This is a genomic window from Brevibacillus sp. HB2.2 (assembly GCF_013284275.1).
Classification (GTDB): Bacteria; Bacillota; Bacilli; order Brevibacillales; family Brevibacillaceae; genus Brevibacillus; species Brevibacillus brevis_D.
Window position 1 is genome coordinate 1 of the sequence record NZ_JABSUV010000052.1, and the last position, 42,325, is coordinate 42,325.

Consider the following 42,325-nt stretch of genomic DNA (forward strand, 5'->3'; position numbering starts at 1 on the left):
CAGGAGGTGCTTTTTCCTTGTCTCAATTTACTGGGTCACTTCAACAGGTTGTCAGGAAGGGATTTTTCCTTTGATGATCAGTCTCGTACTTGAACCTTGCCTAGTGTGTATCTTCCGTCCGCTCTTTTTCCTTCCATGGCAAATTGAATGCCCGGTTCTTCCGTATGCGGATCGAGGATAGCCACGCAGAGGGTGTATGTGCCTTCTGGTAAATCATCTGGGATTTTCAAGCTTTGCTTGACGGTTTTCGTGCCAGGAAGCCATTTGCGGATGTCTTCGTCCGTTTTGGTCTTGGTTACGATCTCGCCATTTTCATCCGTGAGTGACAGCTCGAGAATCCACGGGAAATAAAAAGGAGCGACACCGCGATTTTGCCAATCCATCGTTACAGTGAGACTTTCTCCGGGCTGGACTGCTTTGGCATGTGTCTCTTTGGTGATGGAGAAGCGGTAGCCAATCGTGTTTAAAAAGCGGTCCAGGTATTGTTGTTGTTCACTATCTTTTTCGAACTGTGCAGGTGTATTGGGGCCAAGCCAGCTAATATGTGAAGCTTTGGCTTGTGAGATTACCTGGTTAATGGAGGAGCGATCAAAGTAGCTGTTTAACGAGTCGGATGGGGAGAACTCTCCACCGCTTGGTGCATACTTCCAAAAGTCAGGCATGGCAGGCATTGTCTCTTTGGTCAGCCAGGATACATAGCCCTTCTGTATCCAGGACAGGTAGCTGTCTGTATCTTCTTTGTTGCCGAACATGTCGTTAAACAGGCCCAGCTTGTACTCTTTGGCGACTGGATGTGGTCTTCGCATCAGTAGCATGGAATCAGGGAAGTTATCTAGATACGGTTGGACGTACTGATCCGTGACTTCTGTCGCAGGGAAAGGAATAGACGTATCGGTGTGCCATTCTCCCCAGTGACCGACGCTTCCCAGCTGTATAAAGGCAATGCGGGGATCGTCCTTGTAACGTTCTCCCAATGCGTCAATCAACTGTTTGTGGTATTTGATGATCAATGGGTTGCTGTAGTTGGGACTATAGCCTTTGCCATAGTCGTTTCGATACCACTCGCCGTCTTCAAAGTTGTCATTGTCCCCGCCGATCTCGTTATAGAGCCAATCCGGTATCTCCATGTCCGATTTGGTGTGAGGAATATCCATTACGATACGGAGGATGAACTTGACATCTTTTTCTGTCCATTCATCAAACCGGATCGCATCTTCGACCTCATCAAATGCATAATCCCCTTTAGTAGGCTCGAGCATCCTCCAGGTAAGATTGGCATAGACAAGCGTGTGTTCTTGCTCAAGATTGCTCGTCCGTGAGTCGGGAGCCAGTCCCATATACGGGTTTCGGAGCACGTCTTGGGTTTGTTTTGGTGAATAGGTCGCCGTTCCATAACTGGAGGCGGCGGCAGAGGAAGGTAGAATGCAAAAAGCAGCGAGAAGTACGCTGTATAGAACACCTCTGAGCTTCATGAGTGCCCCCTAGATTTAGTGAGAGAGTAGCATTACTTTTGTTCTGTCTCTTGTTTCCATATGTGATACCACTTGGTGATATGTTCGTTTGCTGCTGAGCCGAGTTCATTCTCCCATCGAGAGGTCAAGAGTTGATACTGTTCTTCTACAGCCGCATGATCGTCCAAAGAAGCGTACAGCTGCATCAAGATCATGTAGCTGTCTTCTTCAAGCGGGTGCAAATTCTGAATGCGTTGGTTGACGTTGATCGCCTCTCGTACTCTGCCGTGTCCCAAATAAAAGGTGCTCATTGTTTTGGAGAGCGAAAGCCACATTCTGCGGAGTCTTTCCCGCTCGTACTCTGCCCACAAATAGTCGTAGTCTCCGAAATAATCACCTGTATACGCTGCGAGCAATTGCTCATACTCCTGCATATTGGCAAGAGAGAGGGGAGGGATTTGTTTGAGACGATTCTCCCATTCCTCCACATCGATCGTAGCCGAATCAATCGTCAGCTTATAGCCGCCTTCTAAATTGCCTTTGTTGATCGATATCGTTTGGAGACCATAGCGTTTCAAGGTTTGCCGGATGAGGTAAATCGTCGTATATAGCTGGGTTACGCCTTTGCTTCCATCATAGTCCGGCCACAAAAGCTCGATAAGCGAATCTTTGTCGATCATCTTGTTGCGGTGATGCAACAAATACGCAAACAGCTCGCGGGCTTTATTCGTGCGCCACTTGATCTCTTGCGGCTCCTGATTCGGCTGGTGAAACAAAATACTATTGAAGCATTGGATGGAGACGACTGACTCTTCTTTAATAGGCGCGGCTTCTTTCGCGGACTTGATTCTCTCACGAAGACGGTCCATTGTCTTTTGCAAGCGTTGAAGCTGTACGGGCTTCATGATGTAATCCAGTGCGCATAGCTCAAAAGCATCAACGGCGTACTTATCATACCCTGTGACAAATACGATCTCGGGGGAGTTATCGATTCCTTGTAGACGTTCTCCGATCTCCAGTCCACTGATGCGCGGCATATTAATATCTAAAAATACGACATCTGGTTGAAGAGATATTGCTTGGTCGATCGCTTCGAGAGGATTGGTGTAGGCTCCGACTACCTTAACGCCGCCAACATCTTTTTCTAGCAATCGTTGCAGATGCATCAAGGGTAGTTGCTCGTCGTCTACCAATAAGGCTCTCATCCACTGTCTCTCCTTCAAAAAACGATAAAATGCAACAGATTGTCTTACGAATCTGATAAATCCATACTCTCTACTCTATCATCAATAGAGAGGTTATCCAAACCTTTACAGTGATTGCAAATGTGAATTTTTAGCAAGCGATGGAGGTCAGAACTTGCCGAAATACTTCCTTTCCGTCCATAAACAGCAGGATCGACTTGTCGAATGATGTTCAATCTCTGCAAGTAGCTCAGTCAGTTCGAGATACTCCTGCACGGCTTTGTATTCCCACCTTTTGTCGCCGTATTTAGCGTTTTACGAAAAAATATACAAAAAAATTGGATATGATTGCAACAAATTTCCCAAATCTGCAGTCTGTAATGGTGAAATTTTCCTCAAAAAGCAGGAAGGAGGACATATGGTGTTATCTTGGTATGTCATCATTCCCATTCTTTTCGTAATGGCAGTCGCTATGTATACCGACCTACGCCGCCGTCTCATTTATGACTGGCTGACGCTTCCGGGAATTGTGTATTTTCTCGTTCTGCATGCGTACCTTCATCCAGAGAAATGGCTGACTTATGCGATAGGAGTTATTGTGCTGGGAGGAATTTCATTACTCATGGCGGTGATCAGCAACGGTCAAATGGGCGGAGGGGATATTAAGCTGCTCGCTTTGGTCGGTGCAGCGGTTGGATGGCAAGCGGGGTTGGTCGTGCTCATGCTTACGTATTTGCTTGCGGGAGTCAGCGTGCTTCCCATGTGGGCCATCGCCAAAATGACAGGAAAGATGAAGCTCGTGCGAGAGATCCCGTTGGCCCCATTTGTTGCGGGTGGGACCAGTCTCTTGCTGGTCATAGTCATGTATTCCTAGTGTCTTTCCCGTAAGTTTATCTATTCCCAATATTGGCAATAAAACGACAAAGAATAAACATGAATGGATTTTTCGAAAAAGAGAGGGAATCTTCTGATGTTGGAATCAAAACGTAGGGCAATCATTTTCCTTGTATTATCCTTCCTACTTGCTGCACTTGCGGGCTTTCTGTTTCTGCAAAAAATCAAGGATTTGAATGCGCAACTGGGTGAAATGGTGGAAATATACGAAGCAAATGCAGATATTCCATCTCGGGCACTAATTCAACCCGACCAATTGACGGTAAGGGAAATCCCCAAAAAGTACGCGGATGATTCGTACGTCATCGATAAAGCGAGTTTGAAGAATCAAGTGACGATCGTTCCCTTGTCGAAGGGAGACATCATCACGAAAAACATCATGAAGCCAGCCAATGTTGTACGGGATCAGAACAACAGGCTTGTGACAGTGTTTTCATCGAGCAATATCGTCTTTGATCAGGAGCTGGAGGCGCTAGATCGGGTGGACATCATCATCTCGCATGAGGTGAACGGGAAGCCGGTGACAGAAGTGTTCATGAAAGACGTGCCAGTCGCCATGGTGGCCAAATCGGAGAACAGTTTCAAAGGGGTAGCTCTCGAGCTGCCGTTCGAGGAAGCGCCGAAATTCATTCACCAGCAGCATTACGCCCAGATGGTTCGCATTTTGAAAGCGAATGTGGGCAAAGGAGACTTGGGGATTCCCGATCCGTTTGTGGAACCCACGCCGGAACAGACCAAACCGCCTGGCAAACCTGCTGAAGCGAAGCCTGCGACACCGCCTGTTACACCACCACCAGCAGCAGGGCAGCCAGCAGTACAGACACCACCGACAGTTCCGGCCCAGCCTCCAACGAAACCAACTTCGGTACCACCGCAGCCAACTAATCAACCACCGAAAACCGGAGGGTAAGTCATGAACAAAGATATGAAGATTCTCGTCGTTGCGGATTACGACTCTGTAAAAGACATGCTAAGGGACATTTTGACTCCGTTTGAGCAAGTGCGCTACACGACTTCCATCGAAGTGAAAAAGGAAATTGACCGGATTGGACCCGATGTTGTTTTGCTTGTTCAGCCGGAAGACGGGGCAGGAGTAGAGCTGGTGCAGTACATACAAGGCGAGCTCCCGGAGGGCATCCTCATTTACCTCACGGAAAAACAGGACTTTGTCCTGCTGCGAGATGTCGTCCGCGCGGGTGCGGTGGAATACATCGTGATGCCTGATGAGCTCAACCTGTTGTCCGATCGTCTCGACAAAATATCAGATTTATCCCTGATCAAACAGCGAAAAAAGGGCACGGATGCATCCGGCAAAGCTTTCGTGCGAGGGCGGGGAAAGGTGTACTCCTTTTACAGTGGAAAAGGGGGAAGCGGACGCACCCAGCTGGCAACGGGTTTTGCTCAAGCGTTGAAGCTGGAATCGACGGCCAGTGTGCTGCTCATCGATCTCAATCTCCAATACGGTGGAATCGAAACCTTCTTGTCCTTTGACAACAACCGTACATTGGGCGATCTCATGCCGGTTATGGACGAAATCAATGAATTTCATATTCGCAATGTGGCCCAAAGAGAGAACCATTCCAAGCTGGAGGTGCTGGTCAGCCCGCGTGATGCCGAGACAGCTGAAAATATATCCGAGGCATTTGTCACCAGGTTAATCCGCGCTAGCCGCCGCAGCTATGACTTTGTGATTATCGACCTGCCCACGCATATGAACGAGCTTACTTTTGCTGCTTTGTCAGAGTCAGACATGATTTATTACGTGATGAATCTGGACACACCGTCCGTTCAAATTTACCGACTCGTGGAAGATTTGTTCCAACGTCTGCGAATTGATACCGCGGGCAGGCTCGAAGTGGTCGTCAACCAAGTGGGAAGGGATAACGAACTGAATGTGTCTGATTTGAAAGGATTATTCACCGCACCGATTACTGCTGAGATCAGCAGAGATCATCAAGGCGTGCAAGCGGCTGTCAATCAAGGCCGACCGTTGCAAAAGGAAGCGAATGAGAAGAAGCTCTCCCCGGCTGCGAAAGACATCCGAAAATGGGTACTCAAGAAACTGTCATAACGAGCAAGTTCAAAAAGGTGGGAGTTAGATGGCTTTATTCCGACGAAAGCAAGATCAGACAGCGCAAGGGGATGAGGCAAAGCAGACCACACTCGCCGCTACATTAGCAGCTCCTTCCTTCAATCCGTATATCGACGAGCTGGCTGAACACTACAAGACCCGACTCTTGCGGGAGACCAATCTGGAGCGATTGACCAGCCTTCGTTCAGATGAGATGCGACTCGCAATTGAACGTCTCGTCTCCCAATACATGTCGGAAGAAAAAGTAGTCATTCCGCGAAATGAAAAGGAAATCCTGCTGACACGTTTGATCAATGAATCGGTGGGGCTTGGCCCGCTTGAACCGCTGCTCGCCGATCCGGAAATCACGGAAATTTCGATTAATGGACACAACCTGGTATACATCGAGAAACGAGGAAGGCTGGAATTAACCGATTTAAAATTTCGTGACGAGGAACACTTGCGGCATATCGTGGACCGGATTGTGGCACCGCTTGGCCGACGAATCGATGAAAGCTCGCCGATGGTTGACGCCCGTCTGAAGGATGGAAGCCGTGTGAATGCCGTCATCCCTCCGATTAGTCTCAATGGCACACTCGTTTCGATCCGCAAATTTCGCAAAGAGCCTTTCTTGATGGATGATCTGATGCAATTTGGTTCTTTCAGTGCAGCGATGTCTCAGTTCATTCAAGCCGTGGTGGAAGCCAAAATGAACGTGCTGATCTCCGGCGGGACCGGTAGTGGTAAGACAACGCTGCTGAATGCGACAGCAAAAGCGATTCCGCACTACGAACGTGTCATAACCATTGAGGATTCGGCCGAGTTGAAGCTGACTCACCCCAACTGTATTGGGATGGAGGCACGCCCGCCCAATATGGAGGGAACAGGGGAAGTCACCATCCGTCAGCTCGTGCGAAATTCCCTGCGGATGAGGCCAGACCGAATCATCGTCGGGGAGGTAAGGGGTCCAGAGGCATTCGACATGCTGCAGGCCATGAATACCGGGCATGAAGGATCACTTACCACTGTCCACGCCAACTCACCACAGGATGCGTTTAACCGTTTGGAAGGGATGGTCGTTATGGCCGGGATGGATTTGCCCTCCACGATTGTCCGTGAATATATCGTCAGTGCGCTGGATATCATCGTGCAGGTCACACGCCTGTCAGATGGAACACGTAAAATCGTTTCGATTTCGGAAGTAGCGAAAACGGAAGACAAACGGGTGGAGGTCAACGAGATTTTTCGTTTCCAGCGGAAGGGGATTGGCGGGAAAGGGGAAGTGCTTGGCTACTTTACGGCAACGGGGGTAATCCCGCGGTGCTTGGAGAGGCTCCAAGTTTTTGGAATCAATCTGGATGAATCCATATTCAAGGCGGAAGGAGGGAAGCAGCGTGACCATGCCTATTCTGTTTAGTCTCGCGGTGTTGTTTGGCATCTGGGGCATCTACGAGTATCTCGGTTATCGGGTTAAGAAGACCGAATGGAAAAAGAAAGCGGAAGAATGGTTCGAGGTAAAGGGAAAACGAAAAAGCGTCGTCATCGTTTGGGGAGATAAATTTGACCAGACGCCCTATGCCAAGGAAATCCAAAAAAAGCTGATCAAAGCGAACTTCCCGCTTGCGCCCTCGGAGTTTTACGGAATTTTGATCGTAGGTACCATGGTGCTTGCCTTCTTGCTCAGTAACGTCGTGAATATTTCTTTTCCTTTTAACTTCATGATCGGGGCAGTGGTGATGTATCTCATACAGAACGTGCTGTTCTTCGTCCGGCGCAACAAGTACCAGGAGCGATTGAATGAACAGCTGTCCGAAGTGTGTCGCCTTTTAGCCAACTCGCTGCGTGCAGGTCTTACGCTCTCGCAGGGGATCTCACTGGTAGCCAAGGAGATGAATTATCCCGCTGGTGATGAGTTTAGCCGCATGGCACGTGAGCTGCAGCTAGGCGTCAGCTTTGACCGGGCGCTCTCTGACATGGAAAAACGAATACCGACGCGAGAATTCCGGATCTTTACTGCTACCCTGCTGATTCAACGGCGCGCAGGGGGGAATTTGAGCCAGGTGCTGCAAGAAATGGCGGAGACATTGGAGGATCGCCGCATCGTGAATCAGGAAATCAAGACCATGACGGCAGAACAGCGATACGTCTCTATCTTGGTGCCGATCATGCCAGTTGCCCTGGTGCTGATGATGAACACGATGAACAAAGGCTTCATTGATCCGTTGTTTTCCGGATTTGGTCTTTTTCTTCTGGGGTTGTTTGTAATCGGAACTCTCCTGTCCTATATCCTCGTAAAGAAAGTGACCAACATAAAGGTGTGAAAACATGGATGCTCTCATAATTACTTGCGTATTCTTGTTTCTTTTGCTGTTTGCCATCTGCCTAAAAGAGTGGTATCGCTACTCCATCGAGAAGCAAAAGCTGCTCGCACATGTCCATGAGATGAGCGGGCACAAAAACTACGGCGTGCGCAAGCAGGAGACCTCATCCGAGCGTCTGGTCAAACGATTGCTTCGGTATGGAGACGACTATGCTGTCATGGGACAGCGCATCAATTTTTTCAGTGAGTCGCATGAGGTTGAGGATTGGTTGCTCAGGGCTGGGCGGCCACTTGATTTGACCGTGGCCCAATTCCAAGGGGTCAAAATTTTTATGGCTCTGCTCGGCATTATTGCCGGCACGCTGTTTTTTATTCTTCGCTTTCCCTTCTCACATTTAGGATTGATCGCCTGGCCGTTGATTGGCTACTTTTTGCCCATCCTTTTGTTGAAGAAAAAAGCGCGCGATCGTCAACATCAGCTTCGCTATGACCTGCCTGAATTTCTCGACACCGTAAGCGTGACACTTCAGGCGGGGGTGAGTCTCGATCAGGCTTTGCGCGAAGTCATCAAGTTTTTTGATGGGCCGATTCGGGAAGAGTTTTCCCGATTCAATCAAGAGCTGGATCTCGGTGTGCAAAGGGAAAAGGCGTATGAACAATTGCTACGACGCAACGACAATCCGGAGTTTCAAATGCTGATCAAAGCGCTCATTCAGGGGATGCGCCTGGGGGTGCCGATTGCCGTCACTTTCAAGGCACAGGCGGAAAATATGAGGAGAATCCGCAAAGAGCTAATCAAGGAAAAGGCGGCCAAGGCGTCGCCAAAAGTAACCCTGATCACTACGTTTATCGTGACTCCTACAGCGATTATCCTAATTGGCGGTTTGATGGTATTGAATATTTTGGATAACTTCAGTTTGTTCTCCGACATCATGCCATGATCCAGGGGTTCACTTTTAGGAGGTGATGCCCGTCAGCGAGATGGGAGTGCACAGTTCTTTATTTTTTCATTATCCAAATCATGAAGGGAGTAGATTTTATATGAAAAGCATGATGCTGAAATGGTATGTAAAAAGTCAGGGAGCTCTTAGAAACGAAAAAGGAGCACAGGCGATTGAGTGGATCGCGTTGGCAGGTGTAGTCATCGCTGTGTTTGGTGCGGTGATGGCCTACTTTGATAAGGACCCCACACTCGTTGGAGAATCCATTGGAGATACATTGAGCAATATCATCAAAAAATTAGACGGAAATTAATCAATCATTGAATGCTTTTTTGGTGATGAGCATATGGAAAAGAGGTGGTGAAGGAATGCTTCTTCACCACCTGAACCATATGACGCTTCATACATAGCAAGACGAAATCAAGCAGGAGGTAGCACTTTGATGAGACTCGTGAAGGGAATAATTGCAGTGATCCTCCTGTTGTGCCTGTTAACGGCGTGTTCGCAGGAGCCGGATACACCTCAGAACACAGAGGGGCAAAATCCTTCTGTTCCACCAAGCACGGAAACACCGCCTACGCAAAGCCAACCGCCGGACCAAACAGGAGAACCAAGTGCCGAGATGACGCGAGAAGAAAAGATAAAAGCGTTGGAGGCCATGGCACAGGAAGGAATGCCGTTAAAGCGGGAAACGACAGAGGACTTCGTCAATTCGCCGCCAGGACGTTTTTCCGGGGTTTCGTATGACAACAACAGGGAAGAAGTGTTGCCTGAACTGAAAAAGTTCCCTGCTGTTGAAAACCCGGACGAAGAAATGATGAACAAGTACTACCTTGCTTTGTTAGGGTTGTTTGCCCAGAGCTACCCCGATCCACAACAGATAATAGACGAACTGAAAATGGCCTCATTTGGGAATCCGGACATCGATGATCCGCGGTTCAAGTTTAAAGAAAGCTACAATGTTGAAATTATCTTGGATGCGAGTGGCAGCATGGCGGCAAAATCGAACGGCAAGACGAGGATGGATGCTGCCAAAGAAGCGATTCAAGCCTTTGCTGAATCTTTGCCGGAACAGGCGAATGTCGCTTTGCGCGTATACGGGCACAAGGGCAGCGGGAAAGAGTCGGATAAAACACTGTCTTGCGGAAGCAGTGAGCTGGTGTACGGGATGCAGACTTACAACAAAGAAAAACTGACGCAATCTTTAAATCAGTTCCAACCTACCGGATACACTCCGATTGCTTACTCTTTGCAGGAAGCAAAAAAGGATTTAAGCAAATTGCCTGGAGATAAGAACACCAATATGATCTTCCTCGTCAGTGACGGAATCGAGACGTGCGATGGTGACCCTGTCGAAGCTGCCAAACAGTTGGCCCAATCCGAGATTACACCAATTATTAACGTGATTGGATTTGGTGTAGATGGTCCGGGGCAGCAGCAGTTGAAAGAAGTAGCGAAGGCTGCGGGAGGCCGCTATGTTCTGATTCAAGATCAGAAGGAGCTGCAGGACGAATTCAATCGTGGGAAAGAAATCGCGAACAAGTGGAAAGAGTGGAAAGCCAATGCATCCTACCAAGCCGTATCCACTCGTAGTTCTCGGTCGATCGACATTCGTCACTTTGCTTTGAAATGGAGTCGTATCGCCAAACGGGAAAATCATGATCTAACATCTGCAATCATGACTATGGATGCAAACAACATGATTTCAGATGAGTTCGCCGATCAACTGCGGAAGTTGAACGATGAGCAGCTGGAAATTGCACAGAAAAAGGCAGATGAGCTGGAGCAATTCCTGGATACCTTGAACGAGAAGTCCTATAAGGAAGCCGTGGATGCGATCAACCAGAAGTTTGCACAAAACACGAAAACAAACTAGAGACGAAATCTCCAAAAGGAGGTTTGTGAAGTGAGGAAATGGGTAAGAAGCCCAATGGCAGCGGCTACTTTCGCTGTTCTGATTCTTTTGATGAATCTGTTTCCGCTGGTGGGCTTGGCGGCTTCCATGCAGTATCAAGGGCTGCAATACGAGGCCCCGAAGTGGGATCAACCGAACCTGGAGTCTCCGCAATGGGAGCACAACCCACAAACGCCGCAGTGGGAAAAAATAAACCCGCAGACTCCTGATTGGGAAAAGCTGAACCCACAGGCGCCGAACTGGGATTGGACGAATCCGCAAGCACCAAATTGGGATCAGATAAATCCACAAGCACCCGATTTTCAGGGGCCAAACGTCAATTACTCGAACCCGCAAGCGCCAAAAGCAACCGCACCTGCACCGAATCTACAGATGCCTGCTTCTCAGAACCCCGGCGTTGATCCAAATAGCTCGAAACCGATGACGGAGACGCTTGAATACGGTGCAGTCAAATGGACGTTCAAGGACGTCATGGGCGGTACGCTGGCATATAGCGCGGATTTGCTTATGAATGGCGAAGTAGACATGGCAGCGGGACTTCGTGGCAAAGGCATGTTCTTGGGAGATCTGGCGATAAAAGGCCTTGATCTTGCCTTCAAGAATACGCCGTATGTAAACACCGTAACTGGCTTGGGTGTCGATTCACTCGACGGGATGAGCGCGTGGGGCAACTATCAATTTGTGTTGGCACAATTACCGAATAACAGTTTTCGAGATATTTTCCAAGGTGGTCAGCTGACGAATTCGGCAAATCCGTCCGGCGTCAGAATGCCGGGAATCGTGAAAGGTTTAAATGTGGGCGTAGCAGCAATCAGCCTTCCGTTTGACATCATGGATACGGTCGGCACCTTTGGCATGGCGTTTGATCCGAGCCAGAATGAAGCTACGCAAAATGAGAAATTTGTGGATGGCGTCGGTAATTTCGGCAGTGTGCTGATGGATGCAGGGGTTATTGCATCTGTCATACCAGGGGGGCAGGCGGTAGGTGGTGTGCTTGTGGTCACTGGTGCGGTTCTGTGGGGATTGAGCAAACTCGTGAAGTACGCTGACAAGCTAGCTGGAGGAGCGATTACCCGTGGAATCCGGGATGGGGTTGGAAAAGCTGTTGGCTGGGTGAAATCCTTATTTGCGTAACGGAGGTCCTTGCTTATGAAAGTCGTGAATACACCACAGGTTCAGGCTCAAATCGAGCGGAATAAGCGTTTTTTAGAGAGGACAGAGCTGTATAACTACCCAGCCTACGTAAACGGACAATATTACTACCATGTAGCGTACTGGAAATGGGGGAAAAAAGACGCTGTCGGGTACCTGGTGCTGCGACCGGATGGTGAAGTAGTTCGCCGCCATGAAGCAGAGCCTGTCGTGAAGCTGTTTTTGGTGCATGCACATGCGGGGCGCAAGATTAAGAACAATCTGGCCATGGATAAAGAGAAGCCGATCGAGATGTATGAGCAAAAATACCAGTATCTAAGGGAGCTTTTGCCCAGCTACCAGGATAAGATGGACACGGTGCTTCGGCAAGATGCAGAGAAGCTGATCGATGTTTGCAAAACCATGATGGAAAGCCGGGACCAGCTGCGTGCCATTTATACTCGAGGGATGGATCTGCTCAATCAATTTTTCGCGCGCAACTACGTCATTGCGGGAGAAGAAACAGCATTGCGGGACGTTTTGTTTGAATCCGACTACATTTTATATGATCGCATTCGCAAACAGGTGCTGATCAAAGACTCGGTGGATCGGCTTTACCAGCTTTTCCAGTCCAATCGGGTAGAACTGGATCGGGTACAGGAGCAGAAACGAAAAAAGCTGAGTGACTTACTCTCCGTTTACAAAGACAAAACACTGCGAAATATTGCCGATGAATCCGTGAAAGGCTTTGAGACGCATACGACAGGGAAACATGAGTCTTTCCATTCGGTTGAACAGTTGCGAGAGGCCCACGAGAAGCTTAATATGACCATCCTGGAAAACGGGCTGATGGATAAACTGCGAAACCCATAACAGGAAAGGTGAGAAAAACCCATATGCATCCCTTCAAAGAAAGCATTCGTTTTTATGCACGGAACATCGAATCTTTGCTGCTCTTGTCCGCCGTGCTCGTGGTTCCATTTTTTATCATCCACAATTTTACGCTGAACTACCTGAATTTGATTGCGGCGATCACGGGCGCCAAATTTGTCGCAAGCTTTTTCAATCTGTTTTTACTGCTTCTATTTTTGCTGATCCTCCAGATTCCTTTTGCCCAGTATGTTCAAAGTGATCTGGACGGCGATGAGCGTCCGATTCGTAAGGCATTTCGGACTTTTTTTGAACACAGCTTTTCCGTATTCGTGTTTGGGATCGTGTTTAGCTTTCTTGTCTCAACAGGAATGATGCTGTTCATGATACCTGGGTTGATTCTGATGGTCTTGTTTTATTTGACGCCGTTTTTTGTGGTGCTGAGAAAACAATCGGCTTGGCGCTCTTGGCGAGCTGCCATGGAAATGGGCAAAAAGCATTTTTTCCAAATCTTTGGCCTGTTGCTACTGGTGAGCGTGGTGGAATGGTTAATCAGTATGGCGGGCTTGTTCCTTGTTACGTCTATTACGGCGACCTTCGGGGCGGTTATGTTTATTGAGTTGTTGCTCAATGTGATTGTTCTTCCGTTTTTTGCGGTCATGTTCATGATGTACGTCAATAAATGGAAGGACGAGGCGGCAAGAGCGGAAGCAGCTGTGGCAGGGGGATTGCTGCTCGATGAAAGGTAGCTTGCAAATAAGTTCGAGAGGAGATGAGCGAAGAATGCGCCTGAAGAAGATCGTTTCCAATGAAAAGGGCTCGGTCACCGTAGAGTTTATCGCCATACTGCCGTTCGTCTTTCTGATCATGCTGATTTGCTGGCAGTTTCTTGTGGGCGTCTACGGCGTAATCATCTCTCAGTCTGCAGCAAATGAGGCGGCGAAGGTGTACGCTATAACGGGTAATTCGGGAGAAGCCATGCAAGCTGCCAAAAACGTGGTGAACGCGGCAGGAGGCTACATTTCCTTCAATGATTGTGATATCACATGGGATGGCAGCGGATATTTTACCGCCAAGGTCGGCGTACAGATGGAACTGGCGTTTCTCCCTGACTGGCTATATATCGAGAAGGAAGACCGATATATCTCCTTTGATCGAGAAATGAAGAGCAGGGTGATGAACTAGATGATACGTATACTGCGTCACTTGCAAAATGAGCGTGGAAATATGACGATCTTCACCCTGACGATTTACTGGTTTATGTTCATGCTGGTGTTTGTTGCGCTTTTTAATTTTTCGACCGTTTTTGTAGACAAGGAGCAAGCGTCGAACAGTGCGCAGCAGGCGAGCATTGCGGCGGTGAAGGATATTTATGATGAGATGATAGTGGCTATTATGGCATATGATGCGTCGATCACAAGGCTGAAAAATCCTAATTTTGTCTGGCCAAGGGTGGAAGCTGCCACGAGTCAGTTGAAGGCTTCGCATCCGGATTGGGCCGCGAGCGAGATAAAATACGGAGCGATTGACTTGGCTTTAAACAGTGCATTGCCTGGTAATCCTGAGCTGCAGTTTTATGTCTATGCAGGCTTACAGAATGCAACTAGCAGAATTCCTGGAGTGGTTACCAAAGTGCTGTCGGATAACAAGGCAACGCTTACCGGTTCGTCCGTCAAATTGTTCAACAGTGACAATCGGATTGAAGTAATAACTTCTGTAAAGTACGAATCGGAATCGATGGGGTTTGACTTCATTCCCGCCTATTCCGAGCAAATCTACCAAACAGGAGAAAGCAGACGGATCGATTTTATTGATGAGGTGAACGACTGGTTTTACATCAATATCCCGATCCTTGGATGACGATGGTTGGAGGAAATGGCATGACAAAAAAGCTGCAAAAAATGCGGATGTCGCTCTTAATCAACAGCATTTTGATCATGCTGCTGCTTTCGGGCTGTTCACTGGGCGCAATCGGAGCGGGTACAGGGATTGGGCAAAATCAAGGGCCGCAGACGACACAGGAATTGATTGCTTCACAGCCTGGGCCGCTTGCTGGCACACAATTTTTCCACGCAGCTTATCCGCATCGAGCGCAGATCATACAGGTTTTGGATAAAATGCCTACCGTGGTCAACGGGATGAATGATGCTTACTTGGATTTGTACTGGAATCAATTGCTCACCCTGTTCGCCGAGGATTACCTCAGTCCCCAGATGGTTGTAGACCGCTGGAGAATGGCTTCGTATGGGAGTCCAGATATCGAGGACGCCCGTTTTCAGTTTCGGGAAAATTTCAACGTAGAAATCATCCTGGATGCGAGCGGCAGCATGGCCGGGAAAATTGGGGACAAAACGAAAATGCAGCTCGCCAAGGAAGCGATTCAGGAATTCGCGGAAGCACTGCCTGAAGAGGCGAGAATCTCGTTGCGCGTGTATGGTCATAAGGGGAGCAATGCTGATGAACATAAGCAGCTTTCCTGTGGCAGTAGTGAGATGGTCTATCCATTGCAAGCCTACGATGCGAAGAGACTTGAGCAAGCACTCGACATGTTTGAGCCGACGGGTTGGACATCCATTGCGCATTCCTTGCGTCTCGCTCAGGAGGATTTGGCGGGATTCGAAGCGGATAAAAACACGAATGTCATCTACCTGGTCAGTGATGGTATCGAGACTTGTGATGGCAATCCAGTGGCAGTAGCCAAGGAATTGTCCCAATCCAAAATTATGCCGTTGTTGAACGTCATTGGCTTTGACGTGAATGCAGAAGGGCAGAAGCAATTGAAGGAGATTGCCCACGCTTCAGAAGGTCTGTATGCAAATGTGACGAACCGTGAGCAGTTCAAGCAAGAGCTGGAACGTGCAAAAGAAATTGCCCAGAAGTGGGAGCAGTGGAAACGGGATGCTTTGACAGAAGCTGACGCTGTCTTGATCGACCGCAAGAAATGGGTGGATGCTTACGACCGGGACTGGTACGAGAAAAACTGGCGGGAGAGCCTGAACATCGGAATGGCGATCGAGTATTTATCTGCGAGCGGCAAGATTGGCAATGAGGCGAGGGAGTACCTTACTGGGAAAAGGCAAGAAAGAGAAGCGTTGGCTACACAGTCCAAGGAGGAGCTTACCAATTACTTGGTGAGTCTCACAACCGAGACCTATCAGGAAATGAGAGAGGAAATTGAGGATAAATACAGCGGAAACTAACAGCAATGGGTTCTCGCAACGGAGAACCCACTGTAAATGGAAAGGGTAAGGTTTAGGGTGCGTCAATCATACGTGAACGTAACGACCTGTTTCAGGCCCGGGTCCACTCCGATTGCCACGTCATTTAGGCCATCTGTGTAATAAAAGTAACGCTTGGCGTCATTGGAATGAGCGTCAGAAGCTTTCACCAATTGGAAGCTGTTTGCCGCAAGCAGGTTTTTCGAGCGGATGAAATCAGATGCCGTCTTTTCCAAATCTGCTTCTGTCATCGTTTTTGTCGCTATTTCTCCGTTTATTCCAATAACGTCAATCGACAGGGAAAGGATTTGCTTTGACCTCGGTTCGATGATCGCGTGAAAGCCATGGACATCGCCGTTCACAGGCTCGCGTTTTAGTATGGCGTGAACAGGTACACCTCTGTATACCGAATTGGCTGGGTCCTCCAGCGTGATTTCCCGATCAGTCGTATCAACATCCACTTGATAATATTGTCTAACAGCGGCGGCAGCGATCTGCCCCGCTTCTTCTTTTCCGAGCCCTTGCACTGTATCTGGTGAGCTGGAGGAGCATCCCATTAACAGAAAGACGAGAAGCACCGTGCCCAGCCATGCCAACTTTTTCATTGTGAACCCTCCAGCCATCTCAAGTAATACGTGTGTCTTCTTTTATCCTAACAGGGATCGTTTCGACTCCCTATCGATAAACCTTTCCATTACCTTACGATGTTGTAAGCTTGGAAAAAATGCAGGGAGTGACAGGACTTTGGGTAAAAAAGACGAAAGATTCCGAGTATAAGCGGTGAATGTGAAAAACGAGGGGGAGAATGGAATGAACGCCATCGAGCTGAATCAAGCGCTTCAAATGTATGTGAGGACCGAGACCTTTCCTGTGGGAGTTAGCATCCAAAAAGAAGAAGCCGCCCTGCCGTCAAAGGCAAAGCGACCTGTCCGTGATCTGGGTTATCCGATTACTATTTGCCAAGCTGTCGGTTTTTCCCGGCGTTATGGCTGGAGTATCGCGATGAATGGAGCCGATCTGTCCTGTCCGATCGCGCAGGTGGCTTTTGGGTATGAAGAGCAGCCGGCGTTTTATACAGAGGGTCATCTCGCCTGTGGGATGTATACAGATTCATTGGAAAATGGGGCGAAAAGCGAGCTGGATGTCCCGAAATTTTCGGCAGAAGAAAGCGGCTACTACGTATCGTTTCCGCTGGAGCGGGCACAGATTGAGCCAGATGTCGTCGTGATTTACGGCAATGCGGCACAGGTCATGCGATTGGTGGCGGGGATGCTGTACAAGCGCGGTGGATCGATTCCTTCTACCTTTTCTAGCCGGGCCGACTGTGCGGACATCGCGATCAAGCCGATCCAGACGGGACAGCCGCAAGTGATCGTACCGTGTTATGGTGATAGATTGTTTGCCCAGACACAAGATCATGAGATGGCCTTCAGTTTTCATTTTCGCGATGCCGCCGAGCTGGTGGAGGGATTAGTGGGAACGCAAAAAGGCGGAATCCGCTATCCGATCCCGTCCTTCTTGCGCTATCAAGCAGAGTTTCCGCCGACCTATCAAAAGCTTGCGGGGATGTTTGGAGAAAAAAACTAACCCTTCAGTCGGTTGAGCTGGAGCAGGTGATGGCGATAGTGCATTTCTACCACGGCAAACCATTCCTTTGCGGCAAGCGAACCGAAGGCTGGGTGAGCCACCGTGTGATGAACAGGAATTTCGTCCAGAGTTGGTTCCAGTTCCTTCATTTGTGCGAGCACGCTGATGAGTCCATCACGCAATTGCTCCTTACTCTCTGGTTGTGCAGGTGTGTACTCAGGAGAGGCAGGGACTTTCACGCGAACGGGAAGAAAGGAACCTTGAGCAAATATCGTCTGCCCGATCTCGGATTTTTGGGCACCTGCTTCTGTGACAGCAGGACCTCCTTGTCTACACTTCTCGACATTTCCCAGATGAAAATACCGCGCAGATTGGATCAAGTGAAGGTACATTTGACCGATCGACCATTCCTCTTCACTTGGCTTTTGCAAGAGTTGTTCCATGGTGAAGCCCTCTAATTCATGCAGGTAGTGGTTTGTCACGTCTTCGAATTTGGTTACGATTTCTTTTGTATTCATGGGCGAATCAGCTCCTCTTGGTTTCTTGCTCTTATCATATTCGAACGCTACTGACAGCAGTATGTCAGTAGCGTTCGAATAATTTTTGGGCTTCTTCGCGTATTCGGCTACGCAAGGATTCAGGCGTAAGAACAACCGCATCTGCCCCTAACCCAAGTACCCAAGACAATATTTCTTCGATTTGTCTGACGAGCAATCTAACGAGAAAGCCGTCCGGCTGCTCCGTAATCTCTTCGATAAAAAAATTGCCCGATTCTTTTACCCGATCAGCGATAGTTGGGCTGATGACGATCTGCACCTCCAAGTACCGATCGTCGAGAGGCTTGTAATCAGCAAAATGGAAATCGTCAGGGAGGATAAAGCGCTCTTCCAAAACGATCAGGCCGCTCATGCGGGACAGGCGGAATCTACGAATATCCTGTCGCAGATCGCAATGAGCGAGCAGTGTCCAAGAACCACGAACCAGCACGAGACCATATGGAGCAACATCACGAACTGTTTCACGATCGTCCCCCTCCCCAGGCGTGCCCCTCCGATAGCGGAACCGCACCTTCCGCTCACTAATGATCGCATCGTGGAGGAGCTGCGCATGCGCTTTTTCCTGTTCGCGCAGATTGTTTACTTTGGGGCTTACGAGGCGAAAGGTTGAACGGATACGTCTGGCTTGTTCGCCTACATCCGCAGAAAGGATCGCTTCTACTTTGCGTTGTACGGCTCTTGCGCTATTTCCAAAGTTTTGGTCAAATGCTTGCTCGACCATGTCTGCTCCGATCAAAAGTGCAACGGCTTCTTCTACGGAAAAGCTGACAGGTGGAAGAAAATACCCTTCCATTAACGAGTAGCCCTGACCCGGTGCCCCAACGATAGGGACGCCTGCTTCGCTCAATGCCTGCATATCACGATAAATCGTCCGGACGCTCGTCTCGAAAGTCGCGGCCAAATCTTCTGCACGCAACGTACCTTTTCGCTGCAATTCCAGAACGATTGCCAACAGACGGTCTGTTTTGTTCATATTAGGCTACTGACCTCCTCTCTATCCAGCTAAGCAACTTTATAAAAATGATTGGACATCTTTAAAATTATTTTAGATTTACCCTACTTTTTATTTTAACAGTTTTCCCTATCCTAGATGTGTAAGTGAAGGAGGAAGCTGTGAATGAAAAAGAGGGTTTTTTGGCTTGTCATTTTATCGCTGTTTGGATATATCGTCTTCCAAAAAATAACAGAAAGGCCACCTAATGTTGGGGGGCATATGGAAACAGTAGGCGAGGCTACCGGTGTGGAGTACCAATCGATACAAATAACAAAAGATCAAATTTATCAGGGAGACCTTCTCTTGGTCAATAAAGACTATCCGGTTCATGAGGCAGGGGTAAAAAACGATGTGGTTCGGTTGTCTGAGCATGAAGAACTGTTACAAGGCTATACTTTGCTCGATCATAGACTCGAAGTGTCGGAGCGTGTAGCTAAAGTATTCTTGGAGATGGTCAAAGCTGCGCAGCAAGATAACGTGAGCCACTTTATCCTGAACAGCGGTTATCGAGGTAAGGAAGAACAAGAGAAGCTGTATGAAGAAATGGGGCCAGCGATCGCGATGCCAAGCGGTTATAGCGAACACAATGTAGGTTCCGCGCTGGATATTGGATCGACGCAAATGAAAATGGAGCACGCCCCTGAAGGCAAGTGGCTGGAAGATCATTCGTGGAAATACGGTTTTATTTTGCGCTACCCGAAAGACAAGGTAGCCATTACAGGAACGGTATTCGAGCCTTGGCATTTCCGATATGTCGGCTTGCCGCATAGCGCGATCATGAAGGAGAATAACTTTTCGCTGGAAGAATACTTGGACTATCTAAAAGACAAAAGAAGTATCTCCGTGACAAACGATGGGAAGATTTACGAAATTAACTACTACCCTGTCGATGAAGAGATGACGATCAAAGTACCGATTTCGAGCAACTATGAGATTTCGGGTGACAACATAGGCGGCGTGATTGTAACAAGCTACGTGAACTAAAGAAAAGAAGGAGTGAATCTAATGAAGAAATTGACTGTCGCAATTTTGTTTGGGGGATGCTCCTCGGAGTATGAAGTATCGCTAAAATCTACGAGTTCGGTACTGGAGAGCTTGTGTCTGGAAAAGTACGAGGTGATTTTGCTAGGAATTACGAGGGAAGGGCAATGGCTGCGATATACCGGCAACATCGAAAGCATTCGGAATGACAGTTGGCATCAAAGTGAGAAGTGTGTGCCTGCCTTTCTCTCTCCTTGCAGACAGGTGCGGGGAATTGTTACACAGGAGAACGGTGCCATGACGGTCACGAAGATTGATGTGGTGTTCCCGATTTTGCATGGCAAAAACGGAGAGGATGGAACAGTGCAAGGGCTATTGGAGCTCGCCGGAGTTCCTTTTGTCGGTTGTCACACGCTATCCTCTGCGATTTGTATGGATAAGGATATCGCCCACACGTTGGCGGAAAGCTCCGGTATCAAAACGCCAAGATCCGTTACCGTTTATCCAAATACGGATCTGGCAACTGTTCAAGCTGCCACCGAACCACTGGGATTTCCTTTGTTTGTCAAACCGGCAAAGGCAGGGTCCTCCATTGGGATTACGAAAGCATACAGCCTATCAGAATTGTTTTTCGGGATAGAAAACGCCCTCCAGCATGATGACAAGGTAGTCATCGAGGAAAACATCACAGGATTTGAGGTGGGCTGCGCGGTACTGGGAAATCGTGAGGTCATTGTGGGGGAAGTGGATGAGATCGAATTGCTCCAAGGCTTCTTCGATTATACTGAAAAGTATTCATTGGAGACTGCCCATATCCATGTCCCAGCAAGAATTGACGAAGAGCTCGCTCATAAAATCAAGCAAACAGCGACCCATCTTTATCAGGTTTTTGGCTGTCGTGGCTTCGCTCGCGTGGATATGTTCGTCACACCAGACGGGGATATCGTGTTTAACGAAGTGAATACGATCCCCGGCTTTACCTCGAAGAGCAGGTATCCAAGCATGCTGCGTGCTGCGGGGATTTCCTATAAGGAGCTTCTTGATACGTTGATTATGCTAGCGTTGGAGGAGGACTAACTGATGACACAACCTCACGTCTTTACGGTTACGTTGAACAGCGACAATCTGCATCACGGTCATCTGATCTTGGTGAATCGTCAGTACCCAATCCGCCGGCAAACAGACGACGGTATTCTGCTGAACCGCATGCGGCTGATTGATGGAGCGCACAACAATATGATGATGGAAAATACGGCTGCAAAGATGTTTGCCAAGCTGCTGAAAGCCTGCAACGCAGAAAATGCAATCGTGCCTGTCAGTGGTTTTCGCAGTAAGGCGGAACAAACGGATATTTATGATCAATCCCTGCTCGAAAATGGACAGGTGTTTACCAGTAAATTTGTAGCGCGTCCGAATGAAAGCGAGCATCAGACAGGGCTTGCGATAGATGTAGGGGAGAAAAAGGAAGTAATCGATTTTATTTGCCCTTCTTTTCCCGATCACGGCGTATGCCGAATGTTTCGACAGCACGCTAGTCAATATGGGTTTATCAAACGCTACGACAAAGACAAAGAACAGCATACAGGGATTTCGGATGAGCCTTGGCATTTTCGGTATGTGGGCTATCCGCATGCTGTGTTGATGGAAAAGCTTCAGCTTTGTTTGGAAGAGTATATCGAGTATGTGAAAAACTACGAATTCCATCAGGAGCATTTGCGAGTAGATGAGGAGAGCATTGAAATCTACTATGTAAAAGCTACCGATACAGTTACGCACATCCCGGTTGTGGCTGGTGAGCGCTACGAAATATCGGGCAACAACGTGGATGGATTTATCATTACGGTATTTCATCAGGAGGCACGTAATGAACGTGGGTAGTGAAAAGCAGTATGGCGGGCTGGATCGATTCGGAATCATTGCAGCGATTCTTGTTATCGCCATCCATACTTTTCCACTGCTATCCATAAGTGAATGGGCGGACTTCACACTGAGACAAACAATAGCCAGGGTGGCAGTTCCGTTTTTCTTTATGTGCACAGGCTTTTTCTTCATGCAAAAGCTTGGCTCAGATCGCAACAGAAATGCGTCTATGCTAAAGCAGTTTTTATGGAAAGTAGGAAAGCTATATTTGCTTTCGATCGTTCTCTATCTTCCTGTGAATGTGTATGAGGGGTATTTTACGCTGGTCACAGTGCTGTCTTTTGTTCTTTCAGTGATGGCGATGAAGGCGATCCAGCGCTTTCGAGGTGGGAAACCGGATCAAACTGGGCGAGCATGGGCTGATATCCATCTCCCGCATCTCCAACATAATGTCAGGGAAATCCAGCAGGTTCTCCCCAAGGATTGTGCGATGATGGCAGTCGTTAAGGCGCAGGCATATGGCCACGGCGGATGGCAAATTGCGAGGTTCTTAAACAAGCTCGGGATTGATCACTTCGCCGTTGCCACAATCGATGAAGGAATCGAGCTAAGGAAGAAGGGCGTAAAAGGGGAGATTCTGGTGCTTGGCTATACCGATGAGCGTCGGATACGCCAGATCGCCCGTTTCAAACTGACACAAACCGTAGTAGATGACGAATATGCCCAAACACTGAATGGCTACAACGTGAAAATCCCTGTTCATATCAAGATCGACACGGGGATGGGGAGACTCGGGGAGTCTTGGGAATACACGGAAAAAATAGCGGCTATGTATCGATATAAGCATTTGCAGGTATGCGGTACCTTTACGCATTTGAGTGTGGCTGACAGTTTGGAAGCTTCGGATATTGCATACACGAAAAATCAAATCGACCGTTTCCAAAAAGTGATCGAACAGCTGAAAGAAAAGGGGATCAATCCACAGAAGCTGCACGTCCAAAGCAGTTACGGCGTGCTGAATTACGGGGAGCTGCAATACGATTATGCTCGGATGGGGATCGCTCTCTACGGGATGTTGAGCAAGCAGGGAGACAAGGTAAAAACAAGCGTCGACCTACGACCTGTGCTATCACTAAAAGCAAGAGTTGTGCAGGTGAAACAGGTGGAAAAAGGAGCACCCGTGGGCTACGGACGCGCCCACATAGCGCAGAAGGAAAGTAAGATTGCCATCGTATCTATCGGATATGCAGATGGGGTTCCGCGCATGCTGTCACAAGTGGGGGCTACCTGCTTGATTAGAGGAAAAAGGCGACCGATTATTGGCTTTGTCTGCATGGATCAGCTCATTGTAGATATTTCAGATATGGAAGAGGTGCAAAGAGGGGAGGTTGTGACCTTTATTGGCAGAGATCAAGAGGAGGAGATCACTGCCGAGGAAATGGCCCAATCGTGTAAAACCATTACGAACGAGCTGGTAAGCCGTTTGGGAGAACGGGTTAAAAGAGTCTATCATGATTGATCTTTGGACGAAAACGAGTATAGGGAGTGGTTCATTTTTTCCATGGCGAAGGGGAGACATAGCTTTCGTTTCAAAATGCTTGGGCTTCTTGGGTTTGGCATGCTTCTGGCCGGTATCGTAACCTATCTGCTCTATAAAGTGCTCCAGTTTTACTATCGGGTGGGGGTTAAGTACGAAGATCCACTCACCCAGGTGCGCTATTTCATCAGGGAGATGGGGGATATCAATTTCTTTTTGATTGTCTTTGCTCCCATTGCGATCTTGTTTTTCTATCTCCTGACCAAACGGTATGCTGGCTACTTTCGGGAGATTTCTACGGGCATTCATTATCTCGCGAGTGGAGACTTTACGCGGCATGTCCATATTCCATCCAATGATGAGTTTGCAGAAATCGCCAAGGACATCAATCTAGCAAGCGAAATGCTACAAAAGGCGGTAGAAAGAGGGGATTTCGCCGAAAGCAGCAAGGATCAGCTTGTTTTGAATCTGGCGCATGATTTGCGTACACCACTGACATCTGTTCTGGGTTATCTCGATCTCATTTTGCAAGATGAGCAGATGACACAAGAACAGATGCGGCATTATGTGACAATTGCTTTTACCAAGTCGCATCGATTGGAAAAGCTGATTGATGAGCTATTCGAAATTACGAGAATGAATTACGGCATGGTTACCATCGAGCAAAAGGTCATTGATTTGAGCGAATTGCTTGTCCAGTTAAATGAGGAGATGTATCCTTCCTTTGAGAAAAATGAGCTCGTCGCGCGGTGTACGGTTGCTGCCCAATTAGTGATCGTGGGAGATGGGGAGCTTTTGGCGCGCGTATTTGAGAACATTCTGACCAACGCGATACGCTACGGGGGCGATGGTCAATTTGTCGATTTGAACGCTTATCGCGAGGGCGATGAAGTGGTTGTGCAAATCATGAATTACGGCGACCAGATACCTGAGGAGGCGCTGCCGCATATTTTTGAAATGTTTTTTACAGGCGACAAAGCGCGAACGCATCAAGGGGGAGGAACAGGACTCGGCTTGTTTATTGCAAAAAATATCGTCGAGAAGCATCGGGGAACGATTTCTGTCCAAAGTGATTTGATTCGTACGTGTTTTGAGGTCAGGCTGCCGTACGGATGAAATGATGGCAAAAATAAAAAATGGAGACGCTTCAATGTCTCCATTTTTTTATTGCATAATTCATAGAGATTACAAAACCTGGTAGAATATTCCTATAACGAAATGAATTAACTTTGGGGGAGTTATGAATAAATACACATGGACATTGATAGGTGCGGTAATTGTTGCTGGAATATCATTGGCTACTTGGGCTGGGGCCATTAACCAAGGGGATAAGGAAGCGCTAAACGCATATAAAAAGATGGAACAGGCACGTAACCAAGGGAATGAATCCTTAAGCAAATTGAGTAGTAATGTAACCCTTTCGGATTTTTCAATTCAGGGAGCTGTTTTACCAGAAGCGGATAAAATACGTAAATACAACGATACGAATATGCAAGGACTACTATCTTCAACGGATGAAAAACTTTCCTTCATTATGGAAGGGGATGAAGTAAAAGGTATAGTTTTAGCAACAGATACAGAGCCAATCATGGCTGGTGGTGAAAAAAGTGGCCCTGAATTGTTTGACCTTTACGAGAACATGAAAAATACACTCGGGGAAGATGTAAACATTACGTACTTTAGTTATGCAGGTGGGTTTATCTTCGTTGCAACTGATAGGGAAGGTGAGGAAAGCTTGTGGCTCGATCGACGTGCTTCTACTTTTTTAGAACTTCCTTCGCACAGGCAACTCAAATCTGAAGAAGTTGTAGAAAAAATTCGAGAAGGTGCGGAATCGGTGGATGAAGAAAAGAATTGACAATATCTGAAAAAAAACAAGAAAGCCGGGTCCCCGCTAGAGGACTCGGCATTTATATCCAATTTCATTATCCGATGAATTCTTGTACCCAGTATCCATTCACAAAGCCTACACCGATTTTGGTGAAGGAAGGATTCATGATGTTCTGACGGTGTCCTTCACTGTTCATCCATTGGTTCATGACTTCCTCAGCGGTGCGTTGACCCATGGCGATGTTCTCACCCGCGGTCATAGAAGATACTCCGAATTGTTTCATCATGTCAAATGGAGAGCCATACGTAGGGCTTGTATGGTCAAAGTAGTTGTTGTTGGACATATCAGCCGCTTTTGCTTGTGCAACTTTGTTCAGGGAAGCATCCAGTTCCACTGGCTTCAGACCTGCTTTTGCACGCTCTTGGTTTACCAAATCAGTTACTTGCTTCCCAACAGAGGAAGCATCCACTTGTTGGTTAGCTTGTTTTACTGGCTGTTGAGCTGGCTGCTGTTGATTCGCTGGTGCTGCGTAAGGTGCTTGCATTTGCGGTTGGACAGGTTGCATATATGGTTGATATCCGTATTGCGGACATGTGGTAGCGGCAGAAGCTGTGTTAGAAAAGCCGGAGAGAACAAATCCCAATCCTAATGTAGCAATTGCAACAGTACCAAGGCGTTTCATATTCACATCGTCTCCTTTTTTTGGCCTACGAGGTTAGTTGACGGATTCGGATTGAGGAAACAACCCTACGCACTTTGGCGATTCACCCCATGCAGATCTCTCATCTGCAAGTAAAAAAGCTCCCCCGCACTTCCATTCAAGAGGAAGTTTCGGCTGTTTTGTCTGGCATGACCTAGAATAACAGAGATTCACCGGTGAAAGAAACTCGTAAAATTTGGTAGGATTAATGGGAATATCTCTTGTTTTATTGAGAGGGTGGAGTTGGACACTCACCAATCCTAGACCAGGCCAGACTAACACTTTATTTTCTCTGAACAATAGAAAATGGGCTAGGGAACTCATTCCCTAACCCATTTTTTCATTCATTTCGTTTAAATCAAATTCTCCGGGTTCAAGCCTTCCAGCTCTGGCAACACAAAGCGCCCATCTTTTCTAATAAGCACATCGTCAAACCAGATTTCGCCGCCGCCGTATTCAGGGCGTTGGATTTGGACCAAGTCCCAGTGAACGGAGGAGCGGTTTCCGTTGTCTGCTACTGTGTAAGCATTCCCTGGCGTGAAGTGGAAGCTGCCCGCGATTTTTTCGTCAAACAGGATGTCCAGCATCGGGTGGAGGATGTGCGGGTTGAAGCCGATCGCGAATTCTCCGATATAACGTGCGCCCTCGTCCGTGTCGAGGATGTCGTTCAATGCTTTAGTATTGGAGCTGGTCGCTTCCACGATTTTGCCTTCTTTGAAAGTGAACTGAACATCATTGAAGGTAATGCCGTTGTAGATCGATGCCGCGTTGTAGAAAATCGTTCCTTCCACGGAATCACGTACAGGAGCGGTGTATACTTCGCCATCCGGGATATTGCGTTTGCCGTCACACTTGATGGCATTGATTCCTTTAATGGAGAAGCGCAGGTCCGTTTTTGGGCCGACGATGCGTACACGATCGGTGCGCTCCATCAGCTCTTTCAACGGAGTCATGGCAGCGGACATTTTCGCGTAGTCCAGATTGCAGACGGAGAAGTAGAAGTCCTCAAAGCTCTCGAGACTCATTTTGGACAGCTGTGCCATCGACTTGTTTGGGTAGCGCAGTACAACCCAGCGTTTGTTCGGAACGCGCTCGTTCGTATGTACAGGTTGATACAGGACACGAGCGTAAATGCCCATTTTGTCGTCCGGTACGTCGGCATACTCGTTGATGTTGTCGTAGGCGCGGATGGCGATGTAAGCGTCCATGTCCTTCATCCGGTCATACTCGTATTTTGCCATCAGAGCCATATGTTCTTCGCTCGTGCCTTGATAGAGTGCACGCATGACTTCCTGGTCTTTTAAGGTGACCAAAGGCAGAGCCCCAACTGCAAATGATTCACGCACAAGTGCACGAACGAGTTCAGGTTGCAGGCCTGTATTTTCGATCAGAACTTTTTCGCCTTTTTGCAAATGGAGTGAGTAACGGACGAGACGGCTTGCCAGTTCATTAATGCGTGGATCTGCCATGGTGGTAACCTCCGTAGTAAAATAATTTTGATTAATGATTAATTTGTATTATTACATAACTGAGCGTAGGCTCGCCAGTGTGTTTGATGCTTCCATTACAGGCAAGCCTCGTAGATCGCGATTACATCGGATTCATTCAATTTTCGTGAGCTAGGCAGATACCCGATTCCGCGTCCGCCAATGCGAACGGCTTCCTCAGCCATTTGGGCCAGTGATTGTTTGGTCACACCGAAGTCAGACAGACGTTCTGTGATCCCCATACGCTCATACCAACGGCGAACGGCATCAATCGTTGCTTGTGCTGCTTCGTCCTCGTTCTCCACCGTAACGCCAAAACAATGACGTCCCATACGGGCTAGTCTCTCGGGACGATCTAGCAATATCACCTGTTCGAAATACGGAAGGGACAGGATCGCCAGTCCACGACCGTGAGCCATATCGTAGATTCCGCTCAGCGGATGTTCAATTCCGTGCAAAGGCATGCCAGCACCGCGACCGCCAGCAGCGAAGGGACTGATGCCCAATGTGCTCGCCCATAAAAGGGTGGATCGTGCTTCTGCGTTGTCTGGTTGCTGGATCGCTGTGATGGAGTGCTCGACGACGAGGCGAATGAGTGTTTCGGAAATCCCGTCCTGAACGTGGGTCCCTTCCGCGCTGATCAAATAGTTTTCAAACAGATGGGAAAAGATATCGGCGCAAGACTCTGCTGTGACGCGAGCCGGAACGGTAAAGGTGACAGACGGATCGAGAATGGCAATCTTCGGGTAAAGTGCTGGACCGTTGATCGAAGATTTTTCATGCGTGTCCCAATGAGTCAGGACGCTGATATGGTTTGCTTCCGAACCAGTAGCGGCTACTGTCGGGACGGTCATGATCGGCAGTGCTTCCTGAACGGGTACCAGTAATTGACCAGAACCGCTCGGATTTCCCCGCATGTAATCGTAAATCGGGCGTCCGGAAACGGCTGCTGCCGCAATCGCTTTGGAGGCATCCATTACGGAGCCGCCACCGATAGCCAGAATGAAGTCACACTGATGCTCACGCGCAAGCGCAGCTCCGGCATCAACCGTTGCCGTACGCGGATTCGGTTCGATTTTGTCAAAAACAAGATACGCCACTTGAGCTTCCTGCAACAGAGCCTTGGCGCGGTCCAAAAGTCCTGTACGTTTGGCAGCATTGCCGCCTGTAACGAGCAATGCTTTTTGGCCTAATGATTTTGCTTCTTGGCCCAAACGTTCCAGTTCGCCTATGCCAAAGTAAATTTTGGTAGGAAAAGACACTTCAAATGGAAACATCTGAAATTCCTTCTTTCACGTATTGGTTATACCACTGACAAGTTTATCTTGAACCCTCCCTCCACCTACGCTACTGCTTGGAGGTGGGGGATTCTTGGGTAGTCACTTCTACCGAAGTGAAATGCGCCAAGCTATCCCTGTCGTCCCGACAGTTAAGTTGTGAGACACAACAAACGAAGTCCTTCTCGCTCAATATTGATCGCGGCATTCTCGTCACGGTCATGCTGTGTCCCGCAGTTCGAACATGTCCATTCTCGCAAGTTCAGATTCTTGACATCTTTACTGCGGTTCCCGCAGTTTGGTGTGGAGCAAAGTTGGCTGGAAGGAAATTGTTTACCGACAAAGGAGAGTGTTCGTCCATACCATTCGGCTTTGTATGTCAACATGGCGCGAAAAGTGGACCATGACGCATCGGCAATACTTTTGGCCAGCTTTTGATTTTTGATCAGGTGGTTTACTTGCAAATCCTCCAAACAGATCACTTTGTTTTCGTGAATCAGTCGGGTGGACAGTTTATGCAGGAAGTCGTTTCGGGTGTTGGCTACTTTTTCATGCAAGATGGCTACTATTCTTCTCGCTTTTTCGTAATTTTTCCCGCCTTTTTGCCTATGTGAAAGTTTCCTTTGCCATTGGTTCAGTTTCTTTTCATACAGAAGAAAGTACTTGGGATTCCTGATCTTTTCCACAGTGGAAAACGTAGCAAAATCTTTGAGACCCAGGTCAATACCAATGGTTTTCTCTTTTCCAACAGGAATATACGGAGAGTAAGGTACCTCACAAAGCACCGAAACAGAATATTTCCCGCTTGGATTCCGTCTAACCGTTGCATTTAGAATCCGCCCTTCTACCTCTCTGGATTTTGCAAATGTCACCCAGCCAAGCTTCGGCAGTTTGATTTGATTACCGTCGATTCTGATGTTTCCATTCGTATGTTTCGTAGTGTATGACTGGACTCTATTCTTCTTACTTTTAAAACATGGGACTTCATTTTGTTTCTTGAAAAATCGTGAGAAAGCATCTGCGAGGTTGTCGAGGGAAGATTGAAGGGCTGTGCTGTCTACTTCTTGGAGCCAAGGCTGTTCCTTTTTTAACTGCGGTAGTTGAGCAGAACAAGAATGGTAGGTTAACCCCTTGCCTGTTTGTTTGTAGGTTTCGTTCCAACGTGCCAGAAATCGATTGAACACAAATCGACTGCAACCCAATGTTTTCTCGATGAGTACTGCTTGTTCATGATTGGGAAAAATGCGAAACTGAAACGATTTTTTACGTAGCATCATGATTCACCTCCTCCCATGAAAAGTTTACCACAAAAGGAACGTACGTTCTACGAAAGATTGGGGAACAACCAAAAAGCAGAGGTCCTTCCTTCGTAGCGCCGATTCATCCCCCACTTTCGCCAAGCTATGCAAGGCTTAGAAGTGGGAGTCTTCTCGGCTGTTATAATAAAGCTAGTATGAAGGGTATGTAAACGAATGTTAAAGAATGTAGGTGTGAAAATATAATGTAAATCCCGAACATTTGTCGAAGTCTATTCCAGCATTTTTCGTTGATAAATGCGTATGTTTGTGTTTTAATGTAGTTGAAACGTTCGTGAATTAACCAAAACTCAACCTTTTTGACTGGGAAGGTGACTCCTACGGTGGAAAAACAGGAACAACTCTACGAAGGTAAGGCGAAACGTATTTATCGGACATCTTTGCCTGATCAGTACTGGGTAGAGTACAAAGACGACGCAACAGCATTTAATGGAGAGAAACGGGCGCAAATCACCGGAAAAGGTGAGCTGAACAACCGCATTACGGCAATCTTTTTCACCATGCTGAAGGAGCGGGGCATCGACAACCATTTTGTCCGTCTGCTGTCCGCCACAGAGCAAGTTGTTCGCAAAGTGGAGATTATCCCTTTGGAGGTAGTCGTTCGCAATATCGCAGCAGGCTCATTGGCCAAGCGTCTTGGCATGGAAGAAGGAACTGTGCTTCCGCAGCCCGTTGTCGAGTTTTACTACAAGGATGACGCACTGGGAGATCCATTGGTGAATGCCTCCCATATCAAAGTGTTGGGGATTGCAAGCGAGAGTGACCAGGCGACATTGGAGCGCATGGGTCTTGCTGTAAACGAGGTCCTCGTGCCTTACCTGCGCGAGCGCAACATTACCTTGGTCGATTTCAAACTGGAATTCGGAAAAACAGCGGACGGGGAGATTCTCCTCGCCGATGAAATATCCCCGGATACATGCCGTTTCTGGGATTCGGTAACGAATGAAAAGCTCGACAAAGACCGCTTCCGCCGCGATTTGGGTAATGTGGAGGAAGCTTACAAAGAAATGCTTACGAGACTAGGAGGAGACGTACATGTTTAAAGCTGTTGTTTATGTAACATTGCGCGAGAGTGTTTTGGACCCGCAAGGACACGCTGTAAAAGGTGCTCTGCACACCTTGGGTTTTGATGAAGTAAACAATGCACGCATCGGGAAGTACATGGAGCTGGAATTGAACACTTCTGACCGTGCGCAAGCCGAAGAGCGTGTACGTGAAATGTGCGAAAAGCTGTTGGCCAATACGGTGGTAGAAGACTATCGCTTTGATATCGTGGAGGGCTAAGGATATGCGAGTAGCCGTTATCGTCTTTCCAGGCTCGAACGCCGACGTTGATTTGTTTAACGCAGTTGAAGACGTAATGGGAGTGCCTGTGGATTACGTATGGCATTCCGATACGGATCTTTCTAAATATGATGCGATTCTCTTGCCAGGCGGATTCTCTTATGGAGATTATCTGCGCTGTGGTGCGGTCGCTCGTTTTTCACCCGTCATGGAGCAAGTGGTGAAGGCAGCAGAAGAAGGCAAGCTGATCATGGGAATCTGCAATGGCTTCCAGATTCTGACCGAAGTTGGACTGTTGCCAGGAGCACTCTTGCGTAACCGTTCACTGAAATTCCGTTGCAAGCTGTCCGAATTACGTGTGGAAAACAACGATACCTCCTTTACCAGTGATTTCGCGGCAGGGGAAGTTATCCAAATTCCGATCGCGCATGGCGAAGGAAACTACTACTGTGATGAGGAAACGCTGGCGAAGCTAAAAGCGAACAAACAAATCGTTTTCCGCTATCATGGCGAGAATCCGAATGGTTCTCTGGAAGACATCGCGGGCATTTGCAACGAACGTGGAAACGTACTTGGCATGATGCCTCACCCGGAGCGTGCCGTCCACTCTTGGATGACTTCCGATGACGGACGCCGCATGTTTACCTCGATCCTGAAGACTTGGAGGGAGCAGAACAGTGTCACAACTCACGCATAAAGAACCGACAGCCGAACAAATTGCCGATCAAAAACTGTACAAAGAAATCGGTCTGACTGACGAAGAATATCAGCGTGTCGTAGAAATTCTCGGCCGCAAGCCGAACTGGACGGAGACAGGTCTGTACAGCGTTATGTGGTCGGAGCACTGCTCCTACAAAAACTCCAAGCCTGTCCTGCGTCGTTTCCCGACAAAAGGACCTCGCGTTTTGCAAGGACCTGGGGAAGGTGCGGGTATTGTCGACATCGGAGACAATCAGGCGGTTGTTTTCAAAATCGAAAGCCATAACCACCCATCAGCGATCGAGCCTTATCAAGGGGCTGCGACTGGCGTGGGCGGTATCATCCGTGACGTATTCTCGATGGGCGCACGTCCGATTGCACTGCTCAATTCGCTTCGATTCGGGGAGCTCAAGTCTCCACGTGTCAAATATTTGTTTGAAAACGTCGTTGCAGGTATTGCAGGCTACGGGAACTGCATCGGGATTCCGACTGTGGGTGGCGAAGTGAATTTCGACCCTACGTATGAAGGCAATCCGCTTGTCAACGCCATGTGTGTCGGCTTGATCGACCACGAGAAGATTCAAAAAGGGGTAGCGTCCGGTATCGGCAACCCTGTTATCTACGTTGGTGCAAGTACGGGGCGTGACGGTATTCACGGGGCGACCTTCGCATCCGAGGAGCTCACAGAAGAGTCCGAGAAAAAACGCCCGGCCGTACAAGTTGGCGATCCATTCATGGAAAAGCTCCTGCTGGAAGCGTGCCTGGAGCTGATCGACACGGGTATCGTTGTCGGGATTCAGGACATGGGAGCGGCTGGCTTGACGAGCTCTAGCTCCGAGATGGCATCCAAGGCAGGGAACGGAATCGAGATGAACCTGGATCTGGTGCCACAACGCGAAGCAGGCATGTCTGCATACGAAATGATGCTGTCTGAGTCTCAGGAGCGTATGCTCGTCGTCGTGGAAAAAGGCAAAGAGGCAGAAGCGATTGCGATTTTTGACAAATGGGGTTTGGCGTCCGCTGTCGTGGGCAAAGTAACCGAAGACAGCAAGCTGCGCTTGTTGCACCAAGGTGAGGTAGTAGCAGAGGTGCCAGTAGACAGCTTGGCTGACGACGCGCCTGTGTACCATCGTCCATCTGCGGTGCCTGCTTACTACGAAGCAAACGCGAATGTAGATGTGTTGGCAGCGATCCAAGAACCGAAAGATCTGAATGGTACGCTGAAAAGCTTGCTGGCTCAACCAACCGTGGCGAATAAAGCGTGGGTATATGAGCAATACGATCATATCGTGCGTGCAAACACAGCTGTAAAGCCTGGTTCTGACGCTGCTGTTGTTATGGTGCGCGGTACTCGCAAGGCCCTTGCTATGAGTACAGATTGCAACGGTCGCTATGTGTACCTCGATCCAAAAGTGGGCGGTGCCATTGCGGTTGCAGAATCTGCGCGCAACGTCGTCTGCTCCGGTGCAGAGCCGCTGGCGATTACGGACTGCCTGAACTTCGGAAGTCCGGAAAAGCCTGAGGTGTTCTGGCAATTTGAAAAATCGTGCGAGGGCATGAGCGAAGCGTGCGTAGCACTCGATGCTCCGGTCATCGGCGGAAACGTATCTTTTTACAATGAACGCAGCGGTGACGCGATCTATCCAACCCCAACGGTGGGAATGGTCGGCTTGATCACTGATGTTGACCATATTACGACCCAGGATTTCAAAAACGAAGGCGACGCGATCATCTTGTTGGGCGAGACCTTTGCTGAGCTGGGCGGTAGTGAGTATCAAAAGATGGCTACGGGCAGCATTTCCGGACGTCCTCCACAAATCGATCTGACTAAGGAAGCGGTCGTACAAAAGCTGGTTCTCACAGCGATTCGCCAAGGTCTGGTGAACTCCGCACACGATCTGTCCGAAGGTGGTCTCGGTGTCGCACTGGCTGAATCTTGCTTCGGCAAAGGCGTCGGTGCACAGGTGGCGCTTACGTCTGAGCTGCGTACTGATGCGCTCTTGTTCAGTGAATCTCAATCTCGCATCTTGCTCAGTGCTTCTGGGGAGCAAGCGGCGGCGATTCTCGCATTGGCAGGTGAACTTGGCGTACCTGCTGAAAACATCGGTACGGTCGGCGGCGATCGTCTGGTAGTGAATGTGAACGGTACAGAAGCGATCAACGCTTCGACTCAAGAGGTGAAAGCAGCCTGGAAGGATGCGATTCCATGTTTGATCGGTTAATCTGGGACAAATTGAATGAAGAATGCGGCGTTTTTGGCATCTACAACCACAAAGAAGCATCCCAATTGACCTATCTGGGTCTGCACGCCCTTCAGCATCGCGGTCAGGAGAGCGCAGGTATCTGCGCCTCCGACGGCGAGAAATGGTATAAGCACCGCGGAATGGGTCTCGTGTCAGAGGCTTTTGGCAAGGGCGATTTGGAGAAGTTTAGTGGTCATATCGCAATTGGTCATACCCGTTATACGACTGCTGGTTCGAGTAAGATTGAAAACGCCCAACCGCTCTTTTTCCGCTATGCACAAGGCAGCATGGCAGTTGCCCACAACGGGAATCTCGTAAATGCCGCTGTGCTTAGAAAAGAGCTGGAAGCAAAGGGCTCCATTTTTCAGACGACCAGTGACACTGAGGTGATCGCACACCTGATCGCCCGCTCTGAGTGCAAGGATTTGCCAGGAGCGGTAAAGGACGCCCTGCAATACATCAAGGGAGCGTATGCGCTTCTCGTCATGAACGAAAACCAGCTCGTGATCGCCCTCGATCCGAATGGCTTGCGTCCGCTGTCACTGGGACGTCTCGGAGATGCGATCACTGTCGCGTCCGAGACTTGTGCGTTCGATATCATTGGCGCGCAGTACTGGCGTGACGTGCAACCGGGTGAGCTGATCGTCATCGACAAGAATGGCATTACCGAGAGCAAGCATACAGAAACGACACAGCGTTCAATTTGTACGTTTGAATACATTTATTTTGCCCGACCAGATAGCGACATCGACGGAATCAACGTCCACATGGCGCGCAAACGTCTGGGCAAGCAGCTGGCATTGGAATCCGCGATTGATGCGGATGTCGTCACAGGTGTACCGGATTCGAGTATCTCTGCTGCTATCGGATTTGCGGAAGCCACAGGAATTCCGTACGAAATCGGCTTAATCAAAAACCGCTATGTCGGTCGTACCTTCATTCAGCCGAGTCAGGAGCTGCGTGAGCGGGCTGTCTATCTCAAGCTGTCTGCGGTTCGCAAAGTAGTGGAAGGCAAACGCGTCGTGATGATTGACGACTCCATTGTTCGTGGTACGACGAGTAATCGGATCGTCCGCATGCTGCGTGAAGCTGGCGCCAAAGAAGTGCATGTGCGCATCAGCTCTCCGCCTGTTATGAATTCTTGCTTTTACGGCATAGACACCTCGTCGCGTGAGGAACTGATTGCGTCAACCAAATCCGTAGAGGAAATTCGTCAAATCATTGAGGCTGATTCGCTGTCGTTCTTGTCTATTGAAGGAATGATCGATGCAATTGGCCGCACCGATTCGGCTCCTAATAGAGGACACTGCCTCGCATGCTTTAACGGAGAATATCCGACAGAGATTGAGTTCGAAGAAGCGCTACCTGCGCTCAAATGCTAATACAAGCACCTCTTGCTAGGGGGAGAAACGATGAGTGAAGCATATAAACAAGCTGGCGTAGACATCGATGCGGGCAACGAAGCCGTCGAGCGCATGAAAAAGCACGTCAAAAGAACATTCCGCCCGGAAGTTATGACTGATTTGGGCGGGTTCGGAGCGCTGTTTCGCCTGGATACCAAAAAATACGAGAATCCGATTCTCGTTTCCGGCACAGATGGGGTTGGAACCAAGCTAAAGCTCGCTTTTGCCATGGACAAACACGATACAATCGGCATCGATGCGGTCGCTATGTGCGTCAATGACGTAGTGGTTCAAGGCGCAGAGCCGCTCTTTTTCCTCGATTATCTGGCAGTAGACAAGGTCATTCCGGAAAAAATCGAAGCGATTGTCAAAGGGATCGCGGAAGGCTGCTCCCAGTCCGGCTGCTCGCTGATTGGCGGGGAGACTGCCGAGATGCCTGGCATGTACGCAGAAGGCGAATACGACATCGCAGGCTTTACCGTAGGTGTCGTGGACGAGAGCAAAATGATTACGGGGGCTTCCGTGGCGGCAGGCGATGTACTGATCGGTCTGGCTTCCAGCGGCGTGCACAGCAATGGCTTCTCGCTCGTTCGCAAGGTTCTTTTGGCAGACAAAGGCATGTCCCTGCATGATCATGTTGACGTATTGGGCAAAAAGCTCGGCGAAGAGCTGCTGACACCGACCCGCATTTATGTGAAGCAAGTGCTATCCGTTCTTGCGTCACATGAAGTGAAAGCGCTGGTACACATCACAGGCGGCGGCTTTACTGAAAACATTCCACGCGTGCTTCCAGAAGGAATGCAGGCTGTGATCAACGTTGGTTCCTGGCCTGTGCTGCCAATTTTCGAGCTGGTACAAGAGGCGGGGAACATCTCTTACCCGGATATGTACAAAACGTTCAACATGGGCATTGGCATGATGCTTGTCGTGAAGCCGGAAGACGCAGTGAGTGTGATGGAAAAGCTGCAAGAGCTGGGAGAACAGGCGTATTTGATCGGAAATATTCAAGCGGGAGAGCGCAAAGTCGTATACAACGGGGTGGAATGGTGAGAAAGCTGGCCATTTTCGCCTCAGGCAGCGGCTCCAACTTTGAAGCGATCGTGCAGGCTGTACAGGACGGCAGGCTCGCAGGTGTAGAAGTTGCCTTACTCGTGTGCGACAAGCCCGGCGCCAAGGTTTTGGAACGGGCAGAGCGTTTAGGAATCGACGCCTTTGTATTTCAACCGAAGGAGTATGCAGACAAGGCTGCTTTTGAGCAGGAAATAGTGGCACAGCTCCAAAAACGCGATATATCGCTGGTTGTGCTGGCAGGCTACATGCGATTGGTGGGCGACACTCTTTTGTCATCCTACGAAGGAAAAATCATCAATCTGCATCCGTCACTTTTGCCTGCTTTCCCTGGAAAAGACGCGGTTGGTCAGGCACTCGCATACGGGGTAAAGATAACGGGGGTAACGGTACATTTGGTTGATGCCGGTCTGGATACAGGGCCGATCATTGCCCAGATTCCCGTAGCAGTGCAAGAAGCAGATACGGCTGAGACCTTGTCGGCTCGCATCCATGCTGTGGAGCATGAGCTTTTGGTGAAGGTCATTGGCTACTTAGCAGAAGAGAGAGTGAAGCTGGAAGGAAGGCTTGTCCAGCTGACGTGAATCGAGAGAGAAAGCAGTAACCGACATCCTTTTACGATGTCGGTTTTTTGGTCATCCGTTTTAAAAATACTTCTTTCTCCAAAACAGGAGGGCTGTTACGGACGTAATGGCGGTGGACATGATCATAATGATTGTGAATGCGTGCGGATGATCCTGAAAAGGAAGCCCGACGTTCATCCCGTAAAAGGTGCCAATCACCATAGGTAACGTGATGACAATAGTAATGGCGGTCAACAGCTTCAATACGCGATTCAGATTATTGGAGATGACGGAGCCAAAGCCATTCATGATGTTCCCTAAAATGGCGGTATAGATTTCCGTCATTTTGATGGCCTGCTTGGTTTCGATTTTTACTTCTTCCAGCAGCGCCTTATCTTCCTCGTACATTTTCAAATAACTGCCGCTCCGAAGCAGGGAGATCAACAGACTGTTCGTTTCCAGGGACGTCGAAAAATAGACGAGACTTTTCTGCAATTCAAGCAAAGTAAGCAGTTCATTGTTTTTCGTCGATTGTCGCAACGATTTTTCCAGCGTTTCTGTCTGCTTGTTGATTTTTTTTAAGTAATGCAAATAATCATGCGACGTATTTGACAAAATTTGCAGGACGAACCGGTTTCGCATGTGCGTGTGAAAGCTTTTCACTTTTCCTTGGACGAACTCATTCATGACAGCCGTTTCTACCAGACAAACCGTTAAGATATAATCCTCCGTCACCATGATTCCCAATGGAACCGTCGTATAGTTTTCCTTCGTCGCTTCTTTCGTGGAGACTGGGATGTCCACGTAGAGCTTCACGCGGTTCCCTTCCTTGTCGATCCGTCCGATTTCTTCGTCATCAAGGGCATCCTGTAAAAAATGAAGGTCAATCGACAACTCCCTGACGACTTGTTGCTTTTCTTGCTCAGAAGGATCGGTCAGATGAATCCAGCAGCCTTTTTCAAATTGTTGCAGTTCTTCTATTTTTCCGAGGGTATTCGTTTTGTAAATGTTCAACATGGTTTTCTCATCCTTTCGCAAAGAAGGATCGGAGGGATACGACCATGTTGCGCAAGCATGTCTGCATATAGATATCTACATACACTCGTCCCATAAAAAGGGAGAATGATAAATAAGGTATGGGGAACATGCCGCAGCGCCACAAGGCCGGAAAATTCTCCGTACACAATCTTGATTGCAGTTATTCATTCCGCAACTTGGACTACTGTCCATTAAAACGTTCCCCCCCTTTCGAAAATAAAAACCATCTTGCTTTCTCGTCCTTCATACATGTTATTCATGTCCTTTCAGACGGTGTCGGCTTCTAACATGACCGACTCACCCTATTTTGCTGCTATTCATCCTCTGCGAATCATGACAAACCAAATCAACTCTTGTGACATACAGTAATAAAGAAGGATATTCCCACAAAGGGAGGGGCCGACTTGAGCGGAGATTTTGTTTCGAACTTGCTCGATAAGCTAAGCCAAAAAACAGGGCGGCAATGGACGCTTAACGATATTATGAAGCTCGCGGAAAAAATGCCGAAGGGCGGAGCCAATGTAGATGCGCTGCTCGATGAGCTGGGAAATATGGGATTCGAAGTGCCAGAGGAGACGAAAGAGCGCGTCAGGGATCGTGTAAAGGACGGCAATTCCATCTCCATGGAAGAGCTAGGGGACTTAATGCCCAAAGAAGTAAAGGCGAAAAGCCGCAAGTCGAAGAAGCCAATCAAGCCAATCAGGGCGACTGCCAAAGGCAAATCAGTCTCTCTGACAGATCGCATCAAAAGGTTATCAGGCAAAGGCAAGAAAAAACGATAATTTCATCAAAGCAAATACATGTGATGCAGTCGCAAGTGCCGAACAGGCATGGGCGGCTGTGTTTGTTTTCCTGACGAAGTTATTGATAATAGCGTACAATTATTTTATACTATAGAAGTATTGTTCGTGTTTTGGTCAATAGTTACTCATGTTTTCACTAAAATTCAGGAGGTTCTATCCGTGAGTGTGAAAAAAGCGTTGATCAGCGTTTCTGACAAGACAGGATTGATTCCGTTTGCCCGTCGATTGGTAGCCGCCGGGGTACAGATCATATCTACCGGGGGTACGGCTTCTCTTTTAAAAGCAGAGGGAGTTCCCGTTATTGGCATTTCTGAAGTGACTGGATTTCCAGAAATTTTGGACGGTCGCGTCAAAACGTTGCATCCCAATATCCACAGCGGCCTCTTGGCTGTAAGGGACAGTGAAGCACATGTGCAGCAACTAAAAGACCTTGGGATTGAGACCATTGATCTGGTTGTCGTGAACCTTTATCCTTTCAAGGAAACAATAGCGAAGCCAGACGTGACATATGAAGATGCCATTGAGAATATTGATATTGGTGGACCAACAATGCTGCGTTCTGCTGCGAAAAATCACGCGTTTGTCAGTGTCGTGGTCGATGCAGCCGATTATGAAAAAGTAGCAGAAGAAATTGAAGCAAATGGCGATACTACGCTAGAAACCCGTCGTAAGCTGGCAGCAAAAGTTTTCCGTCATACAGCTGCCTATGATGCCTTGATCTCTCGCTATTTGAGTGAGCAGGTGGGTGAACTGCTGCCTGAGAGCTACACCGTGACTTACGAGAAAGCACAGGATTTACGCTATGGGGAAAATCCACACCAACGTGCGGCATTTTACCGTGAGCCGTTATCGGATCAGTTGAGCATCGGGAATGCGAGCCAACTGCAAGGAAAAGAGCTTTCCTATAACAACATCAATGACGCAGACGCAGCGTTGGCGATTGTACGCGAATTCGCTGAACCTGCTGTCGTTGCGATCAAGCACTCCAACCCGTGTGGAGTAGGGATCGGTACTGATATTCGCGCCGCTTACCAAAAAGCGTACGAAGCAGACCCTGTCTCTATTTATGGTGGGATCGTTGCAGCAAATCGCCCGATTGACCGTGACACCGCACTCGCGATGAAAGAGATTTTCTTGGAAATTATTATCGCACCAGACTTCACCGACGAGGCGTTGGCTGTTCTGGCTGAGAAAAAGAACCTGCGTCTCTTGCGTATTTCTGCGCTGAATGAACCAGCCAAAAAAGTGGACAATCTGTTCCGCGTGGCTCCTGTTGCAGGCGGGGCACTCATTCAAGACTTCGACTACAAGCAGCTCGAAGAAAACGAGATTCAAGTGGTTACAGACCGCAAGCCTTCGGAAGAGGAACTGGCACAGCTGAAATTCGCGTGGAAGGTCGTCAAGCACGTCAAATCGAACGCGATTCTCTTGGCAAAAGACAATATGACGATCGGCGTGGGCGCAGGACAGATGAACCGCGTTGGGGCAGCGAAAATCGCCATCGAGCAAGCAGGTGCATTGGCAAGTGGCTCGGTTATGGCCTCAGATGCGTTTTTCCCGATGGGAGATACCGTGGAAGCGGCAGCCAAAGCAGGGATTACCGCTATCATCCAGCCAGGCGGCTCCATTCGCGACCAAGAATCGATTGATGCTTGCAACCGAGCAGGCATTGCGATGATCTTTACCGGCACGCGTCATTTCAAGCACTAAAAGAGGCTATTTGGGAGTAACTTTCGCTTTTTTAACACGTATGAAAGAGTGGATTACCTCTCACACAGGAGGAAATACGATGAAAATATTAGTGGTCGGTGGCGGCGGTCGAGAACACACGATTGCCTGGAAGCTGTTGCAAAGCTCTAAAGTGACAAAGGTATACTGTGCGCCAGGAAATGGGGGCACCGCCCAAATCGCTCAAAACGTACCGATCGGTGTCCATGATTTTGCTGCACTGGTTCAATTCGTCAAGGATGAGGGAATCGATCTGACTGTCGTTGGCCCAGAAGATCCTTTGCTGGCGGGGATTGTAGACTTTTTCCAGGAGCGCAATCTGCCGATCTATGGCCCGAACCAAAAAGCGGCAATGATCGAGGGAAGCAAGTCTTTTGCGAAAAGTTTAATGAAACGCTACGAGATTCCGACGTCTGCCTATGAATCATTTCTGGATTACGAATCGGCGAGTGCGTATGTGAGAGAGCAGGGCGCTCCTATCGTTGTCAAAGCGGACGGCTTGGCAGCGGGGAAAGGGGTCGTTGTCGCAGAAACGGTGGAGGAAGCGGAAGAGGCACTTCGTCAGATTATGCAGGAAAGCGTCTTTGGTGAAGCGGGAGCGCGCGTGGTCATTGAGGAGTGCATGTTCGGCGAAGAGCTGTCGCTGTTGTCTTTCGTCGATGGAGAGACGGTTAAACCGATGATTACTTCTCAGGATCATAAGCGAATCTTCAATGATGACCGCGGCCCGAATACAGGCGGCATGGGAACGTACGCCCCGGTACCGCAAATGTCTGCTGAGCTGGTGGACGAGATCGTCAAAACGATTGTCCAGCCGATGGCGTCAGGGATGGCCAAGGATGGCATTCCGTTCAAAGGCATTCTCTATACAGGTCTGATGATTACGGAGCAAGGCCCGAAAGTCGTGGAGTTCAATGCGCGTTTTGGCGATCCAGAGACACAGGTGCTCTTGCCGTTGCTCGAAACAGATTTGCTCGATATTTTTGTCGGAACGATCAATGGTGAGCTCGATGCAGTCGATGTGACATGGCAAAAAGGAAGTGCTGTCTGTGTCGTCATGGCAGCGCCGGGTTATCCGGGAGAATATCCAAAGGGTGCGCTGATTCACGGACTGGGTCAGGCAAACGAGGGAGCTACGGTGTTTCACGCAGGTACGAAGGAAACCGAGGAAGGTATCGTTACGAGCGGTGGCCGTGTGCTTGGCGTCGTGGCAACAGGAGCGGATTTGGCGCAAGCGCGTGAGACGGCGTACGCGAAGGTGCAGGGGATCTCGTTTGATGGGGCACAGTATCGCACGGATATTGCGGCACGAGCGATGAAGTATCAGCAAAAGAGATAAAAAAAGAACAAGCTGTTCCTTCTGTAGAGATTTCT

At 48.7% G+C, this 42,325-nt stretch carries 41 protein-coding genes and 1 riboswitch; of the genes, 31 read left to right on the forward strand and 10 right to left on the reverse strand.

The window, feature by feature from the left end; genetic code table 11:
- Nucleotides 1-77 precede the first annotated feature (77 nt).
- Together HP401_RS34650 and HP401_RS34655 are read right to left on the reverse strand one after the other, a co-directional pair.
- Nucleotides 78-1,472: a DUF4832 domain-containing protein gene (locus HP401_RS34650; protein ID WP_173607177.1), complete on the reverse strand. Its 1,395-nt coding sequence runs from the start codon at nt 1,470-1,472 to the stop codon at nt 78-80.
- A 32-nt stretch (nt 1,473-1,504) separates the two neighbouring features.
- A complete protein-coding gene (locus HP401_RS34655; RefSeq protein ID WP_173607178.1) occupies nt 1,505-2,656 on the reverse strand; it encodes a response regulator in 1,152 nt (383 codons plus the stop codon).
- Nucleotides 2,657-3,053: 397 nt separating this feature from the next.
- Between HP401_RS34655 and HP401_RS34660 the strand changes: the two genes are divergently transcribed.
- The 14 genes from HP401_RS34660 to HP401_RS34725 all read left to right on the forward strand — a co-directional run bounded on the left by HP401_RS34660 (nt 3,054) and on the right by HP401_RS34725 (nt 15,977).
- Nucleotides 3,054-3,509, forward strand: a complete 456-nt coding sequence (locus HP401_RS34660) for a prepilin peptidase (protein ID WP_087342063.1) — start codon at nt 3,054-3,056, stop codon at nt 3,507-3,509.
- A gap of 96 nt (nt 3,510-3,605) precedes the next feature.
- Entirely contained in the window at nt 3,606-4,439 is an 834-nt protein-coding gene (locus tag HP401_RS34665; protein ID WP_173607179.1) for a CpaB family protein, read from the forward strand.
- A 3-nt stretch (nt 4,440-4,442) separates the two neighbouring features.
- Nucleotides 4,443-5,600, forward strand: a complete 1,158-nt coding sequence (locus tag HP401_RS34670) for a CpaE/TadZ family protein (RefSeq protein WP_173607180.1) — start codon at nt 4,443-4,445, stop codon at nt 5,598-5,600.
- Between the two features lie 28 nt (nt 5,601-5,628).
- Nucleotides 5,629-7,017, forward strand: a complete 1,389-nt coding sequence (locus HP401_RS34675) for a TadA family conjugal transfer-associated ATPase (protein ID WP_173607181.1) — start codon at nt 5,629-5,631, stop codon at nt 7,015-7,017.
- A complete protein-coding gene (locus tag HP401_RS34680) occupies nt 6,995-7,921 on the forward strand; it encodes a type II secretion system F family protein (protein WP_173607182.1) in 927 nt (308 codons plus the stop codon). Before HP401_RS34675 ends, HP401_RS34680 begins: the two co-directional genes overlap by 23 nt.
- A 4-nt stretch (nt 7,922-7,925) precedes the next feature.
- The gene (locus HP401_RS34685; RefSeq protein ID WP_012684315.1) at nt 7,926-8,861 is read left to right on the forward strand and encodes a type II secretion system F family protein; all 936 of its coding nucleotides are present in this window, start codon (nt 7,926-7,928) and stop codon (nt 8,859-8,861) included.
- 100 nt (nt 8,862-8,961) lie between these two features.
- Nucleotides 8,962-9,174, forward strand: a complete 213-nt coding sequence (locus HP401_RS34690) for a Flp family type IVb pilin (protein WP_041749767.1) — start codon at nt 8,962-8,964, stop codon at nt 9,172-9,174.
- Between the two features lie 129 nt (nt 9,175-9,303).
- On the forward strand, nt 9,304-10,737 hold the full coding sequence (locus HP401_RS34695) for a vWA domain-containing protein (protein ID WP_173607183.1): 1,434 nt from the start codon (nt 9,304-9,306) through the stop codon (nt 10,735-10,737).
- 30 nt (nt 10,738-10,767) lie between these two features.
- The gene (locus HP401_RS34700; RefSeq protein ID WP_173607184.1) at nt 10,768-11,910 is read left to right on the forward strand and encodes a hypothetical protein; all 1,143 of its coding nucleotides are present in this window, start codon (nt 10,768-10,770) and stop codon (nt 11,908-11,910) included.
- 15 nt (nt 11,911-11,925) lie between these two features.
- Nucleotides 11,926-12,780, forward strand: a complete 855-nt coding sequence (locus HP401_RS34705; RefSeq protein ID WP_173607185.1) for a hypothetical protein — start codon at nt 11,926-11,928, stop codon at nt 12,778-12,780.
- A gap of 23 nt (nt 12,781-12,803) precedes the next feature.
- Nucleotides 12,804-13,526 (forward strand): hypothetical protein, encoded by a 723-nt coding sequence (locus tag HP401_RS34710; protein ID WP_173607186.1) that lies wholly within the window; start codon nt 12,804-12,806, stop codon nt 13,524-13,526.
- A 34-nt stretch (nt 13,527-13,560) separates the two neighbouring features.
- Nucleotides 13,561-13,962, forward strand: a complete 402-nt coding sequence (locus HP401_RS34715; protein WP_173607187.1) for a TadE/TadG family type IV pilus assembly protein — start codon at nt 13,561-13,563, stop codon at nt 13,960-13,962.
- Entirely contained in the window at nt 13,963-14,637 is a 675-nt protein-coding gene (locus tag HP401_RS34720) for a Tad domain-containing protein (protein WP_173607188.1), read from the forward strand.
- Between the two features lie 20 nt (nt 14,638-14,657).
- Nucleotides 14,658-15,977, forward strand: coding sequence for a VWA domain-containing protein (locus HP401_RS34725; RefSeq protein ID WP_173607189.1), 1,320 nt, complete (start codon nt 14,658-14,660; stop codon nt 15,975-15,977).
- Nucleotides 15,978-16,039: 62 nt separating this feature from the next.
- Here the strand turns inward: HP401_RS34725 and HP401_RS34730 are convergent, their stop codons facing one another.
- Nucleotides 16,040-16,600: a putative periplasmic lipoprotein gene (locus HP401_RS34730; protein ID WP_173607190.1), complete on the reverse strand. Its 561-nt coding sequence runs from the start codon at nt 16,598-16,600 to the stop codon at nt 16,040-16,042.
- Nucleotides 16,601-16,805: 205 nt separating this feature from the next.
- Here HP401_RS34730 and HP401_RS34735 point away from each other — a divergent pair, with 205 nt between their 5' ends.
- The gene (locus tag HP401_RS34735) at nt 16,806-17,582 is read left to right on the forward strand and encodes a DUF169 domain-containing protein (protein ID WP_064201845.1); all 777 of its coding nucleotides are present in this window, start codon (nt 16,806-16,808) and stop codon (nt 17,580-17,582) included.
- Here the strand turns inward: HP401_RS34735 and HP401_RS34740 are convergent.
- Nucleotides 17,579-18,100 carry a DinB family protein gene (locus tag HP401_RS34740; protein ID WP_173607191.1) on the reverse strand — a complete coding sequence of 174 codons (522 nt, stop codon included), beginning with the start codon at nt 18,098-18,100 and terminating at the stop codon, nt 17,579-17,581. The genes HP401_RS34735 and HP401_RS34740 overlap by 4 nt on opposite strands.
- 64 nt (nt 18,101-18,164) lie before the next feature.
- Nucleotides 18,165-19,112, reverse strand: a complete 948-nt coding sequence (locus HP401_RS34745) for a helix-turn-helix transcriptional regulator (protein WP_173607192.1) — start codon at nt 19,110-19,112, stop codon at nt 18,165-18,167.
- 144 nt (nt 19,113-19,256) lie between these two features.
- Between HP401_RS34745 and HP401_RS34750 the strand changes: the two genes are divergently transcribed.
- The 6 genes from HP401_RS34750 to HP401_RS34775 all read left to right on the forward strand — a co-directional run bounded on the left by HP401_RS34750 (nt 19,257) and on the right by HP401_RS34775 (nt 25,369).
- Nucleotides 19,257-20,117, forward strand: coding sequence for a M15 family metallopeptidase (locus HP401_RS34750; protein WP_173607193.1), 861 nt, complete (start codon nt 19,257-19,259; stop codon nt 20,115-20,117).
- A gap of 21 nt (nt 20,118-20,138) precedes the next feature.
- Nucleotides 20,139-21,191, forward strand: coding sequence for a D-alanine--D-serine ligase VanG (vanG, locus tag HP401_RS34755; RefSeq protein WP_173607194.1), 1,053 nt, complete (start codon nt 20,139-20,141; stop codon nt 21,189-21,191).
- Nucleotides 21,192-21,194: 3 nt separating this feature from the next.
- Nucleotides 21,195-21,992, forward strand: a complete 798-nt coding sequence (locus tag HP401_RS34760) for a M15 family metallopeptidase (protein ID WP_173607195.1) — start codon at nt 21,195-21,197, stop codon at nt 21,990-21,992.
- Nucleotides 21,979-23,493 carry a serine racemase VanT catalytic subunit gene (gene vanT, locus HP401_RS34765; RefSeq protein ID WP_217366235.1) on the forward strand — a complete coding sequence of 505 codons (1,515 nt, stop codon included), beginning with the start codon at nt 21,979-21,981 and terminating at the stop codon, nt 23,491-23,493. Before HP401_RS34760 ends, vanT begins: the two co-directional genes overlap by 14 nt.
- 42 nt (nt 23,494-23,535) lie before the next feature.
- Nucleotides 23,536-24,627 carry a sensor histidine kinase gene (locus tag HP401_RS34770; protein ID WP_173607196.1) on the forward strand — a complete coding sequence of 364 codons (1,092 nt, stop codon included), beginning with the start codon at nt 23,536-23,538 and terminating at the stop codon, nt 24,625-24,627.
- Nucleotides 24,628-24,751: 124 nt separating this feature from the next.
- The gene (locus HP401_RS34775) at nt 24,752-25,369 is read left to right on the forward strand and encodes a hypothetical protein (RefSeq protein ID WP_173607197.1); all 618 of its coding nucleotides are present in this window, start codon (nt 24,752-24,754) and stop codon (nt 25,367-25,369) included.
- A gap of 67 nt (nt 25,370-25,436) precedes the next feature.
- Here HP401_RS34775 and HP401_RS34780 read toward each other — a convergent pair whose 3' ends face one another.
- The 4 genes from HP401_RS34780 to tnpB all read right to left on the reverse strand — a co-directional run bounded on the left by HP401_RS34780 (nt 25,437) and on the right by tnpB (nt 30,083).
- Nucleotides 25,437-26,024 carry a CAP domain-containing protein gene (locus HP401_RS34780; RefSeq protein WP_173607198.1) on the reverse strand — a complete coding sequence of 196 codons (588 nt, stop codon included), beginning with the start codon at nt 26,022-26,024 and terminating at the stop codon, nt 25,437-25,439.
- Between the two features lie 7 nt (nt 26,025-26,031).
- Nucleotides 26,032-26,189: riboswitch (cyclic di-AMP (ydaO/yuaA leader) on the reverse strand.
- A 206-nt stretch (nt 26,190-26,395) separates the two neighbouring features.
- Nucleotides 26,396-27,511, reverse strand: coding sequence for an aminopeptidase (locus HP401_RS34785; protein ID WP_012684337.1), 1,116 nt, complete (start codon nt 27,509-27,511; stop codon nt 26,396-26,398).
- 95 nt (nt 27,512-27,606) lie between these two features.
- Complete coding sequence (locus HP401_RS34790; protein WP_173607199.1) at nt 27,607-28,806, reverse strand: iron-containing alcohol dehydrogenase; 1,200 nt, start codon at nt 28,804-28,806, stop codon at nt 27,607-27,609.
- Between the two features lie 152 nt (nt 28,807-28,958).
- Nucleotides 28,959-30,083, reverse strand: a complete 1,125-nt coding sequence (gene tnpB, locus HP401_RS34795; protein WP_173607200.1) for an IS200/IS605 family element RNA-guided endonuclease TnpB — start codon at nt 30,081-30,083, stop codon at nt 28,959-28,961.
- Between the two features lie 362 nt (nt 30,084-30,445).
- Here tnpB and purC point away from each other — a divergent pair, with 362 nt between their 5' ends.
- Genes purC through purN form a run of 7 tightly spaced genes read left to right on the forward strand, consistent with a single transcriptional unit; the run spans nt 30,446 to nt 37,403 of the window.
- Nucleotides 30,446-31,165 (forward strand): phosphoribosylaminoimidazolesuccinocarboxamide synthase, encoded by a 720-nt coding sequence (gene purC / locus HP401_RS34800; protein WP_012684340.1) that lies wholly within the window; start codon nt 30,446-30,448, stop codon nt 31,163-31,165.
- Nucleotides 31,158-31,406, forward strand: coding sequence for a phosphoribosylformylglycinamidine synthase subunit PurS (gene purS, locus HP401_RS34805; RefSeq protein WP_007717324.1), 249 nt, complete (start codon nt 31,158-31,160; stop codon nt 31,404-31,406). The genes purC and purS overlap by 8 nt, the downstream gene beginning before the upstream one ends.
- A gap of 4 nt (nt 31,407-31,410) precedes the next feature.
- Nucleotides 31,411-32,103, forward strand: coding sequence for a phosphoribosylformylglycinamidine synthase subunit PurQ (gene purQ, locus HP401_RS34810; protein ID WP_173607201.1), 693 nt, complete (start codon nt 31,411-31,413; stop codon nt 32,101-32,103).
- Nucleotides 32,084-34,327, forward strand: a complete 2,244-nt coding sequence (purL, locus tag HP401_RS34815; RefSeq protein ID WP_173607202.1) for a phosphoribosylformylglycinamidine synthase subunit PurL — start codon at nt 32,084-32,086, stop codon at nt 34,325-34,327. Before purQ ends, purL begins: the two co-directional genes overlap by 20 nt.
- Nucleotides 34,312-35,730, forward strand: a complete 1,419-nt coding sequence (gene purF, locus HP401_RS34820; protein ID WP_172141846.1) for an amidophosphoribosyltransferase — start codon at nt 34,312-34,314, stop codon at nt 35,728-35,730. The genes purL and purF overlap by 16 nt, the downstream gene beginning before the upstream one ends.
- A 30-nt stretch (nt 35,731-35,760) precedes the next feature.
- A complete protein-coding gene (gene purM / locus HP401_RS34825; protein WP_173607203.1) occupies nt 35,761-36,801 on the forward strand; it encodes a phosphoribosylformylglycinamidine cyclo-ligase in 1,041 nt (346 codons plus the stop codon).
- Nucleotides 36,795-37,403 (forward strand): phosphoribosylglycinamide formyltransferase, encoded by a 609-nt coding sequence (purN, locus tag HP401_RS34830; protein WP_173607204.1) that lies wholly within the window; start codon nt 36,795-36,797, stop codon nt 37,401-37,403. The genes purM and purN overlap by 7 nt, the downstream gene beginning before the upstream one ends.
- 60 nt (nt 37,404-37,463) lie before the next feature.
- On the opposite strand, the gene HP401_RS34835 is transcribed toward purN, so the two are convergent.
- Nucleotides 37,464-38,399 carry a magnesium transporter CorA family protein gene (locus tag HP401_RS34835; RefSeq protein ID WP_173607205.1) on the reverse strand — a complete coding sequence of 312 codons (936 nt, stop codon included), beginning with the start codon at nt 38,397-38,399 and terminating at the stop codon, nt 37,464-37,466.
- 425 nt (nt 38,400-38,824) lie between these two features.
- Here HP401_RS34835 and HP401_RS34840 point away from each other — a divergent pair, with 425 nt between their 5' ends.
- The 3 genes from HP401_RS34840 (at nt 38,825) to purD (ending at nt 42,290) form a co-directional block, all read left to right on the forward strand.
- On the forward strand, nt 38,825-39,202 hold the full coding sequence (locus HP401_RS34840; RefSeq protein ID WP_173607206.1) for a hypothetical protein: 378 nt from the start codon (nt 38,825-38,827) through the stop codon (nt 39,200-39,202).
- A 180-nt stretch (nt 39,203-39,382) separates the two neighbouring features.
- Nucleotides 39,383-40,933: a bifunctional phosphoribosylaminoimidazolecarboxamide formyltransferase/IMP cyclohydrolase gene (gene purH / locus HP401_RS34845; RefSeq protein WP_173607207.1), complete on the forward strand. Its 1,551-nt coding sequence runs from the start codon at nt 39,383-39,385 to the stop codon at nt 40,931-40,933.
- A gap of 79 nt (nt 40,934-41,012) precedes the next feature.
- Nucleotides 41,013-42,290 (forward strand): phosphoribosylamine--glycine ligase, encoded by a 1,278-nt coding sequence (gene purD, locus HP401_RS34850; protein WP_173607208.1) that lies wholly within the window; start codon nt 41,013-41,015, stop codon nt 42,288-42,290.
- The last annotated feature ends 35 nt before the right edge of the window (nt 42,291-42,325 follow it).

Coding starts and splice junctions, on each gene's coding strand:
- HP401_RS34715 (WP_173607187.1), top strand. CDS start 13,561: ATGCGCCTGAAGAAGATCGTTTCCAATGAAAAGGGCTCGGTCACCGTA.
- HP401_RS34790 (WP_173607199.1), bottom strand. CDS start 28,806: ATGTTTCCATTTGAAGTGTCTTTTCCTACCAAAATTTACTTTGGCATA.
- HP401_RS34785 (WP_012684337.1), bottom strand. CDS start 27,511: ATGGCAGATCCACGCATTAATGAACTGGCAAGCCGTCTCGTCCGTTAC.
- HP401_RS34735 (WP_064201845.1), top strand. CDS start 16,806: ATGAACGCCATCGAGCTGAATCAAGCGCTTCAAATGTATGTGAGGACC.
- vanG (WP_173607194.1), top strand. CDS start 20,139: ATGAAGAAATTGACTGTCGCAATTTTGTTTGGGGGATGCTCCTCGGAG.
- HP401_RS34705 (WP_173607185.1), top strand. CDS start 11,926: ATGAAAGTCGTGAATACACCACAGGTTCAGGCTCAAATCGAGCGGAAT.
- HP401_RS34720 (WP_173607188.1), top strand. CDS start 13,963: ATGATACGTATACTGCGTCACTTGCAAAATGAGCGTGGAAATATGACG.
- HP401_RS34660 (WP_087342063.1), top strand. CDS start 3,054: ATGGTGTTATCTTGGTATGTCATCATTCCCATTCTTTTCGTAATGGCA.
- HP401_RS34670 (WP_173607180.1), top strand. CDS start 4,443: ATGAACAAAGATATGAAGATTCTCGTCGTTGCGGATTACGACTCTGTA.
- HP401_RS34650 (WP_173607177.1), bottom strand. CDS start 1,472: ATGAAGCTCAGAGGTGTTCTATACAGCGTACTTCTCGCTGCTTTTTGC.
- HP401_RS34740 (WP_173607191.1), bottom strand. CDS start 18,100: ATGAATACAAAAGAAATCGTAACCAAATTCGAAGACGTGACAAACCAC.
- HP401_RS34780 (WP_173607198.1), bottom strand. CDS start 26,024: ATGAAACGCCTTGGTACTGTTGCAATTGCTACATTAGGATTGGGATTT.
- HP401_RS34675 (WP_173607181.1), top strand. CDS start 5,629: ATGGCTTTATTCCGACGAAAGCAAGATCAGACAGCGCAAGGGGATGAG.
- purF (WP_172141846.1), top strand. CDS start 34,312: ATGTTTGATCGGTTAATCTGGGACAAATTGAATGAAGAATGCGGCGTT.
- HP401_RS34655 (WP_173607178.1), bottom strand. CDS start 2,656: ATGAGAGCCTTATTGGTAGACGACGAGCAACTACCCTTGATGCATCTG.
- HP401_RS34685 (WP_012684315.1), top strand. CDS start 7,926: ATGGATGCTCTCATAATTACTTGCGTATTCTTGTTTCTTTTGCTGTTT.
- purD (WP_173607208.1), top strand. CDS start 41,013: ATGAAAATATTAGTGGTCGGTGGCGGCGGTCGAGAACACACGATTGCC.
- purN (WP_173607204.1), top strand. CDS start 36,795: ATGGTGAGAAAGCTGGCCATTTTCGCCTCAGGCAGCGGCTCCAACTTT.
- HP401_RS34750 (WP_173607193.1), top strand. CDS start 19,257: ATGAAAAAGAGGGTTTTTTGGCTTGTCATTTTATCGCTGTTTGGATAT.
- purM (WP_173607203.1), top strand. CDS start 35,761: ATGAGTGAAGCATATAAACAAGCTGGCGTAGACATCGATGCGGGCAAC.
- HP401_RS34760 (WP_173607195.1), top strand. CDS start 21,195: ATGACACAACCTCACGTCTTTACGGTTACGTTGAACAGCGACAATCTG.
- HP401_RS34690 (WP_041749767.1), top strand. CDS start 8,962: ATGAAAAGCATGATGCTGAAATGGTATGTAAAAAGTCAGGGAGCTCTT.
- HP401_RS34725 (WP_173607189.1), top strand. CDS start 14,658: ATGACAAAAAAGCTGCAAAAAATGCGGATGTCGCTCTTAATCAACAGC.
- vanT (WP_217366235.1), top strand. CDS start 21,979: ATGAACGTGGGTAGTGAAAAGCAGTATGGCGGGCTGGATCGATTCGGA.
- purQ (WP_173607201.1), top strand. CDS start 31,411: ATGCGAGTAGCCGTTATCGTCTTTCCAGGCTCGAACGCCGACGTTGAT.
- tnpB (WP_173607200.1), bottom strand. CDS start 30,083: ATGATGCTACGTAAAAAATCGTTTCAGTTTCGCATTTTTCCCAATCAT.
- HP401_RS34835 (WP_173607205.1), bottom strand. CDS start 38,399: ATGTTGAACATTTACAAAACGAATACCCTCGGAAAAATAGAAGAACTG.
- HP401_RS34730 (WP_173607190.1), bottom strand. CDS start 16,600: ATGAAAAAGTTGGCATGGCTGGGCACGGTGCTTCTCGTCTTTCTGTTA.
- purS (WP_007717324.1), top strand. CDS start 31,158: ATGTTTAAAGCTGTTGTTTATGTAACATTGCGCGAGAGTGTTTTGGAC.
- HP401_RS34770 (WP_173607196.1), top strand. CDS start 23,536: ATGGCGAAGGGGAGACATAGCTTTCGTTTCAAAATGCTTGGGCTTCTT.
- HP401_RS34665 (WP_173607179.1), top strand. CDS start 3,606: ATGTTGGAATCAAAACGTAGGGCAATCATTTTCCTTGTATTATCCTTC.
- HP401_RS34710 (WP_173607186.1), top strand. CDS start 12,804: ATGCATCCCTTCAAAGAAAGCATTCGTTTTTATGCACGGAACATCGAA.
- HP401_RS34695 (WP_173607183.1), top strand. CDS start 9,304: ATGAGACTCGTGAAGGGAATAATTGCAGTGATCCTCCTGTTGTGCCTG.
- HP401_RS34745 (WP_173607192.1), bottom strand. CDS start 19,112: ATGAACAAAACAGACCGTCTGTTGGCAATCGTTCTGGAATTGCAGCGA.
- HP401_RS34775 (WP_173607197.1), top strand. CDS start 24,752: ATGAATAAATACACATGGACATTGATAGGTGCGGTAATTGTTGCTGGA.